General features: G+C 68.9%; 57 protein-coding genes and 1 riboswitch (2 of these 58 only partly in view). Of the genes, 35 read left to right on the forward strand and 22 right to left on the reverse strand.

The features are described from left to right. The 3 genes in view from CJ179_RS45060 to CJ179_RS45070 are tightly spaced (each overlapping or abutting the next) and all read right to left on the reverse strand, a layout consistent with a single transcriptional unit that may run on beyond the window. A protein-coding gene (locus CJ179_RS45060) for an NAD(P)(+) transhydrogenase (Re/Si-specific) subunit beta (RefSeq protein ID WP_095865760.1) crosses the window boundary here: on the reverse strand, window positions 1-48 show its start. Its footprint begins 1,377 nt before the window's first position; the window shows 48 of its 1,425 coding nt (coding positions 1-48); the start codon lies at window positions 46-48; its stop codon lies off the left edge, out of view. Beyond that, entirely contained in the window at window positions 48-374 is a 327-nt protein-coding gene (locus tag CJ179_RS45065) for an NAD(P) transhydrogenase subunit alpha (RefSeq protein WP_072945952.1), read from the reverse strand. Before CJ179_RS45065 ends, CJ179_RS45060 begins: the two co-directional genes overlap by 1 nt. Then, window positions 375-1,487 carry a Re/Si-specific NAD(P)(+) transhydrogenase subunit alpha gene (locus CJ179_RS45070; protein WP_095865761.1) on the reverse strand — a complete coding sequence of 371 codons (1,113 nt, stop codon included), beginning with the start codon at window positions 1,485-1,487 and terminating at the stop codon, window positions 375-377. 271 nt (window positions 1,488-1,758) lie between these two features. Between CJ179_RS45070 and CJ179_RS45075 the strand changes: the two genes are divergently transcribed. Next, window positions 1,759-2,160 (forward strand): DUF488 domain-containing protein, encoded by a 402-nt coding sequence (locus CJ179_RS45075; RefSeq protein ID WP_072945947.1) that lies wholly within the window; start codon window positions 1,759-1,761, stop codon window positions 2,158-2,160. Further along, complete coding sequence (locus CJ179_RS51875) at window positions 2,157-2,321, forward strand: hypothetical protein (RefSeq protein ID WP_167372210.1); 165 nt, start codon at window positions 2,157-2,159, stop codon at window positions 2,319-2,321. Before CJ179_RS45075 ends, CJ179_RS51875 begins: the two co-directional genes overlap by 4 nt. An 11-nt stretch (window positions 2,322-2,332) precedes the next feature. Here the strand turns inward: CJ179_RS51875 and CJ179_RS45080 are convergent, their stop codons facing one another. After that, on the reverse strand, window positions 2,333-3,874 hold the full coding sequence (locus tag CJ179_RS45080; RefSeq protein WP_095865762.1) for an AMP-binding protein: 1,542 nt from the start codon (window positions 3,872-3,874) through the stop codon (window positions 2,333-2,335). Between the two features lie 167 nt (window positions 3,875-4,041). Here CJ179_RS45080 and CJ179_RS45085 point away from each other — a divergent pair, with 167 nt between their 5' ends. After that, the gene (locus CJ179_RS45085; protein WP_095865763.1) at window positions 4,042-4,860 is read left to right on the forward strand and encodes a maleylpyruvate isomerase family mycothiol-dependent enzyme; all 819 of its coding nucleotides are present in this window, start codon (window positions 4,042-4,044) and stop codon (window positions 4,858-4,860) included. Window positions 4,861-4,865: 5 nt separating this feature from the next. Next, window positions 4,866-5,549 carry a Type 1 glutamine amidotransferase-like domain-containing protein gene (locus tag CJ179_RS45090; protein ID WP_072945940.1) on the forward strand — a complete coding sequence of 228 codons (684 nt, stop codon included), beginning with the start codon at window positions 4,866-4,868 and terminating at the stop codon, window positions 5,547-5,549. 29 nt (window positions 5,550-5,578) lie between these two features. Here the strand turns inward: CJ179_RS45090 and CJ179_RS45095 are convergent, their stop codons facing one another. Continuing rightward, window positions 5,579-5,908, reverse strand: coding sequence for a hypothetical protein (locus tag CJ179_RS45095; protein WP_011594545.1), 330 nt, complete (start codon window positions 5,906-5,908; stop codon window positions 5,579-5,581). A gap of 513 nt (window positions 5,909-6,421) precedes the next feature. Here CJ179_RS45095 and CJ179_RS45100 point away from each other — a divergent pair. From CJ179_RS45100 to CJ179_RS45125, 6 genes are all read left to right on the forward strand, one after another. Beyond that, window positions 6,422-7,795: an FAD-binding oxidoreductase gene (locus CJ179_RS45100; protein ID WP_072946160.1), complete on the forward strand. Its 1,374-nt coding sequence runs from the start codon at window positions 6,422-6,424 to the stop codon at window positions 7,793-7,795. Between the two features lie 110 nt (window positions 7,796-7,905). Beyond that, the gene (locus tag CJ179_RS45105; protein ID WP_095865764.1) at window positions 7,906-9,096 is read left to right on the forward strand and encodes a DUF4185 domain-containing protein; all 1,191 of its coding nucleotides are present in this window, start codon (window positions 7,906-7,908) and stop codon (window positions 9,094-9,096) included. A 64-nt stretch (window positions 9,097-9,160) separates the two neighbouring features. Further along, entirely contained in the window at window positions 9,161-9,436 is a 276-nt protein-coding gene (locus CJ179_RS45110; protein WP_095865765.1) for a GNAT family N-acetyltransferase, read from the forward strand. Further along, window positions 9,420-9,959 carry a DUF3558 domain-containing protein gene (locus tag CJ179_RS45115; RefSeq protein ID WP_072945934.1) on the forward strand — a complete coding sequence of 180 codons (540 nt, stop codon included), beginning with the start codon at window positions 9,420-9,422 and terminating at the stop codon, window positions 9,957-9,959. The genes CJ179_RS45110 and CJ179_RS45115 overlap by 17 nt, the downstream gene beginning before the upstream one ends. Then, window positions 9,956-10,480, forward strand: coding sequence for a DUF3558 domain-containing protein (locus CJ179_RS45120; RefSeq protein WP_095865766.1), 525 nt, complete (start codon window positions 9,956-9,958; stop codon window positions 10,478-10,480). The genes CJ179_RS45115 and CJ179_RS45120 overlap by 4 nt, the downstream gene beginning before the upstream one ends. A gap of 83 nt (window positions 10,481-10,563) precedes the next feature. Then, window positions 10,564-11,805: an MFS transporter gene (locus tag CJ179_RS45125; RefSeq protein ID WP_072945929.1), complete on the forward strand. Its 1,242-nt coding sequence runs from the start codon at window positions 10,564-10,566 to the stop codon at window positions 11,803-11,805. Here the strand turns inward: CJ179_RS45125 and CJ179_RS45130 are convergent. Then, entirely contained in the window at window positions 11,798-13,351 is a 1,554-nt protein-coding gene (locus tag CJ179_RS45130) for a carboxylesterase/lipase family protein (RefSeq protein ID WP_095865767.1), read from the reverse strand. The two genes, CJ179_RS45125 and CJ179_RS45130, sit on opposite strands and share 8 nt — an antisense overlap. Before the next feature lie 112 nt (window positions 13,352-13,463). Between CJ179_RS45130 and CJ179_RS45135 the strand changes: the two genes are divergently transcribed. The 5 genes from CJ179_RS45135 (at window position 13,464) to CJ179_RS45155 (ending at window position 17,640) form a co-directional block, all read left to right on the forward strand. Further along, on the forward strand, window positions 13,464-14,141 hold the full coding sequence (locus CJ179_RS45135; protein ID WP_095865914.1) for an NUDIX hydrolase: 678 nt from the start codon (window positions 13,464-13,466) through the stop codon (window positions 14,139-14,141). A 58-nt stretch (window positions 14,142-14,199) separates the two neighbouring features. After that, window positions 14,200-14,295: riboswitch (TPP riboswitch) on the forward strand. Further along, window positions 14,289-15,011 (forward strand): TenA family protein, encoded by a 723-nt coding sequence (locus tag CJ179_RS45140; protein ID WP_095865915.1) that lies wholly within the window; start codon window positions 14,289-14,291, stop codon window positions 15,009-15,011. Its footprint overlaps the riboswitch before it by 7 nt. After that, window positions 14,996-16,036: an ABC transporter substrate-binding protein gene (locus tag CJ179_RS45145; protein ID WP_072945923.1), complete on the forward strand. Its 1,041-nt coding sequence runs from the start codon at window positions 14,996-14,998 to the stop codon at window positions 16,034-16,036. Before CJ179_RS45140 ends, CJ179_RS45145 begins: the two co-directional genes overlap by 16 nt. Continuing rightward, on the forward strand, window positions 16,014-16,835 hold the full coding sequence (locus CJ179_RS45150) for an ABC transporter permease (RefSeq protein ID WP_072945921.1): 822 nt from the start codon (window positions 16,014-16,016) through the stop codon (window positions 16,833-16,835). Before CJ179_RS45145 ends, CJ179_RS45150 begins: the two co-directional genes overlap by 23 nt. Further along, complete coding sequence (locus tag CJ179_RS45155) at window positions 16,828-17,640, forward strand: ABC transporter ATP-binding protein (protein ID WP_072945919.1); 813 nt, start codon at window positions 16,828-16,830, stop codon at window positions 17,638-17,640. Before CJ179_RS45150 ends, CJ179_RS45155 begins: the two co-directional genes overlap by 8 nt. A gap of 29 nt (window positions 17,641-17,669) precedes the next feature. On the opposite strand, the gene CJ179_RS45160 is transcribed toward CJ179_RS45155, so the two are convergent. Continuing rightward, complete coding sequence (locus CJ179_RS45160) at window positions 17,670-19,028, reverse strand: wax ester/triacylglycerol synthase family O-acyltransferase (protein ID WP_095865916.1); 1,359 nt, start codon at window positions 19,026-19,028, stop codon at window positions 17,670-17,672. A gap of 178 nt (window positions 19,029-19,206) precedes the next feature. Here CJ179_RS45160 and CJ179_RS45165 point away from each other — a divergent pair, with 178 nt between their 5' ends. Next, the gene (locus CJ179_RS45165) at window positions 19,207-20,196 is read left to right on the forward strand and encodes an alpha/beta hydrolase (RefSeq protein ID WP_095865768.1); all 990 of its coding nucleotides are present in this window, start codon (window positions 19,207-19,209) and stop codon (window positions 20,194-20,196) included. Window positions 20,197-20,206: 10 nt separating this feature from the next. On the opposite strand, the gene CJ179_RS45170 is transcribed toward CJ179_RS45165, so the two are convergent. After that, complete coding sequence (locus tag CJ179_RS45170) at window positions 20,207-20,551, reverse strand: ferredoxin family protein (RefSeq protein ID WP_095865769.1); 345 nt, start codon at window positions 20,549-20,551, stop codon at window positions 20,207-20,209. Next, window positions 20,548-22,125: an FAD-binding protein gene (locus CJ179_RS45175; RefSeq protein ID WP_095865770.1), complete on the reverse strand. Its 1,578-nt coding sequence runs from the start codon at window positions 22,123-22,125 to the stop codon at window positions 20,548-20,550. The genes CJ179_RS45170 and CJ179_RS45175 overlap by 4 nt, the downstream gene beginning before the upstream one ends. A 303-nt stretch (window positions 22,126-22,428) precedes the next feature. Here CJ179_RS45175 and CJ179_RS45180 point away from each other — a divergent pair, with 303 nt between their 5' ends. Next, window positions 22,429-22,974 (forward strand): hypothetical protein, encoded by a 546-nt coding sequence (locus tag CJ179_RS45180; protein ID WP_072945910.1) that lies wholly within the window; start codon window positions 22,429-22,431, stop codon window positions 22,972-22,974. A 3-nt stretch (window positions 22,975-22,977) separates the two neighbouring features. Here CJ179_RS45180 and CJ179_RS45185 read toward each other — a convergent pair whose 3' ends face one another. Then, window positions 22,978-24,189 (reverse strand): MFS transporter, encoded by a 1,212-nt coding sequence (locus CJ179_RS45185; protein ID WP_072945908.1) that lies wholly within the window; start codon window positions 24,187-24,189, stop codon window positions 22,978-22,980. 123 nt (window positions 24,190-24,312) lie between these two features. Between CJ179_RS45185 and CJ179_RS45190 the strand changes: the two genes are divergently transcribed. The 5 genes from CJ179_RS45190 (at window position 24,313) to CJ179_RS45205 (ending at window position 28,220) form a co-directional block, all read left to right on the forward strand. Continuing rightward, on the forward strand, window positions 24,313-25,212 hold the full coding sequence (locus tag CJ179_RS45190; protein ID WP_095865771.1) for a hypothetical protein: 900 nt from the start codon (window positions 24,313-24,315) through the stop codon (window positions 25,210-25,212). 14 nt (window positions 25,213-25,226) lie between these two features. After that, on the forward strand, window positions 25,227-25,889 hold the full coding sequence (locus tag CJ179_RS45195) for an ESX secretion-associated protein EspG (protein ID WP_072946154.1): 663 nt from the start codon (window positions 25,227-25,229) through the stop codon (window positions 25,887-25,889). A gap of 70 nt (window positions 25,890-25,959) precedes the next feature. Continuing rightward, window positions 25,960-27,318, forward strand: coding sequence for a hypothetical protein (locus tag CJ179_RS45200; RefSeq protein WP_083395813.1), 1,359 nt, complete (start codon window positions 25,960-25,962; stop codon window positions 27,316-27,318). A 95-nt stretch (window positions 27,319-27,413) separates the two neighbouring features. After that, window positions 27,414-27,548: a hypothetical protein gene (locus CJ179_RS53465; RefSeq protein ID WP_255315001.1), complete on the forward strand. Its 135-nt coding sequence runs from the start codon at window positions 27,414-27,416 to the stop codon at window positions 27,546-27,548. Window positions 27,549-27,893: 345 nt separating this feature from the next. Next, entirely contained in the window at window positions 27,894-28,220 is a 327-nt protein-coding gene (locus tag CJ179_RS45205) for a hypothetical protein (RefSeq protein WP_095865772.1), read from the forward strand. 288 nt (window positions 28,221-28,508) lie between these two features. Here the strand turns inward: CJ179_RS45205 and CJ179_RS45210 are convergent, their stop codons facing one another. The 3 genes from CJ179_RS45210 to CJ179_RS45220 all read right to left on the reverse strand — a co-directional run bounded on the left by CJ179_RS45210 (window position 28,509) and on the right by CJ179_RS45220 (window position 32,635). Next, window positions 28,509-29,630: a class I SAM-dependent methyltransferase gene (locus CJ179_RS45210; protein ID WP_095865773.1), complete on the reverse strand. Its 1,122-nt coding sequence runs from the start codon at window positions 29,628-29,630 to the stop codon at window positions 28,509-28,511. 81 nt (window positions 29,631-29,711) lie between these two features. Further along, on the reverse strand, window positions 29,712-31,346 hold the full coding sequence (locus CJ179_RS45215; RefSeq protein WP_095865774.1) for an AMP-binding protein: 1,635 nt from the start codon (window positions 31,344-31,346) through the stop codon (window positions 29,712-29,714). Beyond that, complete coding sequence (locus CJ179_RS45220; RefSeq protein WP_072945897.1) at window positions 31,346-32,635, reverse strand: MFS transporter; 1,290 nt, start codon at window positions 32,633-32,635, stop codon at window positions 31,346-31,348. The genes CJ179_RS45215 and CJ179_RS45220 overlap by 1 nt, the downstream gene beginning before the upstream one ends. A 299-nt stretch (window positions 32,636-32,934) precedes the next feature. Here CJ179_RS45220 and CJ179_RS45225 point away from each other — a divergent pair, with 299 nt between their 5' ends. From CJ179_RS45225 to CJ179_RS45250, 7 genes are all read left to right on the forward strand, one after another. After that, the gene (locus tag CJ179_RS45225; RefSeq protein WP_095865775.1) at window positions 32,935-33,678 is read left to right on the forward strand and encodes an SDR family NAD(P)-dependent oxidoreductase; all 744 of its coding nucleotides are present in this window, start codon (window positions 32,935-32,937) and stop codon (window positions 33,676-33,678) included. A gap of 43 nt (window positions 33,679-33,721) precedes the next feature. Continuing rightward, a complete protein-coding gene (locus CJ179_RS45230; RefSeq protein ID WP_095865776.1) occupies window positions 33,722-34,909 on the forward strand; it encodes an acyl-CoA dehydrogenase family protein in 1,188 nt (395 codons plus the stop codon). 68 nt (window positions 34,910-34,977) lie between these two features. Continuing rightward, entirely contained in the window at window positions 34,978-35,154 is a 177-nt protein-coding gene (locus CJ179_RS45235) for a hypothetical protein (RefSeq protein ID WP_373560191.1), read from the forward strand. Further along, window positions 35,151-35,492: a hypothetical protein gene (locus tag CJ179_RS54290; protein ID WP_373560192.1), complete on the forward strand. Its 342-nt coding sequence runs from the start codon at window positions 35,151-35,153 to the stop codon at window positions 35,490-35,492. The genes CJ179_RS45235 and CJ179_RS54290 overlap by 4 nt, the downstream gene beginning before the upstream one ends. Before the next feature lie 40 nt (window positions 35,493-35,532). Continuing rightward, window positions 35,533-36,108 (forward strand): TetR/AcrR family transcriptional regulator, encoded by a 576-nt coding sequence (locus CJ179_RS45240; protein ID WP_072945888.1) that lies wholly within the window; start codon window positions 35,533-35,535, stop codon window positions 36,106-36,108. A gap of 110 nt (window positions 36,109-36,218) precedes the next feature. After that, complete coding sequence (locus CJ179_RS45245; RefSeq protein WP_072945886.1) at window positions 36,219-36,683, forward strand: helix-turn-helix domain-containing protein; 465 nt, start codon at window positions 36,219-36,221, stop codon at window positions 36,681-36,683. A gap of 91 nt (window positions 36,684-36,774) precedes the next feature. After that, a complete protein-coding gene (locus CJ179_RS45250; protein WP_095865777.1) occupies window positions 36,775-37,188 on the forward strand; it encodes an ester cyclase in 414 nt (137 codons plus the stop codon). Window positions 37,189-37,256: 68 nt separating this feature from the next. Here the strand turns inward: CJ179_RS45250 and CJ179_RS45255 are convergent, their stop codons facing one another. Together CJ179_RS45255 and CJ179_RS45260 are read right to left on the reverse strand one after the other, a co-directional pair. Continuing rightward, a complete protein-coding gene (locus CJ179_RS45255) occupies window positions 37,257-38,351 on the reverse strand; it encodes a Glu/Leu/Phe/Val dehydrogenase (protein WP_072945879.1) in 1,095 nt (364 codons plus the stop codon). A 6-nt stretch (window positions 38,352-38,357) separates the two neighbouring features. After that, a complete protein-coding gene (locus tag CJ179_RS45260; protein WP_095865778.1) occupies window positions 38,358-41,870 on the reverse strand; it encodes an indolepyruvate ferredoxin oxidoreductase family protein in 3,513 nt (1,170 codons plus the stop codon). 137 nt (window positions 41,871-42,007) lie between these two features. Here CJ179_RS45260 and CJ179_RS45265 point away from each other — a divergent pair, with 137 nt between their 5' ends. Then, window positions 42,008-42,520 (forward strand): Lrp/AsnC family transcriptional regulator, encoded by a 513-nt coding sequence (locus CJ179_RS45265; protein WP_072945874.1) that lies wholly within the window; start codon window positions 42,008-42,010, stop codon window positions 42,518-42,520. A gap of 23 nt (window positions 42,521-42,543) precedes the next feature. Next, window positions 42,544-43,005, forward strand: coding sequence for a 6,7-dimethyl-8-ribityllumazine synthase (locus CJ179_RS45270; protein WP_072945872.1), 462 nt, complete (start codon window positions 42,544-42,546; stop codon window positions 43,003-43,005). A gap of 252 nt (window positions 43,006-43,257) precedes the next feature. On the opposite strand, the gene CJ179_RS45275 is transcribed toward CJ179_RS45270, so the two are convergent. After that, complete coding sequence (locus CJ179_RS45275) at window positions 43,258-43,899, reverse strand: restriction endonuclease (protein WP_072945870.1); 642 nt, start codon at window positions 43,897-43,899, stop codon at window positions 43,258-43,260. A gap of 190 nt (window positions 43,900-44,089) precedes the next feature. On the opposite strand from CJ179_RS45275, the gene CJ179_RS45280 reads away from it, so the two are divergent. After that, on the forward strand, window positions 44,090-45,145 hold the full coding sequence (locus tag CJ179_RS45280) for a 2,3-butanediol dehydrogenase (RefSeq protein ID WP_095865779.1): 1,056 nt from the start codon (window positions 44,090-44,092) through the stop codon (window positions 45,143-45,145). Window positions 45,146-45,148: 3 nt separating this feature from the next. Here the strand turns inward: CJ179_RS45280 and CJ179_RS45285 are convergent, their stop codons facing one another. After that, entirely contained in the window at window positions 45,149-46,660 is a 1,512-nt protein-coding gene (locus CJ179_RS45285; RefSeq protein WP_095865917.1) for a PucR family transcriptional regulator, read from the reverse strand. Window positions 46,661-46,781: 121 nt separating this feature from the next. Here CJ179_RS45285 and CJ179_RS45290 point away from each other — a divergent pair, with 121 nt between their 5' ends. The 3 genes from CJ179_RS45290 to CJ179_RS51880 all read left to right on the forward strand — a co-directional run bounded on the left by CJ179_RS45290 (window position 46,782) and on the right by CJ179_RS51880 (window position 48,914). Then, window positions 46,782-48,233 (forward strand): cytosine permease, encoded by a 1,452-nt coding sequence (locus CJ179_RS45290; protein ID WP_095865780.1) that lies wholly within the window; start codon window positions 46,782-46,784, stop codon window positions 48,231-48,233. Beyond that, window positions 48,226-48,633: a nuclear transport factor 2 family protein gene (locus tag CJ179_RS45295; RefSeq protein ID WP_095865781.1), complete on the forward strand. Its 408-nt coding sequence runs from the start codon at window positions 48,226-48,228 to the stop codon at window positions 48,631-48,633. Before CJ179_RS45290 ends, CJ179_RS45295 begins: the two co-directional genes overlap by 8 nt. Before the next feature lie 128 nt (window positions 48,634-48,761). Beyond that, window positions 48,762-48,914 carry a hypothetical protein gene (locus CJ179_RS51880; RefSeq protein WP_167372209.1) on the forward strand — a complete coding sequence of 51 codons (153 nt, stop codon included), beginning with the start codon at window positions 48,762-48,764 and terminating at the stop codon, window positions 48,912-48,914. Between the two features lie 10 nt (window positions 48,915-48,924). Here CJ179_RS51880 and CJ179_RS45300 read toward each other — a convergent pair whose 3' ends face one another. The 5 genes from CJ179_RS45300 to CJ179_RS45320 all read right to left on the reverse strand — a co-directional run. After that, on the reverse strand, window positions 48,925-50,292 hold the full coding sequence (locus tag CJ179_RS45300; RefSeq protein WP_095865782.1) for a bifunctional lysylphosphatidylglycerol flippase/synthetase MprF: 1,368 nt from the start codon (window positions 50,290-50,292) through the stop codon (window positions 48,925-48,927). A gap of 90 nt (window positions 50,293-50,382) precedes the next feature. Continuing rightward, window positions 50,383-50,721, reverse strand: a complete 339-nt coding sequence (locus tag CJ179_RS45305) for a ferredoxin family protein (RefSeq protein WP_072945860.1) — start codon at window positions 50,719-50,721, stop codon at window positions 50,383-50,385. Then, window positions 50,718-52,313 (reverse strand): FAD-dependent oxidoreductase, encoded by a 1,596-nt coding sequence (locus tag CJ179_RS45310; RefSeq protein ID WP_095865783.1) that lies wholly within the window; start codon window positions 52,311-52,313, stop codon window positions 50,718-50,720. Before CJ179_RS45310 ends, CJ179_RS45305 begins: the two co-directional genes overlap by 4 nt. 142 nt (window positions 52,314-52,455) lie before the next feature. Then, window positions 52,456-52,884, reverse strand: a complete 429-nt coding sequence (locus CJ179_RS45315; RefSeq protein WP_072945856.1) for a pyridoxamine 5'-phosphate oxidase family protein — start codon at window positions 52,882-52,884, stop codon at window positions 52,456-52,458. Window position 52,885: 1 nt separating this feature from the next. Continuing rightward, window positions 52,886-55,726, reverse strand: partial view of an FAD-binding and (Fe-S)-binding domain-containing protein gene (locus CJ179_RS45320; RefSeq protein ID WP_095865784.1) — the 3' portion only. 69 nt of this gene lie beyond the right edge of the window; 2,841 of the gene's 2,910 nt are visible here — the last part of the coding sequence; its start codon lies off the right edge, out of view — the gene reads right to left on this strand; its stop codon occupies window positions 52,886-52,888.

The raw sequence follows: 55,726 nt of genomic DNA on the forward strand, positions 1-55,726 counted from the left end.
GAACATCGCGAACGCCACGATGTAGAGCACGTTGACGAGGTACTCCATTACTTGTCCCCACCCTTCTCAGCAGCAACGGGCGCGGTGGGCTTGGACTTGAACATCGCGAGCATGCGGTCGGTGACCACGAAACCACCGACCACGTTGATCGTTCCGAAGACCAGGGCCACGAACAGGATCACCTGCAGCCCCCACGGCGGGTCCTCGACCTTGCCGAGCACCACCAGGGCGCCGAGCACGACGATGCCGTGGATGGCGTTCGTGCCCGACATCAGCGGGGTGTGCAACGTGTTCGGGACCTTGGAGATCACCGCGAACCCCACGAACCCGGACAACACCAGGATCGCGATGTTCGCCAACAATTCGGTATACATCTAGGACACACCCTCCTCACGGGTGACGCAGGACGCGGCCAGGACCTCGTCCGAGAAATCCGGGGCCAGCGCCCCGTCGACGAGCATCAGCTCGAGCAGCGCGGAGATGTTCTTCGAGTACAGCTCGGAGGCGTGCTCGGGCATGCTGGCGGGCAGGTTCAGCGGCGAGCAGATCGTCACCCCGTGCTTGACGACGGTCTGACCCGGTTCGGTGAGCTCGCAGTTGCCGCCGGTCTCGCCGGCCAGGTCGACCACCACCGAGCCGGGCTTCATGCCCTCCACCGCGGCGGCGGTCACCAGGCGCGGTGCCGGGCGGCCCGGGACCAGGGCGGTGGTGATGACCACGTCGAAGCCCTTGATCGCGTCCTCGAGCGCCTGCTGCTGCTGCGCCCGCTCCGCCTCGGTGAGCTCGCGGGCGTAGCCGCCCTCACCGGCGGCGTCGATCCCGAGATCGAGCCACTGGGCACCGACCGAGCGGACCTGGTCGGCGACCTCGGGGCGCACGTCGTAGCCGGTGGCCCGGCCGCCGAGCCGCTTCGCCGTGGCCAGCGCCTGCAGGCCGGCGACCCCGACCCCGAGGACCAGCACCGTGGCCGGCTTGACGGTGCCGGCGGCGGTGGTGAGCATCGGGAAGAACCGGGTCGACTCCGACGCCGCCAGCAGCACCGACTTGTACCCGGAGACGTTGGCCTGCGACGACAGCGCGTCCATCACCTGGGCGCGGGAGATCCGCGGGATCGCCTCGACGGCGAACGCCGCCACCCCGGCCGCCTTCAGCGCGGCGACCTGGTTGTCCTGGTTGCGGGGGGCGAGGAACCCGATCAGGGTCTGCCCGGCATGCAACCGGCCCACTTCCTCGTCCGACGGCGGCGCGACCTTCACGATCACGTCCGCCGACCACGGGTCGGCGATCTTCGCCCCCGCCCCGGTGTACAACTCGTCCGGGATCAGCGCGCCCAATCCGGCACCCGACTCGACCACCACGTCGACGCCCTTGGCGATCAACGACGCCACGATCTTCGGCACCAACGCCACCCGACGCTCACCGTCGTTCGACTCCCGAACGACACCGATCGTCGGGCGCGCGGTGGACGCGCTCTGCGATGTATCCATGTATCGACTTCCTGCGGTAGATGGTGTGTGTGCCGCGACGAGCGGCGATCAACCGATGACGAGCGGGAAAAAAATTCCCCCGATTCGACTGAGTTAGCTGATAGTAGCCAGAGAACGCGTGACGTAGGGAACAGAGAAGTCCGTGCGTACGCGTCTGAATCGAGTCCGAACAGTCGTTCTCACAGATCTTTCTGCTCGTTTGTGAACCCGATCACAGGGCGATTCGTCGTAGTCTGACGGTAGACAGCCGCAAGGAAGCGGAGGTTCGGCCATGAGCAAACCGAAGGAACGGAGCGCGGAGGACGTCACCGCGGATCCGCCGGTGATCGTCGAGCGGGTCTACGACCATCCGACCGAGGGCGATGGACTGCGACTGTTCGTGGACCGGCTGTGGCCGCGGGGGCTGCGCAAGGACGCGTTCCATTTCGACGACTGGGCCAAGGACCTGGCGCCGTCGACGGAGTTGCGTCACTGGTACTCGCACGACGTTGCCGCGTTCAGCGAGTTCCGCGAGCGGTACGTCCACGAGCTCGATTCACCGACCGGCCGGAAGGCGGTCGCACGGGTGCAGGAACTGGCGCAGGGGCGGCCGATCGTTCTGCTCACCGCGACGAAGGACGTCAGTCACAGTCATGCCGAGGTCCTCGCCGAATACATGCTGGATCGGTTGTGACGTTTCCCGGCGACGAGGCCGTGCCCATCACCGAACCGGACGGCGACGTCGGCGGCGATCCGGTCTGCTGGCTCGACCGCGTGTGCCCCGACTGCGGGTTGTTCCTCACCGACCGGACCGCGAGCACCTGCCCGCGCTGCGGTGCGGCACGGGACAGGTGACGGTCGGGGGTTCAGCCGGCGTTCAGGTACCGCGCGCGGAGTTTGTGCTTGACGAGTTTGCCGGTGGGGGTGCGCGGCAGGTCGTCGGAGAAGTCGATGCTGCGGGGAGCCTTGTAGTGACTGACCCGCTCCCGCACGTAGTCGAGTAGCTCGCGGGCGACGGCGTCCGACGGTTCCACCCCGTCGACGAGTTGCACGACGGCTTTGACTTGTTCGCCCATCTCCTCGTCGGGTACGCCGATCACCGCGACGTCGAACACCTTGGGATGCATGGTGAGAACGTTCTCCGACTCCTGCGGGTAGATGTTCACTCCGCCCGAGATGATCATGAACGCGGCCCGGTCCGTGAGGTAGAGGAAGCGGTCGGAGTCGATGTACCCGATGTCGCCGCTCGTCGTCCACGTCGGGTGGTCGGGGTGCGTCGCGGAGTCGGTCTTCGCGGGGTCGTTATGATACTCGAACGGTCGCTCCTCCCGTTCCCAGTAGACGGTTCCGATGTCGCCGACGGGGACGTCCGCGCCGGTGTCGTCGCAGATGTGGACGGTGCCCATGACCCCGTCGTGGCCCACCGACCCGGGCTTGGCGAGTGCCTGTGCGCTGTCGATGAACGTGGCACCGGCGCCCTCCGTGGAGGCGTAGTACTCGTGGACGACCGGACCCCACCAGTCGATCATCGACCGCTTCACGTCGGGCGGGCACGGCGCCGCCGCGTGGATCGCAACCTTCAGACTCGACACGTCGAACTTGTCGCGAACGTCCTTCGGCAGCTTGAGCATCCGGACGAACATCGTCGGAACCCACTGACTGTGGGTCACCCGGTACTCCTCGATGAGCCGCAGTGATTCCTCGGCGTCGAAACGGTCCATCAGCACGATCGTGCCGCCGACGGAGGTGATGGTGCCGCAGAAGCGCAGCGGCGCGGCGTGATACAGCGGTGCCGGGCACAGATAGACGGTGCCGGAATCGAATCCGTACATCGGGGCGAACACCGCGGTGTACGGGTCCGTCGTCGTGTCCACTTCCCCCTCGGGGAGTGCGGGTTTGATCCCCTTGGGCCTGCCGGTGGTGCCCGACGAGTACAGCATGTCCTGCCCGCGGGGCTGCGAATCGAGCGTTTCGGCCGACTGCGCCGCCACGGCGTCCTCGTAGCTGTCGAATCCGTCCAGCGCACCGCCGTACACGAGCCGGTGGCGGACGCGGGGCAGCTGATTCCGGTCGCGGGGCACAGCGCCGCCCGCGTCGGCGGACACGATGAGCACCTCGGCTCCGCAGTCGTCGACGACGTAACCGGCTTCCTCCGGGGTGAGGTGCCAGTTCACCACGGTGATGTACAGCCCGGATCGCAGCGCCGCCCAGTACACCTCGAGGACCCGGAGGTCGTTGCTCGACACGAGCGCCAGGTGGTCGCCGACCTTCAGGCCGAGCGAGCGCAGGTGCCGTGCGAGGCGGGTGGACCGCTCGTCCAACTCCCGGTAGGTCAGCCGCTCCCCCGTCGAGGGACGTATGACGGCGGGCTTGTCCGGGGTGGTCGCCACGAAGTTTCCAGGGAACATCCGCACTCCTTTTGTTAATGGAGATTCTCGCCCTCGGTCTACCACACCGAACCCTGGACGGGGAGGCCTTCGACGCTCTCACCGGCACATTCGCCCACCCGCGGCGAAAATGCTCGGCCTGTCGGGCGGAAGGTCCTAGAGTTGAGGCAAAAGGAGGCGTACGACCCGTGAATGCCCTACAGAAGGAATCGATCCTCGACGCGTTGTTCGAGGAATGGGACGTACTCGACGACGTGCTGTCCTCGTTGTCCGGCGACGCGTGGTTCACGCCCACCGCCCTGCCCGGGTGGACGGTGCACGACGTGACCGCGCATCTCATCGGCACGGAGTCGCTGCTCGCCGGAATCTCCGCGCCGCACACCACCATCGACGTCCGCGGCCTCGCCCACGTGCGCAACGAGATCGGTGCGTTCAACGAACAGTGGGTGGAGGGACTGCGGGGGTGCTCCGGCACCGAAATGCTCGAGCGTTTCCGGATGATCGTCGCCCGCAGGCGGTCGGAGCTGGGCGAGATGACCGACGAGATGTTCGCGGCCGAGACCACCACGCCGGTCGGGCCGGCGCCCTACCTCCGGTTCATGCGCATCCGCGTGTTCGACTGCTGGATGCACGAGCTCGACCTGCGGGACGCACTCGGGCTGCCCGGCGACGAGGGCGGCCTGCGCGGGGAGACGGCGTTCGCGGAGATCGCAGGCGCCGTCGCATTCCTCGTCGGCAAGCGCGGCAAGGCTCCGGACGGGTCGAGGATCACGCTCGAGCTGACGGGACCGCTCGCGCGGAACATCCACATCGCCGTCGACGGCAGGGCCGCGGTGGTCGACGAACTGCCGTCGGAGGCCACCACGACGGTGACTCTCGACTCCCGGCTGTTCACCCGGCTGGCAGGCGGCAGGACGACGGCCGCGGACCACCGCGACGAGATCGCGTTGCGCGGCGACACCGACGCGGGCAAGCGGATCGTCGACAACCTCGCGTTCACGATCTGACCGCGGTGCGCCTGTTCCTGTCCTCGTACCGGTTCGGCGCGGATCCCGCGCCGCTGATGTCGCTCGTCGGCCGTCCGGGGCGCGTCGGGGTGATCGCGGCTGCGGCGGATGCGTGGCCGCGGACGGCGCGGACGTCCGCGGTCGTGAGTGACGTGATGCCGCTGACGCGCCTGGGCTTCACCGCGGAGGAGGTGGATCTACGCGACTACATCGGCGACGACGGGCAGCCGCGTGCGGCCGCACTGAGGCAGCGGCTCGACGGGTTCGGCATGGTGTGGGTGCGCGGCGGGAACACGTTCGTGCTGCGCGCGCAGATGGCCCGGAGTGGGGCGGATCGGGTGATCCCGGAACTGTTGGCGAGTGATTCGCTCGTGTACGCCGGCTACAGCGCGGGGGCGTGCGTGATGACTCCGACGCTGCACGGTCTCGACTCCTCCGATGACCCGGCGGAGGTGGTCGCGACGTGTGGCGTGGAGCCGCGCTGGGACGGACTGGGGATGGTGGGCTTCGCGATCGTGCCGCATCACCCGCCTGCGGAGCTTCCAGGGGCCGAGAACGCGGTGCCCTTGGAGGACGTGGCCGCCGTTCGGCGCACGATCGACGCCCTGAGGCTCGCCGGCATCGAGTACCGCACCTTGACGGACGATCAGGCGATCGTCGTGAACGGAGATCGAACCGAACTCGTCTGACGACGGCGAGCCCTGCGGCGGGAAGGCCTTCAGCCGAAGACGGCGACCGGCACGGACGGCGTGAAGGGGGCGACGCGGTCGAGTGCGGCCCAGGTGACCTCGCAGCGCTTGGCGGTGACTTCGTCCGCGTCGGCGAGGAGCGTGTTCAGGAGGGTCTTCGGGTTCAGGCGCCATTCCTGGACCATCGACCGAACTTCCTCGTTGGTGAACAATCCCGAACCGGCGAGTGCGAAGATCCATTCGTCGAACTCGCCACGGTGGATCTGCTCGATGGAGTCGTAGTCGATACCACCATCGAGGAACTCGTACGAGAACATCGCGGAGATGTAGCTGCTGGGATCTCGGTGGAGTGCATTCATCGGTGCGGGTCCTTCCAGGGTCGGTGCGGCAAAACCCGGCCCCAACGGTGTTCTGGCTCACATTTCGTGAGAATCTCCGTTTGGGTGTAACGCCTCGCCGGTGTTTGACGATGCAAGACGCTAACCCGTAGAAGTGGGTTTTTGCATTGCCTGGTCGATACGATCCGGTAACAGAGTGGCGAATGTGACCTGTGTTACACCCGATTTGTCCGGGTCCGCCCGGTTCGCGGGACGCCTCTACCAGCATTTTCCCCTCCGGGCACGGTTGCATACCCCATCGGTGGACCCCCCGAAAAAATTCACCCCCCTGATCCCACATCGTGAGACTCCTACGCGTAAGTAACTAACAGATGGGCTATTGGGGGGTCGCTTCTGCACCGAACGTCCAGGTTGGAGCGATATCCGGGAAACACGGTCGGAATCGGTTCAGTTGGACGAATGACCAATTCGCGGACACTCGCCGTTCGCCGGGCTACCGTCGAGGTCCCCGACACCCGCATTCCAGGAGTCACGATGACGGTCACCGACGACGCACTCGCGGCGCTCACGAGCGCGCTCCCCCGGGGCTGCCTCGTCACCGATCCGGACGTCCTGGCGTCCTACCGCCAGGACTGGGCGCGCGATCCCGACGCCGTCCTCCCCCTCGCCGTCGCCCGCCCCGCGACCACCGAGGAAGTCCAGGTGGTGATGCGCTGGGCGACCGAGCACCGCGTCCCCGTGATCCCGCGCGGCGCCGGCTCCGGGCTCAGTGGCGGCGCCACCGCCGTGGCGGGCAGCGTGGTGGTCAGCACCGAGCGCATGCGCCGGATCGAGGTGGACCCGGTGACGCGGATCGCCGTCGTCGAACCGGGGCTGCTCAACGCCGAGGTCAAGGCCGCGGCCGCCGAACACGGCCTCTGGTACCCGCCCGATCCGTCGTCGTTCGAGATGTGCTCGATCGGCGGCAACGTCGCGACCAACGCGGGCGGGCTGTGCTGCGTCAAGTACGGCGTCACCACCGACTACGTCCTCGCGCTGCGGGTGGTTCTCGCGGACGGGACGGACGTGCGCCTCGGCGGCCCGCGGCTGAAGGACGTGGCCGGCCTGTCGCTGACCAAGCTGTTCGTCGGGAGCGAGGGAACACTCGGCATCGTCACGGAGGCGACGCTGCGGCTGATCCCGGCCCAGCCGCCTGCGAGCACCCTCGTCGCGTCGTTCGCCTCCGTGCAGGCGGCCGCCGACACCGTGCTGGCCATCACCCGCACGCTGCGACCGTCGATGCTCGAGTTCATGGACCGCGCCTCGATCGGCGCCGTCGAGGACGCATTGAAGATGGGCCTGGACCGGACGGCGGAGGCGATGCTCATCGCCCGGTCGGACGCCCCCGGTTCGATTGCGGCCGAAGAGATTTCCGTCATGGCCGACGCCTGCACGGCAAACGGCGCGACCGAGGTCTTCACCACCGACGACCCCGACGAGGGCGAAGCGTTCGCCGCGGCACGACGATTCGCGATCCCCGCGGTCGAGAGACTGGGCACCCTGCTCCTCGAGGACGTCGGGGTCCCGCTGCCGAAACTGCCTGCGCTGGTGGAGGGAATCGCGGCCATCTCCCGCGAACGTGACGTGATGGTCGCGGTGATCGCCCATGCCGGCGACGGAAACACGCACCCGCTCATCGTGTTCGACCCCGAGGATGCCGCGATGGCCGAGCGCGCCCACCTCGCTTTCGGCGAGATCATGGACCTCGCAATCGCTCTCGGCGGCACGATCACCGGCGAGCACGGTGTCGGCCGCTTGAAGAAGGCCTGGCTGCCCGACCAGTTGGGCCCGGACGTCATGGAATTGACGCAGCGGATCAAGACGGCACTCGACCCGCTGGGGATACTCAACCCCGGAGCGATCCTGTAGCTACCCAGGGCGGGTGCGATATCCAATGGTTACCCAAGGGACTGGTGTGACAGGTGAGGTATTGCTAGCGTGACCGGACCGAACTCGACTCGTCGCAGAGAGGTGCGCTCGTGACCAGACTCCGCCGTGTCGCCTCCCTGGCGATGCCCGCCTTACTCGCTTCCACCTGCACGTTTTTCGTGATGGCGCCCCCTGTTGCGGCGGCGGCGCCGTGCCTCGGCGGAACCGGCAGCCTCGGATCGAGCGGCTCGGGCCAGGGCATCAATCCCATCCCCTGGCTCAACGGCAGTGACGGCCGCCTTCCCGAGCTGCGTGGCAAAACTCAGGCAATCGCGCACATCACCGGGCCTCGCAGCCCCAACGACACGATCGGCAGGTTCCGGGTACTCGGCACCGACCTCGGCATCATGTGGGACAACGGCGGAGGCGAGATCCTCACGGCGTTCGGTGACACCGTCGGGCTGAGCGACAACCCGCTGTGCGGTCTGGTCGGCGACTGGCGCAGCAACATCCTGCTGCGCAGCTCCGACAAGGACCTCACCGACGGGATGGGCATCGACAATTCCCCGGTCGATCTGCCGAACCATTCCAAGGAGATCATCCAGAGCCAGAAGATCCCGGGCGTGGAGCAGACCGTCATCCCCACCACCGGCATCTCGGTCGGCGAGGGCCCGGCCGCGACGCAGTACATCAATTACATGTCGGTGCGCAGCTGGGGCGCCCCGGGCGAGTGGGACACCAACGCGTCCGGCATCGCGTACTCCGTGGACAACGGCGAGAACTGGGTCACCGATCCCCTGACGCTGCGGCCCAACGTGCCGGGCACGGGCGCCGAGAACTTCCAGATGGGCTCGTACGTCAAGCACGACGGATTCGTCTACGCATTCGGCACCCCCTCGGGGCGTTCCGGCGACGCCCGGTTGTCGCGGGTGAAGGAGGCGGACATCCGGAACCTCACGCTGTACGAGTACTGGGACGGCAGGGCGTGGGTGAAGGCCAACGCCACCGTCGCCACACCGGTGATCGCCGGACCGGTCAGCGAGTTGTCCGTGCAGTTCAACGAATACCTCGGTCAGTTCGTGGCGATGTACACCGATGCCGGCAACTCGGTGGTGATGCGCCGTTCCGACCACCTCGAATCCGGCTGGAGCGAACCCGAAGTGCTCGTGAGCAGCCGGGACGTGCCCGAGCTGTACGGCGCGTACATGCACCCGTGGTCGAAGGGATCCGACCTGTATTTCCTGGCCACCACCTGGTCGGACTACAACGTCATGCTGCTGCGCACCAACCTCGCGGACTGACGTAATCTGCGAGTGACAGCGTGCGCGGGACAGCGCGCACGCCACACGAGCAGAGGAGCGATCTGTGGCGGCCACGGTGGAACACGACGTGTCGGAATCCCGGTTCGAGATCTACCTCGACGGCCAGCTGGCCGGATACGCCTATTACTTCGAGCGGAACGGCGCCCGCGACTTCCACCACACCGTGACGTATCCGCAGTTCCGCGGGCAGGGTCTGGCGGCGGTGGTGGTGAAGGCCGCCCTCGACGACACGAAGTCCAGTGGGCTCGCCGTGATCCCGTCGTGCTCGTACGTGGAGAAGTACATCGCCGAGAATCCGAGCTATGCGGAGCTCGTCTGATCCGCTCCGCCCGGCCGTCCGCGCGACGTGTCTTCTCGCGGCGACGGTCGTGCTGGCCGGTTGCGGTTCCGGCGGCGGTTCGGACACCGATCCGGCATCCGCGCCGACCACCTCGGTGGCCGTGCAGCCCGGCCCGTTCGTGGGTGAATGCGGCTCGCTGACCGACGCCGAAGTGTACGAGCGGGCGCGGATCGCGGGGCTCACCCCGGTGTCGCGGAACGGCATCAAGTGCCGGTGGGAAGCGGACGGCGGCGAACGGTACGTGATGTTCACCTGGTACCGCGGCAGCCCCATCGACCGGGAGCGGTCGGTGGCCAAGGGCATCGGTCACGAGGTCCACGACCTCGAGATCGCCGGGCATCGCGGGTTTTCGTCGCAGAACGTCGGGTTCTGCGAGGTCGCGCTCGGCACCGGTTCCGACTTCGTGCACTGGCTGGTCCGCTACGGAACGGGCAGTGCACCCTCCGATCCGTGCGAGGCACCGACCGCGCTCGGCCGGCTGACGCTGGAGAAGGCCAAATGACCGGCCGCCGGCGACTCGCCGCGGCGGTCGCGTCGGCGATGGCGCTGGCCGGCTGCGGCACGTCCGTCACGGGCACTCCCCTGCCCGAGGGTGCCGCCTCCTCCGACGACGGCTCGCCGCAGTTCGACAAGCTCCTGCGCGAATGCGACGCCGTCCCCAACGACAAGATCGTGGAGACACTGCACGGCGCAGGCATCGACCAGTACTTCTACGGTGCAGTGTGCATGTGGACGGTGTCGTCCGCCGCCGGATCGATCGACGTCACGTTCGGCTGGTTCGAGAACAACTCGTTGCAGCGGGAGCGGGCGGTGGCGGACCAGCTGGGCTATCAGGTGGAGACCACGACGATCGCGGGCACGTCGGCGTTCAGCGCCCGGCGGCCGGGTGATTCGGCGACGTGTGGGATCACCGCCGCCTACTCCGGTGTCATCACGTGGTGGGTGCAGCAACGGTCCGGGACGGGCGACCCGTGCGACGGTGCGCGCACGCTCGCCGAGTTGACTCTGCAACGCAACCAGTAGCGGCCGAAAATTCGCTCGCGGTGGCCACGACCTCGCTGTTAGCGTCGAAGGACCACCGACCGAGCCGACCAGAGGACCTTGCCGTGACCGCCACCGAGACGGCTGTGACTCGCCGGTTCGGGCCCCTGATCCTCCTGAACGTCGCGACCCTGTTCTCCTCCACGGGCAACGGCATCGTGATCGTCGTGCTGCCGTGGCTCGTGCTCGAGCAGACCGGTCGCGCATCGGACGCCGCGATCGTCGCGGGCGCGGCCACCCTCCCGCTGTTGCTGTCGAGCCTGTTCGCGGGCACGTTCGTCGACCTGTTCGGACGACGCCGCACGTCGCTGATCTCCGACTGCCTGTCGGCCCTGTCCGTGGCGGCCATCCCGGTGATCGCGACCACGACGGGCCTCACCGTCACGGTGATCGCCGTCCTCGCCGCGATCGGCGCCGCGTTCGATCCGGCCGGCATCGCGGCCAGGGAGTCGATGCTGCCCGCCGCCACGAAGTCCGCGGGGTGGTCACTCGACCGGATGAACAGTCTCTACGAGGCCAACTACAACGTGGCGTATCTCGTCGGCCCGGGCATCGGCGGCGTCCTCATCGCCACCGTGGGTGCGGTGAACACGTTGTGGGTCGCCGCCGCCGGGTTCGTGCTGTCCGTTGCGACGATCGCGTTCCTGCGTCTCGAGCACGCCGGCAGACCGGACACCGCCACGCGCCCGACGTCCATTTGGCACGGCACGCTCGAGGGATTGAAGTTCGTGTGGCACAACCGGCTCCTGCGCACGATCGCGCTCGTGGACATGGCGGTGGTCGCGCTGTACATGCCGGTCGAGTCAGTGGTGTTCCCGGTGTACTTCACCGAACTCGACAAACCTGCGCAACTCGGTTCGGTCCTGATGGCGCTCAGCATCGGCGGCGTGGTGGGCGCCCTCGCCTACGGACCGCTCGCGCCGTTCGTGTCGCGCCGGATGCTGATGGTGGTGGCGGTGACGGTGCTGGGCGCAGCGATGGTCGCGATGGCGTTCCTGCCGCCGCTGTGGGCGATTCTGGCGCTGGCTCTCCTGCAGGGTCTGGTGTTCGGTCCGGTCGGCCCGATCGCCAACTACGCCATGCAGACTCGCAGTCCGGAGCACATGCGCGGCCGGGTCACCGGGGTCATGACGTCCACGGCGTATGCGGCGGGTCCGCTGGGCTACCTGCTGGCCGGCCCGATCCTCGACAAGTGGGGTATCCAGCCGACGTTCTTCGTGCTCGCGATCCCGGTCCTGATCATCGGGTTGGCGTGCTTCGCGCTGCCCGTGCTGAAGGAACTGGACGAGAAGGTGCCAGTCAGTTGAACCCCATGACGTCGTTGCCCCAGGCGACCCGCATCTCGTGGTCCGGGTCCTTCACCAGCGTGTCCGCGCCGTCGATCAGCAACGTGGCGCGGTCCTCCTCGTCGTAGGGGGCCCAGTGCTTGGACGCGTCCAGGGCGGCGGGGACACCGTGCCGCGCGAACGCGAGCCACCGGCGCTGGATGCGGCCCGACACCTCGAGTGCCGTCTTCCGGCCGCCGAGCCAGAACGTCGGGTCGATGTTGAGGGTGTCGAAATTGCCGAAGACGTACGGGAGTTCGGTGGCGTGCCCGGCTCCGATGCGCGCGGCCTTGAGCATCGGGGTGGCCTGGTCGAACCGGTACATCCACGTCGGCGAGTGCCTGCTGTGGGCATCGGCCACCCACAGGGCGGGCATCCGGAACGCGGCGTCGCGGGACATCGCGAGTGCGCCCTTCGGTTTGCCGCGGTCCGGGTACGCAGACAGGATGTCGGCGAGGCGGGCCGCGGGCAGTTCCGGGTGATCGGTCGCGATCGCCCGCAGCATCTCCTGCACCGAATCCGAAGTGACCGGCAACAGAGGCGATTTCATGAACTTGAAGATCGACGACTCGTCCTTGTTGGAACCGATGATGAGGGGGATCCGGTGGGAGTAGCCCTTCTGGAACGCGGCCACCGGGTAGCGGGGCAGGAAGTCGCGGTCCACCACGGGCGCCATGGCGAGTGTGCCCGGGATCTTCGTCGGCACCTCGTTGACGAGGGTGTCGCTGGCCTCGATGACCGTGCGGTACGGGAGGCGCAGCAACGTGTCGATCCGGGCAGGTTCCACGTCGAGGATGTCGAGGAACTGCTTCGCGACCGTGGCCGCCCGCTCGCTGCCGTAGACCGACGTGGCGGGTGGGCTCTGGGCGATCGCGCGGTGGAACAACCCGTCCGCGCTCGGGCACGTCATCAGGGTGGTGATCGACCCGGCTCCCGACGACTCCCCGAACACCGTCACCTCGTCCGGGTCACCGCCGAACGACGCGATGTTCTCGCGCACCCATTCGAGGGCGGCGACCTGGTCGCGCAGCCCGCAGTTGGTCTCGAACACCCGCTCCGCCGTCGAGAACGACGACAGGTCGAGGAAGCCGAGCGCCCCCACCCGGTAGTTGAACGAGACCAGCACGACGTCGCCGAGAGTGGACAGGATCCGCCCGTTGTAGATGCCCTGGGCCGCGGTTCCCAGGCAGTAGGCGCCGCCGTGGATCCACACCATCACCGGCCGCGGGATGCCGTCGGGCCTGGGTGCCCACACGTTGACCGACAGGCAGTCCTCGTCCATCTCGAGTCCGGCGTCGATCGGGACGGCGGTGCCGTGGCCCTGCGGGGCCATCGGGCCGAAGTCGACGCAGTCGCGCACGCCGTCCCACGGTGCGGGCGGGGCCGGCGCCCGGAACCGCAGATCGCCGACGGGGGCGGCGGCGAACGGGATGCCCTTCCACGCGTAGACGTCGCCTTCGGGATAGCCGCGCACGTCGCCGTCCCGGGCGCGGACGACGAGTGTGTCGCCTGACTTCTCGACATCCACGGCCGAATCTCCTCACGCAGCGCGTACGGGAATCTCTCGCCAAACTACCAACGATGCGCAGGCAGGACCGTTCGAACGCGATATAGATCAACCGCGCGCTAACATGTGCTCCGTGGCCGCATCGACCGATCCCGAGGGCAAGAGTCTCCTCGACTACCCGCGGCCGTCCGTGGCGGTCGACGTCGCCGTCCTCACCGTCGACGGCGCCGAGCTGAAAGTGCTTGTGGTTCCGCACCGTTCGGGCCGGCTCGCGCTTCCGGGCACCTTCCTCCACAAGGACGAGCGGCTGCGGGACGCCGCCGAGCGGTGCCTGCGGATCAAGGCCGGACTGGCGGGTGCCGAGTTCCACCAGTTGGCGATGTTCGACGACCCCGCCCGCGACGACCGCGGGTGGGTGCTGTCGATGACGCACGGGGCGGCGCTGCCGCGCACGGCACTCCCCCGCGACGCCCTGCTGATCCCCGTCGACGGCGACCGGGTGACGCAGGACCTCGCGTTCGACCATGCGGACGTCGTCACCCTCGCCGTCGCCAACCTGCGCGAGCGGTACGCGCGGTCCGTCGACCCGTCGGGACTGGCCGGCGACACGTTCACGGTGCTCGAACTCCGCCGGGTCTACGAGGTGGTGTTCGGCCGTCCCCTCCCGAAGGACTCGTTCCGCCGGCACATGATGCCCGCCCTCGAGCACACCGGCGACATGGCCGTCGTCGGGACCGGCAGGCCCGCCGAGATCTACACGCGCGGCCCCGCGCCCCTCCCGCCGGGAGCGGCCGCGTTCCTCGCAGGCTGAGCCCGTCCACCCACCCGGGGCCTTTCCGTTCGCGGCACGGCCGGTGCTAGGGTCGGCTTGTTCTGACACGGGGTGCTCCGCACGGGCGGGGCTGAGAACACACCCGGGAACCTGCTCAGGTAATGCTGACGAAGGGATGTCAACGTTGTGAATAGCTCTGTCCAAGGTGCTGCGGGCGCAGGCCAGCACGCCCGATTCACGGACCACTTGTGGGACCGGACCAAGGTGCTGCGCGAGGCGATCGACGAACTCGAGTTCCTGCGCCGCCTCGGCGACGGAACACTGCCGCTGGACGTGTTCCGCACCTACATCGAGCAAGATTTCCTGTACCTGACCGGGTACGCGAAGGCCCTGTCCCTGGTCGCCGCGCATGCGCCGGGCCCCGTCGAGGCCGGCTTCTGGGCCGGCTCGGCAGCCGAGGCCGCCACGGTCGAGGCGACATTGCACCAGAACCTCCTGACCAGCGGGCGACTCCCCGCGTCGGACGCCGAACCGCAGCACTCACAGGCCTGCCTCGGGTACATCTCCTACCTGACGGCGGTCGCCGCCACCGAGCCGTACGCGGTGTCCGCCGCCGCGGTGCTGCCGTGCTTCTGGATCTACGCCGACGTGGGACGCCGGCTGGCGGCGAGCGCCCGGGACGTGCTGGCCGCCGACCCGTCGCACCCGTACGCACAGTGGGTGACCACGTACGACGCGGAGGAGTTCCACGCCGCCGTCGCGAAGGCCCGCGAACTCGTGGACGCCGCCGCGGAGGCCGCGACCGAAGCCCAGCGCGAGGCGATGGTGGAGGCGTTCACGATCGCCAGCCGCTACGAACTCATGTTCTGGGACACCGCACTCAACAAGCAGGAATGGCCGGCGTCGTGACACTTTTCTCCCGTACCAAGCGCGCGGCCACCGCGGCCGTCATCCTCGTCTCGGCCCTGTCGATGCTCACCGGCTGCGCCGGCGACTCGCAGTCCGACGACACCATCCGATTCGCCCTCGACTGGACGCCGAACACCAACCACACCGGACTGTTCGTCGCCCAGCAGGAGGGCTGGTTCGCGGACGCCGGACTCGACGTGCAGGTTCTGCCGTACAACGACACCTCACCCGACACCCTCGTCGACGCCGGCAACGCGGAGTTCGGCGTGAGCTTCCAGAGTTCCGCGACGTTCTCGAAGGCCGCGGGCGCCCAGACCACGTCGGTCATGGCCCCGCTGCAGCACTGGGCGACGGGCATCGCGGTGAAGGCGGATCGCGCCGACATCACCCGCCCCCGGGATCTCGACGGCAAGATCTACGCCGGTTTCGCGGACCCCGACGGCGAGGAGACGCTGAAGCAGATCATCCGGAACGACGGCGGCAAGGGCGAATTCACCACCGTCACGCTCGGCACGTCGGCCTACGAGGCCGTGTACTCCGGCACCGCCGACTTCACCGTGTCGTTCTTCGGCTGGGAGGGCATCGAGGCCGAGCACCGGGGCACCCCGATGCGCTACTTCCACTACACCGACTACGGCTTCCCGGACGCGTACGCACTCGTCATCGAGGGCAACGAGCAGTGGATGGACGAGCATCCCGAGCAGGCCCGCAAGTTCGTCCAGGCCCTGCAGCGCGGCTACCAGTTCGCCGCCGACCGGCCGGACGAGGCCGCGCAGATGTTGATCGACGCCAACCCCGGCGCCTTCACGGACGAGTCCCTCGTGCGGGAGAGCCAGCAGATGCTGTCCTCCGAGTACATGAAGGACGCTTCCGGAAAGGTCGGGACACAGACGGCCGAGCAGTGGGCGGGGTACTCCGGTTTCCTGTTCCAGCACGGCCTGCTCACTGGCCCCGACGGGGCACCGCTGACCACGGAACCCGACTGGTCGACGTATTTCACCAATGAGTACCTCGCTCAGCCCTGACCCGACCCTCCGGACCCCGGCCCCGGGCACGTCCCCGCTGCTGCGGCGGGTACTGCCCGCGGTCGTGGTCGTGGCGCTGCTGGTCGTCGCGTGGCAGGTGTACGTGACGGTCAGCGGTATCCGGCCGCAGGTGCTGCCGTCGCCGCTGCGGGTCGTCCAGCAGGGTTGGCGGGCGCGGGACGCCATCTCCGGTCACGCCTCCGCGACACTGCAGGTGACGCTGATCGGGTTCGCCGTGTCCCTGCTCTGCGCGTGGGCTCTCGCCGTGCTCGTGGACTTCTCGCCGTGGCTGCGACGCGCATTCGTTCCGCTGTTCGTCGTGTCGCAGACGCTGCCGATCATCGCGATCGCGCCGCTGATGATCATCTGGTTCGGATTCGGTCTGCTGCCGAAGGTCCTCGTGATCGCCCTCGCCACGTTCTTCCCCATGACGATCGGCCTGATCGAGGGTTTCGCCGCCGCCGACCGGGAGGCGGGTGCGCTGTTGCGCAGCATGGGCGCCTCCCGGTGGCAGGAATTCCGCTACGTGCGGCTGCCCTCGGCCATCCCCCGGTTCTTCACCGCCCTGCGCATCGGCATCACGTACGCCGTCGTGGGTGCCGTGTTCGCCGAATACGTCGGGGCCACGTCCGGTCTCGGCATCTACATGGCCACGCAGAAGAACTCCTTCCGCACCGACCTCGTGCTGGCGGCGGTGCTCGTCACCGCCGTGATCAGCGTCAGCCTCTACCTGCTCACGTTCGCGGTGGAGCGCGTCGTCGCCCCCTGGATCAAGAACGAGAGGGCCCGGCATGAGTGAGACCGCGCGCGTCGCACTGTCCGGACTGAGCAAGGGATTCCCCGTCCGCGGCGGCATCCGTCCCGTCCTCGACAACGTCTCGTTCACCGTCGAACCGGGCGAGTTCGTGTCGGTGATCGGCCCCAGCGGGTGCGGGAAGAGCACCGCGTTCGCCATGCTCGCCGGACTCGACCAACCGGACGCCGGCACCGTCACGATCGGCGGCGAGCCCGTGCGTCCCGCGGGCAGTGGCCCGTCGAACTGCGCGTACATGCCGCAGAAGGACCTGCTGTTCCCGTGGCGCAGCGTCCTCGACAACACCACCCTCGGACTCGAGGTGCAGGGCGTGCCCCGGAAACAGGCGCGGGACAAAGCCCGGGAACTGTTTTCCGTCTTCGGTCTCGGCGGGTTCGAGGACGCCCGCCCCAGCCAGCTGTCCGGCGGCATGCGACAGCGCGCCGCGATGCTGCGGACCGTCGTCCAGGACCGGCCCGTGCTGCTGCTCGACGAGCCGTTCGGCGCCCTGGATTCGTTGACCCGCACCGAGATGCAGACCTGGTTGCAGGACGTGTGGCAGCGCTACCGGTGGACCGTCCTGATGATCACCCACGACATCCGGGAGGCCGTCTACCTGTCGGACCGGGTGGTCGTGCTGTCCGCCCGGCCCGCCACCGTGCGGCGCGAGGTGACGGTGGGCCTGCCCCGCCCCCGCGAACTGTCGATGATGACGTCACCCGAATTCGCGGACGTCGAACACGAACTGCTCGGCGTGCTGCACGAGGAATCGCGGCGGGCCCTCGTCGAGCAGGAGTCGGGCAGACGCTGAAACCCGCGGCGCCTCCAAGCAGTAGCGTCTCAGAGTAGTGCCGCCTCCAGTTCGCCGAGGGCAGCCTCCAGGTAGTGGAGGATGCGTTGCAGGCTCGGCACCGAGCGGCGGCACCCGATGACACCGAAATCGAGGTTGCCGCCGTTGGTGGTGAGCGTGATGTTCAGCGCCTGCCCGTCCAGCACCACCGACGTCGGGTAGATGCCGTCCAGCCGGGACCCGTTCCAGTACATGGTCTTCCGCGGTCCCGGGACGTTGGAGATGATCACGTTGAACGGCGGCGGCGTGAAGCGGACGAACCCCGGCACCGGCGTCAGGGCGATCGGTGACATGTTGACCGCGGACCACGCCAGCGCCTGCAACGAGGTGAGGCTGCCGAACAATTCCTTTCCCTGCGACATGGACGCGGAGATCGCCGTCAGACGCTCCGCCGGGTCGTCGACGTCCGTCGCCAGGTTGCACAGCGTCACCCCCACCGCGTTGCCGCCGGAGTCGGCCTTCTGCTCGTCGCGCAGCGACACCGGAACCATCGCGATCAGCGGTTCGTCCGGCAGCGCGTTCTGTTCCTCGAGGTAGCCCCGCAGCCCCCCGGCGCACATGGCCATCACGACGTCGTTGACACTGACGCCTGCCGCTTTCCGCACGGCATGGATCCGGTCGAGCGGCCAGGACTGCGCGGCGAACCGGCGCGCGCCACCGATCGGGACGTTGAGCATGGTGCGGGGCGCCTCGTACGGAAACCTCATGTCGTGCTGACCCATCGCGGTGCGGGCGATCCGCAGCGACGCCGGCGCGAGACCGGCGACGTCGCCGACCGTGCGGCGGACCCCGTTCACCACCGACCAGAGGTCGGGGGCGGCGGCTCCGTTCGCCGACCCCGAGCGCGGCAGGTTCCACGGCGGCGGCGCGTCGCGCACGTCCGGGTCGGTCGACAGCGTCCGCATCAGCAGCCGCAGCCCGGAGACCCCGTCCATCAGCGAGTGGTGCAGCTTGGTGTAGATCGCGAACCGGCCGTCGGAGAGGCCCTCGATCAGATACATCTCCCACAGCGGGCGATGACGGTCCAGGAGCGTGCCGTGCAACCGGGACGTCAGCGTCAGCAATTCGCGGACCCGGTACGGCGCAGGCAGGGCCGAATGACGCACGTGGTATTCGAGATCGACGTCCGACTCGTCGGCCCACCACAGGTTCCCGAGACTGCCGACCGGGCCCGCCGGCTTCTTGCGGAACGTGGGGTCCACGTCCGTGTGCTTCAGCAGTGTTTCGTGCATCGACTTCACGTAGTCCGGTCCGGCATCCTCCGGCGGTGTGAACAATTCGAGCGATCCGACATGCATCGGATGCTCTCGCGATTCGCCGAGAAGGAATATCGAATCGGTAACCGGCATGATCCCCACCTGGACGTTCACCCCCGCTCGGTCACTATCCCATTACGACTTCCGCCTGGATGCTACGTCGGGCGTAGCGTCCGTGCGACCTACTTCGATGTAGACCGTACGGCGCAAAGAGGTGGCAAACCTGAAGGCAGCACGTCGAAGGGCACCGAGGCCGGAACGGAGGCAGGCAATGAGCACTGCGACTTACGAATTCTGCCCGTCACCGCTCCCGGTGACGCGGCGGGAGTTCGCCGGGACCAGCCTGCAGTCGGCGGCCCTCGCACACACCCTCCGCCGCACGGTCCGGCCGTTCCTCGACGGGTGGGCGCGCTACCCCGAACTGCCGTGGCCCACCGGAGTCGTCGACCTGTTCGGGTACTCGCTCGGCCCCATCCGCGGAACCCAGCGCAGGCCCGTCCGGCTGCCGCACTGCCGCGCCGAATGGATCCGGCCTCCGGGTGAGCTCGGCGACCGGGCGATCCTCTACCTCCACGGCGGGGCGTTCCTGTGCTGCGGGATCAACTCGCACCGCCAGATGGTGTCGCGGATCTCGGCGGAGTCCCAGGCGTCGACGCTGAACGTCGCGTACCGGATGATCCCGCGGAACCCCATCCGGGCGGCCGTCGCGGACGGTGTCGACGGGTACCGGTGGCTGCTCGCACACGGGTACACCGCGGACCGCATCGTCATCGCCGGCGACTCGGCGGGCGGATTCCTGACGTTCATGGTGACGCTCGAAGCGCTGCGCCAGGGGCTGCCGCGTCCCGCCGCCGACGTCGCGCTGTCGCCGCTGACCGACCTCGACCCGGTGAACAAGCTGGCCCATCCCAACGCCGACCTCTGCGCCGTCTTCCCCAAACGCGCGGTCGGTGCCCTGTCCAAGCTGATCGAACGCCTGGACACCCGGGGCGGGCACGAGCCGTCCACGTCCCCCGTGGACGGCTCCCTCGCCTCCATGCCGCCTGCCCTGATCCAGACCGGCTCGCAGGAAATGGTGTACGTCGACGCGGAACTGATGTCCGAGCGGCTGTCCCAGGCCGGTGTGCCGTGCGAACTGCAGGTGTGGGAGCGGCAGGTGCACGTCTTCCAGGCCGCCGCCGGACTGCTCCCCGAAGGCACCCGCGCCATCCGCGAGATCGGCCGGTTCATCCGCAGGGCCACCCCCGTGAGTACTTGTTAACGTCCGGCGGTTACGAAGTACTCACGGGTGCGAACAGGTGGTTCCGGTCGAGCGTGGAACCCGGCGTGCGGCCGCCACCCCACCCGATCACGGCGCGGTAGGCGCCGAGCGCCCCGGACTCCGCCAGCGCGTCGGCGTCGGTGTGGGTGGAGTCCTCGGGAACCGGGGTGTCGAACGGCGCGACGTACAGCGCGTCGGTGGGACAGTTCGCCTCACACATGAAGCACGTCTGACAGTCCTCCTGGTGCGCGACGACGGGAACCCCGTCCTCGCCGCGCCGGAAGACGTCCGTCGGGCAGACCTTGATGCAGATGTCGCACTGCACGCACCTGTCGGCGAGGACGACCTCGATCACGACGCCACCGTCCTGTTTTCGGCGGCGCCGTGTTCCGGCCGCACCCACACTTCGCCCAGTCCGCCCGACAGCAGGCGACGGGTCTGCGACGGATCGGTGTCGGGCAGGTCGGTGCGCACGTGCATGCCCCGGGTCTCGGTCCGCGCCAGCGCCGAGTGGGTCGCCCACCGGGCCGCGGCGAGCATCGCGGCGGCCGAACGTGCCTGCAGCAGTTCCCGTTCGCTCCCGCCGAGCAGATCGGCGGCACCCGACCAGGCTTCGTCGAGCGCGGTCACGCTGTCCTGCAGGCTCGCCGCGCTGCGCCGGTAGCTGCGCCGCAGCGGCAGGGTGTGCTCCTGAACCAGTCCGACGATGGCGCGCGACGCCTGCCGCCGGGCGGACGGGCCGCGCAGACCGGCCGTTCCCGCGCCGCGCACTCCGTCGGGGACGGGGCGCCCCCGCGCGAACCGGGCGGCACCCGCGCCCGCCCACGTTCCCGAGGAGATCGCCCAGGCCCCGTTGTGGCTGCCGCCGCCGCTGCGGCCGCCGGTGATCAACTCGCGGGTGGCGGCATCGCCGGCCGCGAACAGGCCGGGAACGTCACTGGCGCAGTCGGTGCCGGTGATCCGGATGCCTCCGGTCCCACGCACCGTCCCCTCCAGCACCGCGCGCACGGGATACTTCTGCGTGAACGGGTCGATGCCCGCCTTGTCCAGCGGCAGAAAGTAATTCGGTTGCGACGTGCGCATGGCCGCGCGGATGTCGGGCCGGGCCCGGTCCAGCCGCGCATACACCGGGCGGCCGGTGGCGAGGTGCGCCATCGCGGCGCCGCGTGCGGAGAAGCCGCCGTCCCCGAGCGGCTGGCCGTCCGCGTCGTAGTACGTGGCGAACTGCATCATCAAGCCCTTGGTGTGCCCGCTCCACGCCGGGGCCAGCGCGTAGGCGGTCGAGAATTCCATGCCCGAGAACGACGCCCCGACCTCGGCGGCCATCAGGAGTCCGTCGCCGGTGTCGACGTTCGTTCCGAAACTTCCCGACAGGAACGCGCAGCCGCCGGTCGCCACGACCACGGCCCCGGCGCGCACCGACCACGGCGCGTATCCGTTCTGCCGTTGCAGACCGGCGGCGCCGGACACGACGGCGTCGCCGGTGGTGAGCAGTTCCAGGGCGGGGCTGTGGTCGAGAATGGTGACCCCGGCCCGGTGCACGCGCCTGCGCATCCGGCGCATGTACTCCGGCCCCTGCAGGCTGGTGCGCACCTCCCGGCCGTCGTCGCCGGACGGAAACCGGTAGCCGGAATCGGCCAGTTCGTCCACCCGGCGGTGGGTCTCCTCGAGCACCCGGTACATCCAGGCCGGTTCGGACAGCCGGCCGCCGTCCTCGAAGCGGGCCTGCACCGACCGTTCGCGGGCGGGGCCGGGCGGGATGTTCCACAGGTTGTTGCCACCCGACGCGGTGGGACCGCTGGTTCCGCAGTACCCCTTGTCGGCGAGCACCACCCGGGCGCCCTCCCGGGCCGCGGACAGTGCCGCCCAGGTGGCGGCGGGTCCGCCGCCGAGGACGAGGACGTCGGCGACGATCTCGAGTGCGCTCACGAAGCGAACAGCATCGCCGACGCGGCGACGGCCGCCCCGGCTCGTTCGGACAGCGGGCGGCGGCGGAACAATCTGTCGAGCAGAGACATCGTTACCCCCGGTCGGAGCGGTATGGACACCGCTCGATCGTCGGCTCGCGACCCCGTCCGGGCAAGGGTTCTCGTCAGCGTGCGCCGAACCCCGGCGGCCGCCCGGCAACCTTCGAGCGAACCCCTCCCGGGCAACTCGATTGCGGACACGTGCACCAGCCGGGGGCAACGCCCTCTATGGTGGACGCATTTGCACGCCGACGACGGGTAAAGCATGGACGACAGGACTGTAGCGATCGGGGCGCTTGCGATTGCCACCGTTTCAGCGGTCTCCGGGCTGATGATCGGCGCCGCAGGCGGCGCGTTCGGCAGTCGCGGACCGACAGTCGTGCCACCACCGCTGTCGTCGGAAGGTCTGCAGGCCGCGGGGCCGTACAGCGCGGAACCGGCGACGTTCCAGGTGTTCGTCCCGCCGACCCCCACCTGGCAGATGGCGGAGCTGACCACCCCGCGGGTCGTCACCCTCCCCACCGAACCGGCGCCGGTGACCACCGCGCCGCCGCCCGCGCCCTCGACGACCCCCGCACCGCCTCCCCCGCCGCCGGTCCGGACGACGCTCGCGCCGCCTCCGCCTCCCCCTCCGCCGACGATCAGCCTCGCCCCGGTCACCACGCCGGTGACCCGGCCCCCGATCGTCACGACGACCGAGGCGACCGTTCCGCCGCAGGCCGCCGTGGCACCGACACTGGCGCCGACCACCACCACGACGACGCGTCCGGTGATCACGATCCCGCCGGTCACCACCAGGCCACGAGGCTGACGCTCAGGCCCGTCTGCGCGCGATCAGTTGCGCGACGGCCACCCCCGCACCCAGCGCGGCGACCAGCGCGCTGAAGACGATCCCGGCGGCCCGAAGGTCGGTGAACCGCGCGAGCACGCCGACACCGACCGCGGGGACGGCCAGCATCACGTAGATCCCCGCGAAGAACGCCGACGACACCCCGCCGCGGAACTGCTGCTCGACCCGTTCGACGGTGGTGGCGATCGAGGCATTGAGGCACAGGCCCCCGGCGACGCCGAGCACCACCGCGGACGCGAGCAGCGGCGCGAGCACGATGTTCGCCAGCGCGAGCGCCAGCAGGCCGGCTGACGGGATCAACGCGAGGCACCCGACGAGCATCGCGGCGGCCGTCGACATCCGGCGTGCGAGGAGCTGACCGAAGGCCATGAATAGGAACGTCAGGAACACGACGAGACCGGCCATCGTGTGGCTCCTCGACCCCAGATATTCGGTCAGGAACAGCGCCGACACGGCGGTGAGCACACCGGTCACCGCGAATGCGGTTCCGGCGGCGAGCACGGCGGTGACGAAGGCGCCGCGGATCGACGCCGGAACCTGCAGGCGGCGAGGTCGGATGCGCCACGTCGGGCGGGTGGCCGGTGCCGGCGCGAACAGCCACAACGCGGCGCCCGCGAGGACGGCGAGCACGAGATTCACCACATAGGGAATGGTCAGCGGACTCGAGGTGAGGTCGGCGATCACCCCCGCACTGAGCGTGCCCAATCCGAGTCCGCCGGTGTTCACCGCGATCGCGAGCATTCCGGCTGCCGCCTTGCGGTCGGGCGGGAACAGATCGATCACCGCGGCCGTGCCCGTGCCGGTCATGAGGCCTGCGGACAGCCCGGAGATCACCCGGGCCACCACGAACACCGGAAGCGTGGACGGCAACAAGAACAGCACGGCACTCACCGCGGCGAGGGCGACCGCGAGAAAGAGCACCGGACGCCGTCCGAGGTCGTCGGACAGCCGCCCGAACAGGGCGAGCGCGACCACGACCCCGACCGCGTACACGGCGAACAGGATCGTGACGGTGAGGGCGCTGAACGCCAGTTCCTGCGCATAGATGGAATAGAGCGGGGTGGGAAGTGTCGTTCCCATCATCGTGACCAGGAACGCGAACGACGTGGCCCCGACCGCGAGGGCGGACGACCGCCGGGTGCGCGTTCCGGACACTGCGGGCGAGAACGAAGGCATGGATCCGAGCCTTTCGGAGATCGGGAGCGGTGACAAGCCCCGTCCAGCAGTCGGTAAGGTGGCTTCCCGCCGGATTGGGGGGTCCACTCCGGGACCGAGAGTGTCCAGCAGCGGAGGTCGGGGATGAATGGCGGGGAGAATTTTCGATCGGGCGCCTGGGATCACCGCGCCATCAGCAGTGCTGTCGACGCCCTGAGACCCGCCGAGTCCGAGGCGGTCGCCTCGTCCTGGGACGACCTCGGACGAAAATTTCAGGAGTCCGTGGCCGCGTTCCACGAAACGACCCGGGCCGCGGTCGGCACCGGCTGGCGCGGACGGTCGGCGACCGCGGTGGTGTCGGCACTCGACGACTACGCCGCCCGGGCCGGGCAGGTCGGCGACCGTTTCGCCGACGTGGGAGACGCATTGCGGCACGCGAGCGCCGGCGCCGAAGCGGTACGCGGTGCGGTCGGCCCGCCCGGGGACCACCCGACCGACTGGACCCGGGTGCTACCCGGCAACTGGACCGCGGAAGCCGACGCCGATGCCGCGGAACAGGACGCGAAGGCGGCCATGGATACCCTGTACGCGTCGTCGTATCGGGTTGCCGACGATCGACTCCCCACCGACGGTCTCGCCGCGACCCACGGTGCGGCGACGGAACACGGGCAGCCGGTGGGCTTCGACATCGGACCGAACGGCGTGCACGGCGTACCCAGCGATCAGCAGGTGGCCGAACCCGAACCCGGCGCGGACTCCGAGCCTCGCGAGAGTGACCAGGTCCAGCCCCAGGCCACGCAGGCCGCTCCCGGTTCGATCGCCGGTGCGGCGCTGGCCGGGGCCGTCGGCGGCGGGGTGGCGCAGTACGCGCACGGCATCGTGGCCGCGCACCGGGCGCCGGCCCCCGAACGGCCCGGCAGTCTGGCCCTGCCCGCCGCACGCGAAGACGAGGAGGAACCACCGACCTACCTCGAAAGCATCGACGAGGGAAGCGAACTCGTCGGGAAACTACCCCTCGTCACGCCTGCGGTGATCGGCGAATAGTCGTGGGGCACTGGGTGTTGAGCGGTCCGCAGTTCTCGGCGTCGTGGGCGCGGACCGGCCAGGACCGCATCCCGTATCCGTTCAAGGTCACGAGCGCGCTGGCCACCGCCGACGAGTACGAGGCCGAGCAGCGCCGGATCCGCGCCGACTTCTCCGGACCGGAACACGACCCGCTCGCGTCGGCGCTGCTGGTGCTCGCCGAACCCGACCTCCGGATCGAGATCTCCGGCTCCGAAGGCGGCACGCCGATCCGCCTGATCGGGGCGCTCGCGCGCGGGCACGGAATCGCGGCGGTGCAGCATCCGGGCGGCGAGGTGGTGATCCGCAGCTGTGAACCGTACGACGTCGGCAGGCAGCTGATCGCGCAGCTGCCCGACACCGACGCGGGCACGCGTCGCGGCGTCGTGGTCGACCGGGCGGATGCCGCGCACCGGCAGGCGGAGGTCGCCCGGATCCTCGACCGCCCGTCGACGGGTCAGGGGGTCGTCACCGTCGTCCGCGGCGCGCGGCACTCGCCGCGCCCGGTCGGCGGTCTGGCGTGGCGTGACATCGACAGCGACGGCAGATATCTCGTGTGGGGCGACACGGCGGTGGCGGTGGAACCGGGCACGTCGTGGGACCTCCTCGACGCGGTCACCCGGCTGACCGGACGGATCGCGGCCGGTCACCCCGTCTGAGCCCCGCACCCCCTCCTGCGCTGCGGTGTCAGCGATCGCCGCTACCGTATACAGCGGAAGTAGGTGACCTGTGGCCGACCCGGACGGAGCAGACATGCAGGACTTCGATCTGGATTCGAGCGTGAACCGCGACTGGGCGGAGTTCCAGCGGCGCCTCGCGGACTATCTGGCGGCGATGCAGGACGAGGACCTACTGGTGCTCGAATCGGGATTCGAGGAACTCGACGAATCCCAGGGGCTGATGCCGTGCATCCAGTTCGTGGTGTGGGACGGCGACACAGTGCGCTGCGAGGTGCCGTCGAACCACTACCTGCACCCCGACCGCGCGCTGACCGAGGCCGAGCAGACGTACCTCACCGAGCTGGGCTGGAACCGTCCGACCCGCGGCCCGGACGACGACCCGGACGACGGCTCCCCCGCGTTCTACGTGGACAAGAAGCTGTCGTGGTCAGATCAGCTGGCCGCGATGGCGGTGGCCGCGTTCCGCGACGTCTGGGGAATCACGCATCCCGCGTTCCTGAGTACCGAGACGTCGAGCACCGATCCCGAGGCCACGTTCGACCCGATTGCGGTGCGGCCGCCGCTGGTCGCGCAACTCGACCCCGCGGCCGCCGTGGTCCCGCGGGACGTCGAGCACCTGCACGAACTGATCACGCTCTCGCTGGTGCCGATGCTCGGGCTGCTGCCCGAACGCGACCCGGACGGCGACGTCCCGATCCGGATGGGCAACACCATCCTGTTCGTCGGGCCGCTCGCCGACACCGTCGACGTGCAACTGTTCGCGCCGCTGGTGCACGACATCAGCGACCGCACCCGGGCGGCCGAGGTCACCGCCGACCTCAACCGCACCTGGTCACGGATCAAGTTCGTGCTGGTCGACGACCGTTTGTCGGCGTTCCTGGAGGTGTCGGGCAACCCGTTCGTCCCGCAGCACCTTACGGACAGCTGCAAGTCGTTCGCCGATTTCCTGCGCACCGTCGACAGCGACTTCGCGGCGCGGTTCGGCGGCGAACTGTTCTTCAACCGGGACTCCGGCCCCGACGAGGAACCCGAACCTGTGTCGGCACCCCACACCGGGAACGGGACGTCGACGACCGATCTGCCGAAGGAACTCCAGACGCTGTTCCATCTCGATCCCGGGTGCGGTGGCGACACCGATCCGGCCGTCGTCGCCGACGTGTGCGGTCACGACCGCGACCGGATCCTCGCCCTCCTCGACACCGGCACCGCGTGGGTGTCCCGTCTGCGTGACACGGACGACGCGTCGGTGGAGCACTGGGAGCGCGTCGTCCGCACCCTGCGCAACGCCCTCCGGACCGTCGTACTGCCGCCGACGGAGAACGCTCCCGACACCAAGCCGCGGCCCGAGCAGATGGGACTGTTCAACAACCCCGAGGAGCAGACGCTGTTCGACGATCCGTCGTCCTAGAAGCGACCGTTTCGACGATCGGTCCGGGTTTCCCGGGATATGGCGTACTGTCGGCTCTATCGGAGCCGTCCAGGTTCCGCATTCAGGGATGGTCCATGGCTGACAAATCGCCCCGCAATTCCATGTCGAAGAAATCCGGCAAGTCGCTGAAGGAGAAGCGCGCCGACAAGAAGATGAAGACGAACGGACAGAGCGATCCGGAAATCGTCACGCACGTCAAGAAGCGCTAGCGCCCGTGCGCCTTTCTGGTAGCTGCAGCAACCACAAAGGCGCACAAGCCTGCCCGCTCTACCCACTTCCCACGCTCGACGGCAACACGGAAGTCACCATTCCCACGACCGCCAGACCAGGCTCCACCGCACCGTGCAAGCATCTGGGGGCCTTGTGCTTCGGTAGGCAGCGGCAGCCGTCGACGGTTTCGCGCTCGGCTGAGGCCCCTGAAACGCGGTAGTGCCGCCACTTCGCAACAATCCCATCCGTAACCCACAAAAATGCGCACAGGCGCACACTAAAGCGTGCATACCGGTGGTCTGCCCACCACAGCCAGTGGTCGAGCAGACGCAGAAGGAGTCACGATGAATCTGAAAACGAGTGCGGCGCGTGCCCTGGTCGCCGGTGCGCTGGGCTTCACCACGCTGGGACTCGGCGCCGTTCCGGCAAATGCTGATCCGTGGCCACCGCCGCTACCCGGCATCTCGGTACCCGACTTGGGTCCACCGCCCGGACAACCGGCGAAGCAGCCATTCTTCCCACCGCCGGGACAGTTGGGCCAACTGCCATTCTTCCCACCGCCGGGACAGTTGGGCCAACTGCCATTCTTCCCACCGCCGGGACAGTTGGGCCAGCTACCCTTCGTGCCGCCGCCCGGACTCTGGGACAAGCCGTGGAAATGGGTTCGTTGACGCTGATCGTCATGGCGGACATGCTGACTGGTCGCACCGACGTGTTCCCAACGGTCAGGGTTCGCCCGGGGCCAGGCGCCGTACGTGCATCGGATGCATCGCGGCGCGTCGGCCGCGGGTCGGGCTGACGACGAGCGTGACGACGGTGTCCCTCACCTCCCGGTGCTGCTCGGTGACGGCGCCTACGATCGCGCGACGGGCGAACCGTTGTGTGCGATCCCGGATCTCGTGTCGACGCCGCGGGTCACGCCGGAGTCGTACGGCCCGAACACCACGCAGTCGCGGTCGTCAGTCCTGCGCGCCGAGCCGCCACAGCGACGTCACTTCCCGCTTGCGGGCGGCGTGCAGCGCATCCGAGCGGTCGGCGGCCTTGCCGTGCCGGGGCGCCACGTCCCGCCGCCCGAGAACGGTGAGGCCGGCGTCGTCGATCAGGGTCAGCAATTCCTCGCGGGTTCGCAGTCCGAGGTGCTCGGCGATGTCGGACAGGATGAGCCAGCCCTCTCCCCCGGGTTCGAGGTGCTCGGCCAGGCCGGCGAGGAATCCGCGGAGCATCCGGCTGTCCGGGTCGTAGATCGCGTACTCGATGGGCGAGGTGGGCCGGGCCGGGATCCACGGCGGGTTGCACACGACCAACGGCGCCCGGCCGTCGGGGAACAGATCCGTTTCCACGACCTGCACCCGACCGGCGTAGTCGAGCCGGTCCAGATTCGCCCGCGCGCATGCCAGCGCGTTCGCGTCGAGTTCGGTCGCGATCACCTTCTCGACACCGCGGTGCGCAAGGACGGCCGCCAGCACGCCGGTGCCGGTGCCGATGTCGAACGCTGTCGCGAGCGACGGCAGCGGGGTATCGGCGACGAGGTCGACGTATTCGCCGCGAATCGGTGAGAACACGCCGTAGCCGGGGTGGATGCGCGCACCGAGGGCGGGGATCTCGACGCCCTTTTTCTGCCACTCGTGGGCGCCGATCGCGCCGAGCAGATCCCGCAGCGTGGTGACCGTCGGCTGGTCGGTCGGTCCGTATGCCGCGAGCACCGCCTGCCGCACGTCGGGGGCGCGGCGCAACGGAACGGTCTGGTCGGCGTCGAACGGCACCAGCAGCATCCCGAGGATGCCTGCCCGCCGCGACTGTGTCTGCCGGTGCAGAAGGAACGCGGTGGCCGGGTCCGTGGACGTCTTGCGGGCCTTGCGGTCGGTGCGGGCGGCGACGGCCGTGCCGAGCTGGCGGGCGTTGTGGAAATCACCGCGCCACAGCAGCGCCGTCCCCTCGCACGCCAGACGGTAGGCCTCGTCGGCGGTCATCGAGTCGTCGGCGACCCTGATCTTCTTCGGGGGCGCCGCCCCGCTGGTGGACCGCCACACCGCCGAATGCTCGGTGCCGTCCTCGGTCCAGCGGACGAACTCGGTTTCCATGAGGGAGAGCCTAGGCCTACGGCCCGTGAGTGGTTAACGAGTGCAGGGACTCCTTAACCACTCACGGGCGGCGGAGCCGCCCTACGGGAGTGCGCGGACCGCCGCCCGGCGGAGCTTGCCGACTTCGGTGCGTGGGAGGTCGGGCCGGAAGTCGACGACCTTCGGCGCCGCGTAGGGCCCGACGCGCTGCGCGACGAGTTGCTTCAGTTGCGTGACGAGGTCGCTGTCGTCACCCGGGGTGTCCGCGCGGACGACGACCGCCCGGACCACTCCGCCGCGGACCGGATCTTCGTACGCGACTGCCGCCGCGTCCGCGACCGCCGGGTGCTGCAGCAGCGCGTTCTCGACCTCCACCGGGCTGATGTTGTGTCCCGACGCGATGATCATGTCGTCGTCCCGGCCCAGTATCTGCCACCGCCCTTCGGAGTCTGTGACGGCGCGGTCCTCGGTGAGGAACACGTCGCCGCGCCAGCGGTCGGCCCACAGTTCGGGGGCGTTCTCGTACCCGCTGGACATCTGGTGGCGGGGCTGCCGTACCGCGATCAATCCCGGCAGGCCCTCGGCCACCGGTTCGCCGTCCCGGTCGGCGAGGAAGGTGTCGAAACCCGGGATCCCGGCGGACATCCAGCCGGGAACGGACCGCGTTTCGGTGCCCTGGGTGTCGCCGAGCAGCATGCCGACCTCGGACAGTCCGTATCCGTTGCGCACGGCGGGTGCACCGGTGCCTGCCCAGTCTGCGGCGACCGCTGCGGTCAACGGTTCACCGGCAGCGGCGACGGTGCGGAGCGACGCCGGTACCCCTTCCTGCGCGAACGTCGCCGTCAGTCGCCGCAATGCAGCAGGCGCGGTGGTGAGGATCGTCGCCTTCTCCTCCCTGATGACGCGATGCCAGGCCTCGGGGACGAACTTCCCCGAGTACATGACCCGCGGCACGCCCAGCCCCATGACGGCGGCGCCCGTGCTGAACAGTCCGAACGCCCACGCCGGGTCCGAGGTGGAGAAGACGATGCTGTCGCGGGTGGCCCCGAGAACGGTCTTCACGTAGGGCATGACCGAGACGAACGTGGCGTGGGTCATGGTGCACGCCTTCGGTGTTCCGGATGTTCCGCTGGTGAACAGCAGGGTGGCGGTGTCGCCCAGTGCGGTCTTCTCGAGCGGACCGTCGGCGGCCGCCAGGTCGACCTCGGTCCAGAACGACTTGTCGGTCCCGCCGGCCGCGCCGTCTCCGACGACGAACACGGCCGGGTCGAGTCCGTGGGTCGCCTGCGCCTCCGCGAGCGCCGGCCGGTACCGCCGATCGACCACGATCGCGCGGACTCCTGCCGCGTCGAGTCGAAGACCGATCGCATCCGGGGCGAAACCGCCGAACAACGGCACGTACACCAGCCCGGATCGCCATACCGCCAGCGCGGTGATCCAACTCTCGACCTGTCGGGACAGCAGTCCGCCGACGCGGTCTCCCCGCTTCAGGTCCGCTCGGGCGAACACCCGTGCCGCCTTGGCGGCGAGACGGTCGAGTTCGAAGTAAGTCCACCGGTCGGCCGACCCGTCTTCGTGCCGGACGGTCAGCGCCACCCGATTCGGGTCGGCGGCGTAGCGGGTGCAGATCTCGTGTGCCGTGTTGAAGTCGCCGCCGAACGGGTCGCGGTCCAGCAGGGATTCGATGTCCTGCCAGGCAGCGGCGAGTGCGGGCGACGCGGGTCCGTCGAGAGACATCAGTGGTTCACCTTTGCAGTTTTCGTCAGGGTCAGAACGAGGACGGTGATCGCGCACGCCGCGGCGATGTATGCGGCCAGTGCCCACGCACCGTCCGTCTCGGCCGCGATCGCCACCGCGATGAACGGTGCCGGCGCGCTGAACACGACGCCGCCGAACTGATAGGCGACGGACGCGCCCGTGTACCGGACCTCGGCAGGGAACAGACCGGTGACGTATCCGGCGACCGCGGAGTAGGTGACGGCGTGGCCGATGGTGATGATCAGAATCATCGCCAGCAGCACCGCGGCACCCGTGCCGGTGGACAGCAACCAGAAGAACGGGTACGCGATCGCGGCCATGTAGACGGAGCCGTAGATCAGCATCTTCCGAGTCCCGATCCGGTCCGCGATCATCGACGCGTAGGGCACGGACACGATGTCGAGGACGCACGCGACGAGGATGCTGAGCAGAATCGTCTGCCGCGAGATGCCGAGTTCCTTCGGGCCGTACGACAGCACGAAGACGGTGACGAGGTAGAAGGGCACGAGTGAGGCGGCCTGGGTGAGTATCCCGACGCCGAGTGCGCGCTTCTCACCCCGCAGCACCGCGAGGATCGGGAAGTCGGCAATCTTCTTGTCGCGCTTGACGTTCTCGAATTCCGGCGATTCGACGACCTTCAACCGCACGTACATGCCGACCGCGACCAGCCCGGCGCTGGCCAGGAACGGAAGCCGCCAACCCCACGCCTGCACCTGGCCCTCCGGAAGCTGCTCGACGAGGAGAAACGCGAGTGTGGCGAGCACGAGTCCGGCGGGAACGCCGGCTTGCGGCCAACTGCCGTAGAACGCGCGTTTCTCGCGCGGTGCGTGTTCGACCGCCATCAGTACCGCGCCGCCCCATTCTCCGCCGACCGCGAAGCCCTGGGCAAGGCGCGCGAGGACGAGCAGCACGGGCGCCGCGAGACCGATGGCGCCGTAGGTGGGGATCAGACCGATGGCGACGGTCGACGACCCCATCAGCACCAGGGAGAACACCAGCATCTTCTTGCGGCCGATGCGGTCTCCGAAGTGCCCGAAGACGATGGCTCCGGCGGGACGGGACACGAACGCGACGCCGAACGTCGCGAACGCGGCGAGTGTCCCCGACAGCGGACTGAGTGACGGGAAGAACGCCTTCCCGAAGATCAGGGCGGCCGCGGTCCCGAAGATGAAGAAGTCGTACCACTCGATCGCGGTTCCGACGAAGGACGCGAACGCGACCTTCCGGGGTTCGACCCGGGTGACCTCCAGGTCGTCGATGACTCTCATATCGAATCTCCCATCGCTGCTGATGTGGGGCGGTGCGGTTGCCTGTCGGCCCGGTGCCACCGCGGTTGTGATCGAGCGGTCGGGCCTCGTCCGGAGTTCGCCGATCGGACCTCGCGTCCGCGACGTCGCCCCGTGTGGCCGCAGTCACAGGTTTAACACAGCCGCCGCGTCGACCGCAAGCATTTTTGTACCGATTGATCCAACCTCAAGGCATTCGCGTTAGTCGATCATTAAGTGCGTTTACATCAAATTTCTCGACGGCTCTGGACTATTTTTGGATCGGTCAGTACATTTCTGGCATGAACGAGAACGACAACGAAGATCTCCGCGTCGCACTGGTGTCCGGCGGCTCCCGCGGCATCGGGGCCGCCGTCACCATCGGCCTGACCCAGCGCGGCTGCCGGGTGGGTTGCACGTACCGAACCGGCCGTGACGAAGCCGAGAAGCTCACCGCGAACGCCCCTGAACAGGTACTACCGATCCACTTCGACCTGCACGACGACACCACGGCGACCTCCGCGGTGGAGCACGTCGTCTCCCATTGGGGACGCCTCGATTCGCTGATCCTGAATGCGGGTCAGTGGTCGGGCGGACGGCTCAACGCGACGAAACCGGACGCCTGGTGGAGCGTGATCGAGACGAACCTCCGCGGCACCGTCGCCCTCGCCCGGGCCGCGCTACCCCACCTCGTGAACGGCACGTCACCGAGCATCGTTCTGGTGTCGTCGGTCGTCGGCGTGATCGGTCACCCCGGCGACACCGCCTACGCGAGCGCGAAATCGGCGATGGTCGGCTTCGGGCGATCGCTCGCGAAGGAGGTCGCCCGTGACGGCATCCGGGTCAACATCCTGGCCCCCGGCTTCGTCGCCACCGACATGACCGACGCGGTGCCCGCATCCGCGCGCAGGCGCATCGAACAGGACACCGTCCTGGGCCGATTCGGCACCGTCGACGAAATCGCCAAGGCCGCAGTCTTCCTCAGCGAAGACGCCACGTTCTGCACCGGCTCCGTTCTCACCGTCGACGGAGGCTGGGCGCTGTGACACACCACGACTGTGACGACCCACAACGAAGGGAAGAAACACCATGACCGCGACACTCACGCATTCGGCCGGAATTCCGGAGTCGGAGTACCTGACCCTCCGGGACCGCATCTTCGAAGCGATCTGGTCCGAACTCGATCCGCTGGAACAGCTGATCGAGGACGACGAGCAGGTTCCGCACGACATCGTCATGCCGATCCTCACCCGGATCGGCGCGCTCGGCCTGCTGGTCCCCCGCGAGTACGGCGGCAGCGGACTCTCGATCGCCCAGTACCTGCCGATCATCGCCGAGTTCGCCAAGGTGCAGGGCGGCCTGCGGGTCATCGTGCACGTGCACAACTCGTTCGCCCACGCGCTCTCCGAAATCGGGAACGAGCAGCAGAAGGCGGCGGTGCTTCCGGGCGCGGCGACGGGCCGGAATTCGGTCGCGTTCGCGCTCACGGAGCCGGGATTCGGGACCGGAGGTGACCTCGGCTCGACCGCGGTACGAGACGGCGACGACTACGTCATCACCGGCGAGAAATGGTTGATCACCAACTCGGACATCGCGTCTCACTTCATCGTGTTCGCGAAGACGACCGACCGCGAAGTCTCCGCGTTCCTCGTTCCCCGCGACACCGAAGGCCTTTCGATCGCGGCACTGCCCGAGACGATGGGATGCAAGGGCACCGAGCACGGACGCGTCACCCTCGACTCCGTCCGGGTTCCCGCCACCGCACTCGTCGGCGCCGAGGGGCAGGGCAACGAGCATCTCGAACGCGCCCTGGAGATCAGCCGGGTCTTCATCGCGGCAAGTTCGCTCGGCACTTCCGAGCGCGCCCTCGAACTGTCGATCGCCCACGCCAAGAGCCGCGTCACGTTCGGCAAGCCGATCGGCACGCGGCAGGCGGTCCAGCGCTACCTGGCGGAGATGGCCACCGACGTCTACGCCCTGCGCGGCATCCTGGCGGACGCGGCGAGGAAGTGGGATGCGGGCGAACGGATTCCGGCCGAGGCCAGTATGTGCAAGCTGTTCGGCCTCGAGGCAGTCGGGCGGGTGACCGACCGGGCGCTGCTCGTCCATGGCGGCATCGGTTACACGCGTGCGCATCCGATCGAGCGCCTGTACCGGGACGCCCGCCTCAACTGGCTCGAGGAGGGCACGCCGACGATCCAGTACCTGGTGGCGGCGGGACGACTGCTCGACGGGTACGCGTTCTCCGACGCATTCGAGACCTCGCGTCGACCCTGACCCGGCCATCCGCCGACCTGCAGCCGGGGCTCGGCTGCGGGTCGGCGCCGCCCTCGAAGGAGATGACAATGACGAACTCAGACCCCACCGTCCTCGTGGCGGGGGCACGAACCCCGTTCGGACGCTTCATGGGATCGCTGTCGGTTTTCACCGCCCAGGAACTGGGCGGCGACACGATCGGCGGTGCGCTGCAGTCCGGATGTGCCTGTCGGGAATCGACGCGATCACGCCGGCGCACCGAATGATCGCGTGCGGCGACGCGGTCCTGATCGATCACCTCGCGTTCGACGGCCTCCGCGATGCCTTCACCGGGTTGTCGATGGGGGCGCTGACCGAGGCCGGAAATCCCGGGTACGGCATCACGCGGGAGGCTCAGGACGGCTGGGCCGACGGTGCCCGCGCCGTCGTGGTCACGCGGAAGTCGACGGTCGTCCACCTCGGCGTCCACTCGGATCGGGTGAGGGCGGCATCGGCGCGGCGGCGCTGTGCGGGGCGGCGGCCAGGGGCAGGCCCTGATCGTGCACGTCGCACGCACTCGGATCACAGACCCGGCCGCGCCGAACCCGTGATCCGGGCCGTCTAGACTCACACCTTCGACCGCCGGGAGACAAAGGGGCCCTTCGATGAGCGACAAGTACGACGCCAACCGGGACCGGGTCCTGCAGGTGGCCGCCGAATTGTTCGCGAAATCGGGGTACCACGGCACCGGCATCGCCGACCTGGGCACGGCGGTCGGGCTCGGCCGCGGGGCGCTGTACCACTACATCGGCAGCAAGGAGGCCGTCCTCTACGAGATCAGCAGCAGGCAACTCGCCCAGATGAACACGGTCGCCGACGAACTCGCGCTGTCGGAGGCCGATCCGGAGAAGCGACTGCGCGGCCTCGCCCGGGCGCTGATGCGCAACATCGCCGAACACCGCGCGGAGTGGACGGTCTTCTTCCGCGAGTACCACGCGCTGACGGACGAGCGTCGTGATCGCATCATCGTCGAACGTGAACGCTACGAATCGCATTGGCGGAACGCGTTGGAACAGGGCATTCGCGACGGGCATTTCCGCGTGCTCCCGCGGCTGATGGTGAAGGGCCTGCTGGGCATGTTCAACTACAGCTACCTGTGGATCACCCCCGCGGGCGCGGAGACGCCCGAGGAGATCGCGGACGAGTTCCTCGACGCCGTCATCATCGGGATGCGGGCGTGAGGCGCTCCGCGCCCGTGCGTGGTTAGCGAGTCCCTGCACTCGTTCGCCGCGCACGGGCGGCGCAGCTGCTGACTTGGACCCGCCAAGCCTGGCGCGACTATTCTCGTCGTATGAGCCCGTCCCCGGCCACGCCTGCCCGCTGTTCCATCGCGCGTGCGCTCGAGGTCCTGGGCGACCGGTGGACGCTGCTCATCGTCCGTGACGCGTTCTGGGGTCACAGCCGATTCTCGGAGTTCACGCGCAGTCTCGGTGTGGCGTCCGATGTGCTCACCGCCCGGCTGGCGTTGCTCGTCGACGAGGGAATTCTCGAGCGCCGCGCGTATCGCCAGGCGGGGTCGCGGGAACGTCAGGAGTATGTGCTGACCGAGAAGGGCAGGCAGTTGCATGTCGTGATCGGGGCGCTGGGCCAGTTCGGTCGCGACCACCTGCCGCGTCCGGGGAGCACCTCCCCCGAATACTCGGACGAGACCACCGGCGAGGCCGTGTCCCTGGCCTTTGTCACCGACGACGGCCGACGCGTGTCCGCATCGACTCTGCACGTGCAGCGAGGAGAACCGGCGCCCACGGGCGACTGACGAAGCCGGCCACATCGTGAGAAAACGACGGCTCGACCTCGTCATACCCATGCTAACTTGGAAAATCCAAGCCAGAGAGAGGCAAGAACGCATGTCCCATCAACACGGAGTTCACGCAGTCGAGAATTTCTGGGCCCGGGTGTGGCAGTCACCCCAGGACCCCCACGCGATCGACGAACTCGTGGTCGAAAACTTCGTCATCGTCAGCGGCGGCGAGACGATCCGCGGCCGGGCCGACTTCAAGGAATGGGTGCTGAAGTTCCAGTCCACCGTCGAGGATCTGGAGTTCATCCCCGTCGAAACGTTCCAGAACGCGGACGGCTCCCGCGTCGCGTCGCTGTGGGAGATGACCGGCCGCAACCGCGGATTCATGGGCACCGAACCCGACGGGCAACCCATCCACCTGATCGGCACCGCCGTGTGGAACGTGCGCGCCGACGGGATGCTCGAATCCAACCGCGTCGAGCGCAATGCCTGGGAGCTGCACCGGCGGCTGACGGCCTAGGCGCTTCGCGCCCGTGCGCCTTTCTGGTTGTGGGAGCAACCAAAAAGGCGCACGGGCGGCGGAGCCGCCTACTTCGCTGCCGCGATCCGGGCCTCGGCGACGGCGTCGGCTGCGGCGCCGGCGAGGATGCCGTCCCGCTTCGCGACGTCGAGGATCTGCACGACGGTGGCGAAGATCTTCTCGACCTGCGCGCGGACGTCGTCGGCGGACGTGCCGAGCCGCTCACCGGCGACCTGGATGAGTCCGCCGCCGTTGGCGACGTAGTCGGGGACCCACGTGATGCCGCGGTCACCGAGATCGTGCTCGACGATCGGGTGGGCGAGCTGGTTGTTCGCGGCCCCGCAGATCACCTGGGCGGTGATCGCGGCGACGGATTCGTCGGTGAGGGTGGCGCCCATCGCGCAGGGTGCGTAGACGTCGAGTTCCAGGTCGATGACGCTGGAGGCGATCTTCACCTCGGGGAAGTCGCGGGCCACCCGATCGAGTGCGGCGGCGTTGACGTCGGTGGCGACCACCGATGCACCGTCGGCGAGCAGCAGCTTGATCAGCTGGTAGCCGACCTTGCCGGTGCCCTCGACCCCGACGACGCGTCCGGCGAGGCTCGGGGTGCCCCACTTCTCCTGCGCGCCGGCGCGCATGCCCTGGAAGACGCCGAGGGCGGTCATCGGGGCGCTGTCACCGGATCCGCCGGCGGACGTGTTGCGTCCGACGACGTACTCGGTGGCGCGGCCCATCACGTCGAGGTCGTCGGAGTTGGTGCCCACGTCACCGGCGGTGATGTAGCGCCCGCCGAGCGTCTGGACGAAGCGGGCGTACGCCTCGAGCAGCGCCTCCGACTTTCCGGTGGCCGGGTCGCCGATGATGACGGCCTTGCCGCCGCCGAGGTCGACTCCGGCGATCGCCGACTTGTAGGTCATGCCCCGCGACAGCCGCAGGACGTCCTTGAGGGCGGCGGCCTCGTCGGCGTAGGGGTAGAAGCGGGTGCCGCCGAGCGCCGGTCCGAGGGTGGTGTCGTGGATCGCGACGATCGCCTTGAGTCCGGTGGCAGGGTCCTGGAAGAACGTCACCTGCTCGTGCGCGGTGTCGGTGGGGAAATCGGTCCGTTCGAACACTCCGGCGTTCTGGAGCGGTGCGGTGGCGTGACGTTCCGCGGTGAGAGTCATGTCTTCTCAGGACCTTTCCGAAGGGGTGGCGATGGTGATGGTGGAGGTGTCGACGCCGAGTTCGGCGAGACGCTGGAGGTAGACGGTGACGTTGCGCAGCTTGACGTCCTCGTAGCCCCGGACGAGGTCGGGAGTCGCGGCGATCAGCGTGGCGGTGTCGTAGGTGTCGGCGGTGAGGTCGGCGATCAGGCCGGCGACCGTGGCCTCGTAGTGCGCGAGCAGTTGACGCTCGAGACGACGGACCTTGGCGTAGCCGAACGGGTCGAACGCGGTGCCGCGCAGGAACTTCGCCTTGGCGAGGGTCTTGAGCGCGACGTGGGAGCGGGGGCCGAATCCGATCTTGGTCTTGCGGCCCATGGCCTTGAGGACCGGCGGGTGCAGCTTGTAGGTGAGCTTTCCGGCGCCGGGGACCTCGCCGGCGGCCGCGTCGAGGAAGGCCTGGTCGGTGAGCATCCGGGCCACTTCGTACTCGTCCTTGTAGGCGGTGAGCTTGTGCAGCCCGGCGGCGACGGCCTCGCTGAATTCGGTCCGGCTGCCCAGTGCGCGCTCGGCGTTCCACGCCTGCTGCACCAGGGCGATGTAGCGGGCGGCGACGCGGTCACCCTGGAAGGCGACCAGGTTCGCGGCCCGGCGTTCGGTGAGCTCGCGGGTCGCGCCGTCGAGGGTGGACCCGGCGAACAGGTGGGCCGGGACGACGGTGTCGCTGCGCTGCGGCACGGCGGCCGAACTGGTGGCGGCGAGGAACGCGGCCCGGTCGGCGACGGCGACGCGTCCCCAGTGGAACGCGGCCTTGTTGGACTCGACGGCCACCCCGTTGATCTCGAGGGCTTCCTCGATGAACCGGGCGGGGACGGGCAGCCCGCCGGCCTGGTAGGCGGCGCCGACCAGCAGGAAGTTGGCGGCGGCGGTGCTGCCGAACAGCGCGGTGGCGGCGGCGAGGCCGTCGATCGCGGTCAGTTCGCGGGCCGAGACGTCGAGACGCTCGAGCAGCTTGTCCTCGTCCGGGTAGCGGACGGCGGGGTCGTAGACCATGTCGCCGGTCGGGGTCTGGCTCGTCGACGCGACCGTGATGGTGCGGTCGGAGCTGCCGAAGCCGGCGTACTTGGCGTCGGCGGCGGTCAGCAGGTCGAACGCGAGGACGCAGTCGGCGGTCGCGGGGCTGATCCGGTTGGACGGCGCCGAGCTCCCCGCACGCGTCTTCTGGTCGCTGAGCCGCAGGTGCGACGTGACGGGTCCGGCCTTCTGGCTGAGACCGGTCTGGTCGAGTCCCTCGACGTGCAGCCCGGCGCGCAGCGCGGCCATGCCCAGCACCTGGTTGACGGTGACGATGCCGGTACCACCGACACCGGCCATGAACAGGTTGTGGGTTCCGGTCCACACGGCGGGATCGGGGTCGCCGACCTCCGGCGGAACCGGGATCTCGCGCAACGTCTTCGGCGCGCCCTCCTCGGGCAGTTCGACCGTCACGAACGACGGGCAGTCGCCCTCGAGGCAGGAGTAGTCGGTGTTGCAGCTGGTCTGGTCGATCTTGGTCTTGCGGCCGAACTCGGTGTCGACGGGCTGCACGGACAGGCAGTTCGACTTGACGCCGCAGTCGCCGCAGCCCTCGCAGACGGCCTCGTTGATGACGACGCGGGTGCGGCGGGCGGGCAGCTTGCCGCGCTTGCGCTTGCGGCGGGCCTCGGCGGCGCACTGCTGATCGAAGATGAGGACGGTGACGCCCTCGATGTCGCGCAGGACGCGCTGCGCCTCGTCGAGCCGGGTGCGGTCCCACAGCAGCGTGTTGGCGGCGAAGTGGGCGCCCTTGTGCCGCTTCGGGTCCTCGGCGCAGACGATGATCTGCTTGACGCCCTCGGACGCCAGCTTGTGGGTCAGCTGCGGCACGGTCAGCCCGGCCTCGGCGTCCTGGGCGCCGGTCATCGCGACGGCGGAGTTGTAGAGCACCTTGTACGTGATGTTGACGCCGGCCGCGACGCACGCCTGCACGGCGAGCTGGCCGGAGTGGAAGTAGGTGCCGTCGCCGACGTTCTGGAACATGTGCTTGACGTCGCTGAACGGGGCCTGCCCGATCCACTGCGCGCCCTCGCCGCCCATCTGGGTGAGCATGGTGACGGCACTGTCGGTGCGGCCGGACATCGTGACCAGGGTGTGGCAGCCGATGCCGCCGCCCGCGATCGATCCCTCGGGCACCGCGGTGGAGCGGTTGTGCGGGCAGCCGGAGCAGAAGTACGGGGTGCGCGACGTCGGGAGGACGGTCAGTTCGAGGCGCGGCGGCGGGGCCGGGGTCAGCGCGACCCGGTCCTTCAGGACGCGGCGCAGCGGTCCGGTGAGCCGGGCGGCGGTCAGTTCGCCGTCGACGGGGATCAGGTTCTTGCCCTGCGCGTTCTTCTTGCCCAGCACGGCGGGTGCACTGGCGCCGCCGTACAGGATGTCCTTGAGCTGGGACTCGACGAACGGCATCTTCTCCTCGACGACGAGGACCTGCTCGACGCCGTCGGCGAGTTCGCGCACCTTGTCGGCACCCAGCGGGTAGGGCATGCCGACCCTGAGGATGCGGATGCCGGCGTCCTCGAGCTGGGAGTCGCCAAGCCCGAGGTCGAGCAGGGCCTGGCGCAGCGAGTCGTAGGCGGTGCCGACAGCGGCGATACCCAGCCACGCGGTGCGCGGGTTGACCTCGATCGCGTCGATGTCGTTGGCGGCGTTGAACGCCTCGACCATCGCCCAGCGCGGGCCGTAGAGGTCGGCCTCGGCGTAGACGCTGTCGGGCGGGGACGCGAGCACGCGCTGCCGGTACGACCACGGCTTGCCGTTCCACTCGATCTCGGGGAGCACGATGTCGAGGCCGGCGAAGTCGCGGTCGAGGGTCCAGAGTCCGTCGGCGACGTCGGCGACGATCTTCATGCCCGACCAGCAGCCGGAGATCCGCGACAGCGCCACCCCGTAGAGGCCGAACGTGATGACCTCCTCGGCGTTGCGCGGGAAGAAGACGGGCATGCCCATCGCGGCCATGGACCGTTCGCTGGCGCAGGGGATGGTGGAGGACTTGGCGTTGGGGTCGTCGCCCACGAGGACGAGGACGCCGCCGCGCGCGTTGGCGCCGTACATTGCGGCGTGCCGGATGGAGTCGCTGGCGCGGTCGAGGCCGGGACCCTTGCCGTACCAGACGCCGACGACGCCGTCGTGGGTGCGCTCACCCTGCGGGAGGTCCACCTGGCTGCCCCAGACGGACGTCGCGGCGAGTTCCTCGTTCATGCCGGGCACGAATTTCACGTCGTGGTCGGTGCTCAGCGTGGGGATGGCGGCGATGGTGCGGTCGAGGCCGGCGAGGGGGCTGCCCTGGTAGCCGGAGACGAACGTCGCGACGTTCAGGCCCGCGCGGCGGTCGCGTTCGTGCTGCTCCACCAGCTGGCGGGCGATGGCCTGGACACCGGTCATCAACACCGGACCCGAATCGGCCCGGTATCGGTCGGCGAGATCAAAGGATGCTGCACTGGTGCGAGCGTCGTCTAGCTGAGTCATTGCGATTCCCGATCCGTCGCGTTGAGCATTTCGTGAGCTTGATCCTGTATCTGCTCTATGATTTGGTCAATGCAAATCGGATCAACTGATCAGTTCACGCAACAGGTGACGGTGGTCACTTCCCGGAGGTACCCAAAGTGCTCAGCATCGACAAGCTCGACGTGCAGTTGCTCGGACTGCTCGGCCAGGACTCACGCATGAGCGTGGCCGAACTCGCCAACTCGCTGGGCGTCGCCCGCAACACGGTGCAGTCCCGGATGAAGCGCATGGAGACCAGCGGGCTGCTCACCGGCTTCCGCCCCAACCTCGACCTCGCCGAGGTCGGCATTCCCATCCAGGCGTTCGTCGGGCTGGAACTCGAACAGGGCAAGCTGACCGCCGTCGGCAACCGTCTCGTCGACCTGCCGGAGGTCATCGAGATCCACGCGACCACCGGCCGGGAGGACCTGCTGGTGCGGGTGGCGACGTCCACGCACGCGGAGCTGCAGAAGTTGCTGGAGAAGATCGCGAACCTGCCCGGCATCACGCATTCGACGACCACCATCGCGCTGACGAGCCCGCTGCCGTACCGGATTCAGCCGCTGCTCGAGCACCTCACCGACGACTCCGGGTGGGGCCGGTCGACGGCACTGCCCCGTTCACACCGCTAGGACCGGTGCAGTAGTTTCAGACCATGAGTGAGAGTCAGGGACGAATCGCGTTCATCCAGGCCACGTGGCACCGCAGCATCGTCGACCGCGCACGCGACGGCTTCACCGACGAGGTGACCACGCTGGGCTACTCGAAGGACGATCTGGACTTCTTCGAGGTACCGGGCGCGTTCGAGATCCCGCTGCACGCACGCCGCCTCGCCCTCACGGGGCGTTACGACGCCGTCGTCGCGGCCGCGCTCGTCGTCGACGGCGGCATCTACCGGCACGAGTTCGTCGCGACCGCGGTGATCGACGGCCTCATGCGGGTGCAACTCGACACGGACGTGCCGGTGTTCTCGGTTGTGCTGACCCCGCACCACTTCCACGAGCACGACGAGCACCTCACCTACTTCGGCGAGCACTTCGTCAAGAAGGGCGCCGAGGCCGCGCGGGCCTGCGTCGCCACCGTCACATCGCTGAAGTCGCTGCCGACCGCGAACTGACGCGCCTCCCGAATCCGCAACGAGAACACCATCGCCGGTACGTACCGGCGGTGGTGTTCTCGTATTTCGGGGGTCGGGTGCGCTACCCGGCGACGAAATGCGACAGAATCGCCTGCACCGCAGCCGGGTCGATCTTTCCCGCATTACCCATCAGGCCGTTCATCAAGCCCATATTCATCTCCGCGATTCCACTCGAATGTCGACAGTCACGCTGGCTGTCGTCGGCGCGAGCGAAATCGTTACGGGGTCGAACTATCCGGCCCTCGCGTGCCGGTGCTGGACGAAGAGGAGCCAGAACACCGGCGCGCCGACGACGGCGAGGATCGTCGCGAACACCCGGAGCCCGACGTTCCCCTCACCGAAGGGGGCGATCATGAGGACGATCGTGCAGACGACGGCGCCGAGCAGTTGCCAGTGCGCGCCGAAGAAGCCCGCGATCATCGCCCATGCGTTGCGGGCGACGATGCGCGCCGGCGACTCGGGCTCGGGTGGGGGCGGCGGGGACGGGGTCACCGCAACCGTCGAGTTACGAGCGGCGGCCACCAGTTTCGGGGCGTGGGCGCCGAGCGGCGGGGTTTCGCCGTCGGGTTCGCACCGGAACAGGGCGATGCCGACGGCGTCCGCGTAGTCGACGGCCTCGTCGGTGTATCCGGGGCCGGAGAAGTACAGCAGTTTCCGGGCGTGGCTGGTTCCGCGGGTGCCGTAGAGGTTCGCGAGATCCGATTTGCCTGCGCTGCCGCCGCGCCACTTCACCTGCGCGTACGCGCGTGACGAGTAGACGTCGATGCCGCCGTCCGTGCCGCCGAGTAGCGCTGTCGCGTCGCCGTAACCGAGCTTCTGCATCTGCTCGGCGGCATTGATTTCAGCTTCAGCCGCCGTGCGTATGCGTGCCATGCCTCACTCCCCCAGATCGAACCAGTCTTTCCCTTCGAAGGTACCCGCAGATCCGGCCAAACCAGCTATCCGCCGGTGAACGTCACACAGTCGTCGTCGGATTGCAACGCACTGCAACCCTTCCCGGCCGCGTGCCGGCGTCGTACCGTTCGGCCCATCAGCAGGTTCACAACGAGGTGAGGGCGGATTCATGAGAGCAGCGCGCTTCCACGGACGACGCGACATCCGGATCGACGACATCCCCGAACCGGAACTACGGCCCGGCGCCGTGAAACTCCGGGTCGGGTGGTGCGGCATCTGCGGCACCGACCTGCACGAGTACCTGGAGGGCCCGATCTTCATCTCCCCGCCGGGACATCCGCATCCGCTGTCGCACGAGAACGCGCCGGTGACGATGGGCCACGAGTTCTCCGGGACGGTGGAGGAGGTCGGTGAGGGCGTCACCGATGTCGCGGTGGGCGACAACGTGGTGGTGGAGCCGTACTTCGTGTGCAACGAGTGCGCGTCCTGCACGGCGGGCAATTATCACCTGTGTACGAAGATGGGGTTCATCGGATTGGCCGGTGGCGGAGGCGGACTCAGTGAGAAGGTGGTGGTCGACCGCCGGTGGGTGCACAAGATCGGCGACATCCCGCTCGACGAGGCGGCCCTGATCGAACCGCTCAGCGTCGCGCATCATGCGGTCGTCCGCAGCGGGGCCGAGGCCGGCGACGTCGCGCTGGTCGGCGGTGCCGGGCCGATCGGACTCCTGGTCGCCGCGGTCCTGAGGGGTCTGGGTGTCACCACGATCGTCACCGAACTCAGTGACGCCCGGAAGCAGAAGGCGCTGTCCAGTGGGGTCGCCGATCACGTCGTCGACCCGTCCTCGGAGGACGTGAAGGCCCGGGTGCTCGAGCTGACCGGCGGCGTCGGCGCCGATCTCGGGTTCGAGTGCGCGGGGGTGAACGCCGTCCTCGACACCATCCTCGACGCCGTCCGTCCCGCGGCCGTGGTGGTGAACGTGTCGATCTGGGGCAAGCCCGCGACGGTCGACATGCAGAAACTCGTCCTCAAGGAGATCGACCTGCGCGGCACCATCGCCTACGTCCGCGACCACGAGGCGGTGATCGAGATGGTCCGCAGCGGGGTGATCGACCTGGCCCCGTTCATCACGGGCCGGATCGAACTCGACAACCTGGTCTCCGAGGGACTCACCACGTTGATCGAGCACAACGACACGGCGGTGAAGATCCTGGTCCGGGCGTGAGAGTCAGTCGGGTTCGTCCGTCGACGGCGTCACCGCCCTGGCCTTGAGTGCCAGCCACAACTCCATGCGGTCGTCGGCCTGGTCGAGGTTCCGTCCGGTCAGCGCAGCGATCTTGTCGATCCGGTTCCGGACGGTGTTGCGGTGCACGGAGAGGGCGGCCGCCGCGGGGTCCCATGCCCCGTTGGCGCGCAGCCATTCCTCGAGTGTTCGCTGGAGTTCGACGCGTTCGCGCGGCTCGAGCTGATCGAGGGGTGCGAGGACGGCGGTCGAGAAGCCGCTGAGCACGTCGGCCGAGCCGAGGCGCAGCAGCAACTGGACGGTCTCCCCCTCCTTGGCGTCGACGGCGCGGCCCAGCCGGGCACTGACCGCGACGAGGGACCGCGCCTGCATCGCCGACACGGCCAGCGCGTCCACGGGAACCAGCGCGCCGATCCCGATCGCGCATCCCTCCGCGACCCCGGACAGCAGGTCCGCGAGCCCGGCGGACTCGGGGTGCGCGATCTCGATGTCCCAATTGCGCTGCCGCAGGACGGCATCCGGGAGGGCCGAACCGATCCGGACGGTCAGATCGGCCACCGCGTCGGGAGCGGAGCGCACGACAGCGATCTGCAGGGGGTCGCGGGACAGCCCGATGCCGGCGGCGATCTGATGCGCGCGTTCCCGCCGGAGTCCGGGCCGGAGCAACTGCGCCAGCGCCGCCGCCCGCCGCTGCCGCTCGGGTTCGCCGGCCACGTGACGGCGTTCGAGTTCGAGCGACAGGAGCGAGACGAGAACATTGGACGCGTGCCGCAGCGCGCTGTCCGCCGACCGCTCGAGCACGACGAACGCGAGCGGGTTCTCGATGCGAACGGGGTGCAGTTCGAGTTCCCGCCGTCCGGCGCCGCCGAACGCCGTCCAGCCCCTGGCGCGGGTGGTGTAGCGACCCACCTGATCCTCAGCGTCCTGCAGGAACGCCGCATCGACCCCGTCGGAGAGTTGGACGACCCCGCCCGACGCGTCCAGCACCGCGCAGAGTGAGCCGCTGACGGAACGCCACGTGTCGAGCAGTCCGCTCAGCGGCGACGGTCCGGCCGCGACCGCCGTTAGCTGATAGCTCAATTCGATGGCGTCCTCGAGCGCACGTTTCTCCTCCTCGGCTATCCGGGAGAAGATCCACTTGGTGATGGCGATGAACGGCACCGAATCGGGGGCGATGAGCAGCGGGACGCCGAATTCACGCGCCGCCTCGACGAGCGGCGCCGGTGGTGCCTGATAGGGCAGCCCGTGCCCCAGCCCCAGGCACAGCGCGGCGACCCCGCCCGCGACGCAGTCCCGGACGTAGTCGCGGCACCCGGCCTCGGTCATGGGAAGCATGAGACCGACGGTCATCAGCAACTCCCCGCCCTGCAGCCAATCCCGCGGGCGCGTCAGTTCGGACACGTGCGCTGCGGTGATGGGGTTGTTCACCCCGGCCGTGCCGCTCATCGACGTGAGCCGGAGCGTGGGAGCGGACAGCACGTCCTGGACGGTGATCACCGGCATCCCCTTGTACGAATTGCCCAACCGTAATAGACGAACTGTACATCTCGCCTCTGGTGCCGGAGCGGCGCACTGCGCAGAGTAGTGATCAGAGCCACAGCACCTCCTAGGAGTTTCAGTGACAGATCACTCCGGCGACACCGCCGCGACCCTCGGTGGCACCATCGAGACCCGCTCGATCGACTACGTCCCCGAGGACGAACGTCACGGGAAGGTCCGCGACCAGGGCCCCTTCTGGTTCGTCGGAAACTTCCAGCCCTTCACGGTGGCCATCGGCTTCGTCGGTCCCGCCCTCGGCCTGTCGCTGGGCTGGACGGTCGTCGCGGGCATTCTCGGCATCTTCTTCGGAACGTTGTTCATGGCGTTCCACGCGTCGCAGGGACCGGTCCTCGGACTCCCGCAGATGGTGCAGTCCCGCGCGCAGTTCGGCTACCGCGGTGTCGTCCTCGCGCTGATCGGGACCTTGTTCACGTACGTCGGGTTCAACGTGGTGGACGTCGTCATCATCAAGTCGGGCCTGCACAGCATCTTCGGGTGGAACGCGGCCGTCATCGCCGTCGTCATCACCGCCGTCGCGACGCTCCTCGCCATCTACGGCCACGACCTGCTGCATCTGTCGTTCCGTGTGCTGTTCTGGCTGTCGCTGCCGCTGTGGGCCATCCTCACGTGGGGCGTCGTGTTCGGGCACGCCGGCGGCGGCGCGGGCGCCACGACGGGCGGGTTCACGCTGCTGGCGTTCATCGCCCAGTTCAGTGTCGCGGCCTCCTACAACATCACGTACGCGCCGTACGTGTCGGACTACTCGCGGTACCTGCCGCGCAACACGCGGACGTCGGCGATCGTGTCGGCCGTGTTCCTCGGCGCCTCCGCGTCGCCGGTCTGGCTGATCCCGGTGGGCGCGTGGATGGCCACCCGACTCGGAGCGACGGATGCGCTCGCCGGCATCCACGACGCCGGCAACTCGGTGGTCCCGTTCCTCGGTAGCGTGCTCGCCCTCGTCGCGACGCTCGTACTGGTGGCCACCATGGGCCTGAACGCGTACAGCGGCATGCTCACCGTGATCACCGGCATCGACTCCTTCCGGAAGGTCACCCCCTCCCGCCGGATCCGGGTGGTGACCGTCCTCGCGCTGGCGGCGGTCTGGCTGGTGCTGAGTCTGCTGTTCACCGATTCGACGACCGTCCTGAACACGACGCTGCTGATCATGCTGTACCTCCTCGTGCCGTGGACCGCCGTCAATCTCACCGACTTCTTCTTCGTGCGCCGCGGGCACTACGCCATCACCGACCTGTTCACGCCGGACGGGTTGTACGGAATGTGGTCGTGGCGGGGCATGACCGCCTTCTTCGCCGGCATCGTCGCGTCCGTTCCGTTCATGGTGCTGCCGTTCTACGTCGGACCGATCGCCGCGGCGCTCGGTGACGTCGACGTCGCGTTCGCGGTCGGCCTCGCCGTGTCCGGGATCGTGTACTGGTTCCTGTCCCGGTCGCTCGACCTCGACACCGAGGAACGGTTCATCGAAGACAGCGAAGCCGCACTGGCAGTCGAGGAGACACCCGCTCATGGCTGACACGGCGACGACAGCAGACGTCCAGGACGCGATCGACGCGCTGATCCGGGCATTCGGCGAGCACGACACGACCGCCTACTTCGAGGCGTTCAGCCCGGACGCGACGTTCGTCTTCTACACCCACCCGGTGCCGCTGCCGAGTCGCGAGGCCTACCGAGAACTGTGGACCGAGTGGGAGTCGGACGGTTTCCGCGTCCTGGCGTGCCGCTCCAGCGAGCAGAACGTCACGTTCCCGGCCCCGGATGTCGCGGTGCTGACGCATCGGGTCGGCACCACCGTGCGGGATTCGACGGGAACGGTCGAACTCGACGAGCGGGAGACGATCCTGTTCCGGCGCCGCGAAGGCTCGGACTGGATCGCCGTCCACGAGCACTTGTCGCCCCAGTCGAACACAGTCTGATAGCTGACAGATAACTGGCTCGACGTGCACCACGTCACATCAGGACCCCGCCGGGTTGCGGAGGCAGGCTCCCGACGGTGTACTGGTGAGTAACCCTGCCCGGCTCGGCCTATCGCGAAGGTGCACAGATGACGGACGAACGGCCCGCCAAGAACCAGACCCGACCGGACAAGGCGACGCGATCGACTCCGAAAGAAGAGACCGCGGACGTCTCCAAGACCGATCTCGCGGCCGTCGTCGACGCGCTCACGGCGACGAACGAGAAGAACTTCGACTTCTGAAACCCGAGCGTCAGTCCCGTTCCCGGTGCGGCACGAATTCGAACGTCAGGCACGCGAACGCCACGGGCAGCAGGTAGCGGAAGCGCAGGAGCACGTAGCGCCGGTTCCCCGTCGCATGGAACTTGCCGAGGTAGCGGTACAGCGACTCCAGCGCGATCAGCGCGTCGCCCAGGTGCAGGACGCGGCGGAAGAGCCGGGCGCCGGCACCGGGTGCGTCGGGGTCGAGGAGTTCGGGAAACGCCGCGAACGACAGCGAGACGTAGCGCGCACCGGTCCGCTCGGCGTACCGGATGACGTCGACGGTCATGCGTTCGTCGGTGCCGTTCGGTGCGCCGTCACCGCGCCACGGCACGTCGAGGCTCAGCTCGCGGGCGGAATCGGCGGTGCCGTACCGCTGGAAGGCGACGGCGCGACCGGTGCAGTCGCGGGCGACCACGAGAAGAACACCGGGAAGCGTGCCGTCGAGCAGGTGGTCGAGGATCATCGAGAATCCGCGGCGCTGGTGTCCGGCGCGGGCGTCGTCGACGATGTCGGTGAGTTCCCGGCGTGTCGGTTCGTCGAGCGCGGCTTCGGGGACGATCTCGGTGGTGAGCCCGGCGTTGCGGGTGCGCTGCACCGCCTGCCGGAGGTTCCGGAACTTCCGGCCGTGCAGGGTGAAGGATCCGACGTCGATCACCACGTCGCGGCCGATCGGGACCGCCGTCAACGGCTTTCGGGTGTCGCCGCCGATCTCCCACAGCCGGGTGACCCGCTCCCCCGCGCCGAGCACCGCGACGCGCCACCCGCGTTCGGCCGCGAACTCGTCGAACGCGTCGAGGAGCGCGCCGAACTCGAGCGGGTCTCCGATGGGATCGCCGGAGACGACGGCGATCCCGGACCGGGCCCGGTAGGCGATCGCCGCGGTGCCGGACGCGTTGAAGTAGTACGACTTCGCCGAATTGAGGGCGAACGGCGACAGTGGATCGTCCGTGGTCCGCTGGATCAGCGAGAAGACGCGGGCACGGTCCTCGGGCTGCGGCACGCTGCGCACCGGAAGCATCAGGACGGGTCCGGTGGCCACGAGGAGCAGGAACCCCGGGGTCGAATGTGCGCTCGAATACGCCACATCCGCGACCGCCACCATCAGCACCGCCGCGGCCGCATGCGTGACGGTGACGGGCCGTCGCAGGTGCAGTCCCCGGGCCACGAGCAGGACGGCGATTCCGGACGCCACCATCCACGTGCGGACGGGACCCGACCGTCCGGCCATCCACATGAGCACGAGGCCGACCACGACAGTGGCGCCGACGAGCGCCATCCGCGCCGCGGGCGATTCGGGCCGGTAGACCCGCAGCCCGGGCACGGTCGTCGGTGTCGATTTCGAATTCTGCACGCGCACCCCTGCACCCGGAAACGACTGTTCCGTACCTCCAATCTAGCGGCTCCGCCGCCCGTGAGTGGGTAAGGAGTCCCTGGACTCGTTACGCACTCACGAGCGAAGCCGTGGCGGCGGCGCACCGTGCGGCAGGGACGGCCCGACCGCGGTGAGCGAGCCGGCGGCACGCCCCTTGCCCCAGCCGAGTTTCTCTCGGTACCGGCCGATATGGTCCTCCGGGATGCGCTGACCGTCGACGAGCGGGGTGGACTGCGGGTCGACGTACAGCGCGTCGACCGGGCAGTACGCCTCGCACATGAAGCACGTCTGGCAGTCCGATTGCCGCGCGATCACGGGGATCCCGGTGTCGGTGCGGTCGAACACGTTGGTGGGGCACGCGTCGACGCATTTGTCGCAGCCGATGCACGCCTCGGCCAGCAGCACCTCGATCACGAGGCCACCCGCAACAGCCCGTCGTGTGCCGCACCGGTCGAGGTCCAGACGTCGTCGAGCCCACCGGTGAGGATGTGGTGGTGCTGTGCCGGGTCGAGGTCCGGGTAGTCGGCGCGCTTGCTCATTCCGCGGGTCTCCGTCCGAGCCAGCGTCGAGTGGTACATCCACCGGCCCACCGCGGTGATCGCGGCGGCCTGCCGGGCACGCACCCGCTCGTCGCCGGAGTCGCCGCCGAGGCCGGCGGACAGTGCCGTCCACAGCGACTCCAGTTCGCCGAGCGCGCCCTGCACCCGCGTCCCGTCTCGCAGGTAGTTCTTCTCGTACGGGATGAGTTCGGCCTGCGCGGCCGCGACGACGGCGGACGCCTCCAGCCCCGGCCGCCCCGTCGGCCGCAGCCCGGCCCCGCCGGCGGGAAGCAGTTCGCCCGCCGCGACCCGACGTTCGGTTCGTGCACATCGAGCGGCCCCGGTTCCGGCCCAGCTGCCGGACGACATCGCCCACGCCGAGTTGTGGCTGCCGCCGCCGGTGAAGCCGCCGCAGATGCGTTCACGGGTCGCGGCGTCCCCGGCGGCGAACAGCCCGGGCACCGAGGTGGCGCAGGTGTCGTCGACCACCTCGATACCACCGGTTCCGCGGACCGTGCCCTCGGCGAGCATGCTGACCTCGAAGCGGTCGGTGAACGGGTTGATCCCGCGGCGGTCGAACTGCAGGAAGAAGTTCGGCTGGCCGAGCCGCATCTGGCGCTGCACCTCGTCGTCGGCGCGGTCCAGCTGGGCGAACACCGGTTCGGACAGCAGTGTTTTCGCGATCACCGACCGCCCCTTGGTGGAGCCGGCGCCCTCGAGGACGCTGCCGTCGGCGTGGAAGAACGTGGCGTAGCCGTAGTAGGCGGTCTTGGTGATGGTGGAGTTGGCGGGAACGATCGCGTAGGCGTTGGAGAATTCCATGCCGGAGAACGTGGCCCCCACCTCGGCGGCCATCAGCGCACCGTCGCCGGTGTCCACGTTCGTGCCGAGCGCGCGGGACAGGAACGCGCAACCGCCGCTCGCGATCACGACGGCGCCCGCGCCGATCCGGTAGTCGCGGTCGTCGTGGCGCTGGTAGCCCGCCGCGCCGCGCACCCGGCCGTCGGTGTCGACGAGCAGTTCGAGGGCCGGCGAGTGGTCGAGAATCCGGACGCCCGCCTTCTTCACCCACGCGCGCATGCGTCGCATGTATTCGGGCCCTTGCAGTCCGGTGCGGATCTGCTTCCCGGTGTCGGGGTCGACCGGGAACGGGTACCGGCCCTCCTCGGCGAGCAGATTCATGTTCGCGTACGTCTGGTCGAGGACGCGGTCCATCCAGTGGTGATCGGCGAGATGTCCGCCGAGTGCTTCGCGGCTGGCCTTGGCCTTCGCCCGCGCGGACGGGTCGGGGTCGACGTACCAGACGCCGGTGCCCGAAGGCGCGGTGGCACCGCTGGTTCCGCAGTACCCCTTGTCGACGAGGACGACGTCCGCCCCGGCTTGGCGTGCGCGCAGCGCCGCCCACGTTCCGGCGGGGCCGCCGCCGATGACGAGGACGTCGGTGCTCAGGTCGAGAAGTTCGGTCATGAAGGGCGCTCCTGTCGAGGCGGAACAACTGCCCTTCGACGCTTCCGCACTTCGGGCGTCCCCGCCATCGTCAGAATCATCGTGAACCGAATCGCCCGTGCGCCTTTCTGGTTGTTCCAGCTACCAGAAAGGCGCACGGGCGCTATGCGCCCTGACCGTAGTCGACGCTCAGCCAGTGCTCCGGCCGCATGCGGATGATGATCGCGTTGTCGTCGTACGCCTGCTCCACGAACGGGTCGACCTCGTCGGCGGGGAGGTAGCGGGCGGCGAGTCCGCGGACGATGTCGGCGGTGGGTGCTTCGTCGAACTCCGCCGGACCTTCGACGCTGACGTACCGGTACGGCGGCTTCTCGTGCTGGGCGACGAGGCTGAAGCGGCCGGAGGCGCGGATCAGCCGCTCCTTCAGCGAGCCGCGCCCGGTCCAGACGTACGGTTGGCCGCCGGGCTCGTAGCCGTACCAGATGGGCACGGCAAGTGGGGCGCGTCCGTCGCGGTCTACGGCGATCACCCCCACGTGCACGTCGGCGAGGAACTTCTGACGTTCGTCACTGGTCATCGACAACTGCGACATTTCAGTCTCCGCTCTGGTGATCGGGTTTCGACGGTGGTGCGGGGTCGAGCAGTTGGGCGAGGTGTTTCGACGATCGGTTCGGATCGAGTTGCCGCACCTGCATGTGGCAGCTGAACCCGTCCGTCAGTATTACTGCATCTTCGGGACTCTCGCGCAGCGCGGGGGCGAGTGCCTGCTCCGCGACCTGCATGCTGAGGTCGTAGTGGTCGGCCTCGAATCCGAAGTTACCTGCGACGCCGCAGCATCCGGTGGCTTCCCGCACGCGCGGCACCCCGACGGCCTGCAGTGCCTTCCGCTGGGCCGCCGCGCCGAACACCGCGTATTCATGGCAGTGCGTCTGCACGGTGACGTCTTCGGGCACCGGCACACTCGGGCTCCATCCGGACTCGGTGCGTTCGAGCACCGCACCGGCGAAGCTGCGGATGCGGGCGGCGACGCGTCGTGCGGCGTCGGTGTGGACGAGTTCGGGCAGGTCCTTCCGGAATGCGGCGGCGCAGCTCGGTTCGAGGACGACGATGGGCCGGTCGGTGCCGTCGTCGAGGAGTTCGGCGGCCCTGGTGAGGGTCTTGGTGGCCTGCTTCAGCTGTCCGGTGGAGATCCAGGTGAGCCCGCAGCACACGTCGCTGCGGCACTGCGAACTCAGGCCCGCGTCGGCGAGCACCCGCGACGCGGCCCCGACCACCTCGGGACGGAACCCACGCGTGAACGTGTCGGCGAGTATCACGACGTCCGCGGTGCCGGCCCGCGACGTCTCTCCGACCTCGTGGCGGATCTGCGTGCGGGACGCGAACTCCGGCATCGACCGGTGCGGGGTGAGACCACCCAGCCTGGCCGCGACCTTCGCGAGCCGGCCGGCGGTGAGCCGATTCACCACGGGCGCCGAGCGTTCCGCGATCTTCAGCCACACCGGCAGCCAGCCGAGGGAGTAGTGCGACAGCGGCCGCACCCGGCCACGGTAGTGGTGGTCGAGGAACTCGGATTTGTACGTGGCCATGTCGACGCCGACGGGGCAGTCGGTGGAGCAGGCCTTGCAGGACAGGCAGAGGTCGAGGGATTCCTTGACGTCCTCGGACCGCCAGCCGTCAGCGACGGTCGGCGAGTTGCGGACCATCTCCTGCAGGGCGCGGGCCCGGCCCCGGGTGGAGTCCTTCTCGTCCCCGGTGGCGCGGTAGCTGGGGCACATCACCCCGCCGGTCGACGCGCGGCAGCGGCCCACCCCGATGCAGCCCTGGACGGCGTGGACGAACGGTGCGACGGGGACGTCGCTGGTGGGGGTGAGGTCGAAGGTGGTCTGCCAGGCCCGCGGGTTCACGCCGTCGAGGGCGAGGCTGCCGAGCAGCGGTTCGGGCTCGACGATGCTGCCGGGGTTCAGCACGGCCGCCGGATCCCACAGGCGTTTGAACGTGGCGAACGCCGCCATCATGGTGGGCGTGTACATCATCGGCAGCAGCGCCGACCGGGCGCGGCCGTCGCCGTGCTCACCGGACATCGATCCGCCGAACCGCACACAGAGTTCGGCGGCACGGTGGATGAACCGCGACATCACGTCCCGGCCCTCGTCGGTGCGCTGGTCGAAGTTGATGCGGATGTGCATGCAGCCGGCGCCGAAGTGCCCGTACATCACCCCGGTGAGGTCGAATTCGGCGAGCAGCGCCTTGATGTCGACGAGGTAGTCGGCCAGCTGATCGGGTGCGACGGCGGAATCCTCCCAGCCCGTCCAGGATTCGCCGCCCTCGACGAGCCGGGCGGACAGTCCGGCGCCGTCCTCGCGGACCCTCCACAGCGACGCACGTTCCGCCGGGTCCCCGACGACGCGCGAGTCGACGAGGCGTCCGGCCGCACGCAGCTTCGAGACCAGTTCTGCCCCGCGGAGTTCGACCTCCGCGAGGTCCTCGCCGTCGAGGTCGACGTACAGCCAGGCCTGACCGTCGGGCAGCCCGACCACGGAGTCGGCGCCGCGGAGGTGCCGCATGGTGTCGACGATCGCCGAGTCGATGCCCTCGATGGCGGCGGGCGAATAGTCGAGGATGATCGCGTTGTCGCGGGCCGCGTCCACCAGGTCGTGGTATCCGAGGCACAGCAGCATCGCCGCGGACGGCACCGGCACCAGCGCGACGGTCGCGGCCACGATCACCGCGCACGTCCCCTCGCTTCCCACCAGCGCGCGGGCCACGTCGAAGCCGTTCTCGGGCAACAGGTTCGCCAGGTGAAATCCGGACACCTGGCGCGGGATGCGGCCGAGCTCGAGCCGGAAGTCGCCGAGATGCTCCTGCGTCAGTTCGTCGAGTCCGGCGGTGATCCGCGCGGCCTCGCCCACCGCGGGCGTGTCGTCGGGATCGGTGGCCCGCAGCCCGTCGCGGGTGGCGGTCAGCCGGTGCCCGCTCGCGGTCACCACGTCGAGTGCGACGACGTGATCGGACGTGCGGCCGTAGCGGACGGAGTGGTTGCCGCAGGCGTCGTTGCCGATGGCGCCGCCGACCGTCGCGCGGGACTTGCTGGACGGGTCGGGCGCGAAGGTGAACGCGCCGTCCGTCGCCAGTTGCACGTCCTTCTGCAGGTCCGTCAGCACGATGCCGGGTTCGACGACGGCGGTGCGGGCGGACGCGTCGACGGCCCGTACCCGGTTCATGTGCCGGGAGAAGTCGAGCACCACTCCCCTGCCGATCGCGTTGCCGGCGAGCGAGGTCCCGCCGCCGCGGCTGGTGACGGGGATGCCGCGGTCGGTGCAGGCCCGCACGATCGCCACCACGTCGGCGGGCCTGTGCGGAAACGCCACGGCCAGCGGCGGCACCCGGTAATTGGAGGCGTCGAAGGAGTATTCGGCGCGCCGGCGCGTTCCGGT

The sequence above is a fragment of the Rhodococcus sp. ACS1 genome (genome assembly GCF_002300155.1).
In the GTDB taxonomy this organism is placed as follows: domain Bacteria; phylum Actinomycetota; class Actinomycetes; order Mycobacteriales; family Mycobacteriaceae; genus Rhodococcus_F; species Rhodococcus_F koreensis.

Bases quoted from the DNA above. Each gene is read 5' to 3' on its own strand.
- CJ179_RS45065 (WP_072945952.1), bottom strand. From the start codon at position 374: ATGTATACCGAATTGTTGGCGAACATCGCGATCCTGGTGTTGTCCGGG.
- CJ179_RS45070 (WP_095865761.1), bottom strand. From the start codon at position 1,487: ATGGATACATCGCAGAGCGCGTCCACCGCGCGCCCGACGATCGGTGTC.
- CJ179_RS45075 (WP_072945947.1), top strand. From the start codon at position 1,759: ATGAGCAAACCGAAGGAACGGAGCGCGGAGGACGTCACCGCGGATCCG.
- CJ179_RS45080 (WP_095865762.1), bottom strand. From the start codon at position 3,874: ATGTTCCCTGGAAACTTCGTGGCGACCACCCCGGACAAGCCCGCCGTC.
- CJ179_RS45095 (WP_011594545.1), bottom strand. From the start codon at position 5,908: ATGAATGCACTCCACCGAGATCCCAGCAGCTACATCTCCGCGATGTTC.
- CJ179_RS45100 (WP_072946160.1), top strand. From the start codon at position 6,422: ATGACGGTCACCGACGACGCACTCGCGGCGCTCACGAGCGCGCTCCCC.
- CJ179_RS45115 (WP_072945934.1), top strand. From the start codon at position 9,420: ATGCGGAGCTCGTCTGATCCGCTCCGCCCGGCCGTCCGCGCGACGTGT.
- CJ179_RS45120 (WP_095865766.1), top strand. From the start codon at position 9,956: ATGACCGGCCGCCGGCGACTCGCCGCGGCGGTCGCGTCGGCGATGGCG.
- CJ179_RS45145 (WP_072945923.1), top strand. From the start codon at position 14,996: ATGGCCGGCGTCGTGACACTTTTCTCCCGTACCAAGCGCGCGGCCACC.
- CJ179_RS45150 (WP_072945921.1), top strand. From the start codon at position 16,014: ATGAGTACCTCGCTCAGCCCTGACCCGACCCTCCGGACCCCGGCCCCG.
- CJ179_RS45155 (WP_072945919.1), top strand. From the start codon at position 16,828: ATGAGTGAGACCGCGCGCGTCGCACTGTCCGGACTGAGCAAGGGATTC.
- CJ179_RS45160 (WP_095865916.1), bottom strand. From the start codon at position 19,028: ATGCCGGTTACCGATTCGATATTCCTTCTCGGCGAATCGCGAGAGCAT.
- CJ179_RS45165 (WP_095865768.1), top strand. From the start codon at position 19,207: ATGAGCACTGCGACTTACGAATTCTGCCCGTCACCGCTCCCGGTGACG.
- CJ179_RS45180 (WP_072945910.1), top strand. From the start codon at position 22,429: ATGGACGACAGGACTGTAGCGATCGGGGCGCTTGCGATTGCCACCGTT.
- CJ179_RS45185 (WP_072945908.1), bottom strand. From the start codon at position 24,189: ATGCCTTCGTTCTCGCCCGCAGTGTCCGGAACGCGCACCCGGCGGTCG.
- CJ179_RS45190 (WP_095865771.1), top strand. From the start codon at position 24,313: ATGAATGGCGGGGAGAATTTTCGATCGGGCGCCTGGGATCACCGCGCC.
- CJ179_RS53465 (WP_255315001.1), top strand. From the start codon at position 27,414: ATGGCTGACAAATCGCCCCGCAATTCCATGTCGAAGAAATCCGGCAAG.
- CJ179_RS45205 (WP_095865772.1), top strand. From the start codon at position 27,894: ATGAATCTGAAAACGAGTGCGGCGCGTGCCCTGGTCGCCGGTGCGCTG.
- CJ179_RS45210 (WP_095865773.1), bottom strand. From the start codon at position 29,630: ATGGAAACCGAGTTCGTCCGCTGGACCGAGGACGGCACCGAGCATTCG.
- CJ179_RS45215 (WP_095865774.1), bottom strand. From the start codon at position 31,346: ATGTCTCTCGACGGACCCGCGTCGCCCGCACTCGCCGCTGCCTGGCAG.
- CJ179_RS45220 (WP_072945897.1), bottom strand. From the start codon at position 32,635: ATGAGAGTCATCGACGACCTGGAGGTCACCCGGGTCGAACCCCGGAAG.
- CJ179_RS45225 (WP_095865775.1), top strand. From the start codon at position 32,935: ATGAACGAGAACGACAACGAAGATCTCCGCGTCGCACTGGTGTCCGGC.
- CJ179_RS45230 (WP_095865776.1), top strand. From the start codon at position 33,722: ATGACCGCGACACTCACGCATTCGGCCGGAATTCCGGAGTCGGAGTAC.
- CJ179_RS45235 (WP_373560191.1), top strand. From the start codon at position 34,978: ATGACGAACTCAGACCCCACCGTCCTCGTGGCGGGGGCACGAACCCCG.
- CJ179_RS54290 (WP_373560192.1), top strand. From the start codon at position 35,151: ATGATCGCGTGCGGCGACGCGGTCCTGATCGATCACCTCGCGTTCGAC.
- CJ179_RS45240 (WP_072945888.1), top strand. From the start codon at position 35,533: ATGAGCGACAAGTACGACGCCAACCGGGACCGGGTCCTGCAGGTGGCC.
- CJ179_RS45245 (WP_072945886.1), top strand. From the start codon at position 36,219: ATGAGCCCGTCCCCGGCCACGCCTGCCCGCTGTTCCATCGCGCGTGCG.
- CJ179_RS45250 (WP_095865777.1), top strand. From the start codon at position 36,775: ATGTCCCATCAACACGGAGTTCACGCAGTCGAGAATTTCTGGGCCCGG.
- CJ179_RS45255 (WP_072945879.1), bottom strand. From the start codon at position 38,351: ATGACTCTCACCGCGGAACGTCACGCCACCGCACCGCTCCAGAACGCC.
- CJ179_RS45260 (WP_095865778.1), bottom strand. From the start codon at position 41,870: ATGACTCAGCTAGACGACGCTCGCACCAGTGCAGCATCCTTTGATCTC.
- CJ179_RS45270 (WP_072945872.1), top strand. From the start codon at position 42,544: ATGAGTGAGAGTCAGGGACGAATCGCGTTCATCCAGGCCACGTGGCAC.
- CJ179_RS45275 (WP_072945870.1), bottom strand. From the start codon at position 43,899: ATGGCACGCATACGCACGGCGGCTGAAGCTGAAATCAATGCCGCCGAG.
- CJ179_RS45280 (WP_095865779.1), top strand. From the start codon at position 44,090: ATGAGAGCAGCGCGCTTCCACGGACGACGCGACATCCGGATCGACGAC.
- CJ179_RS45295 (WP_095865781.1), top strand. From the start codon at position 48,226: ATGGCTGACACGGCGACGACAGCAGACGTCCAGGACGCGATCGACGCG.
- CJ179_RS51880 (WP_167372209.1), top strand. From the start codon at position 48,762: ATGACGGACGAACGGCCCGCCAAGAACCAGACCCGACCGGACAAGGCG.
- CJ179_RS45310 (WP_095865783.1), bottom strand. From the start codon at position 52,313: ATGACCGAACTTCTCGACCTGAGCACCGACGTCCTCGTCATCGGCGGC.
- CJ179_RS45315 (WP_072945856.1), bottom strand. From the start codon at position 52,884: ATGTCGCAGTTGTCGATGACCAGTGACGAACGTCAGAAGTTCCTCGCC.